The sequence below is a fragment of the Corynebacterium sp. HMSC076G08 genome (genome assembly GCF_001811515.1).
Taxonomy (GTDB): Bacteria; Actinomycetota; Actinomycetes; order Mycobacteriales; family Mycobacteriaceae; genus Corynebacterium; species Corynebacterium hiratae.
Genome location: NZ_KV805079.1, coordinates 54926 through 96759, shown reverse-complemented (window position 1 = coordinate 96759; position 41834 = coordinate 54926). Strand labels below are relative to the sequence as shown.

38 protein-coding genes and 3 tRNA genes (1 of these 41 cut by a window edge) are annotated in these 41834 nt (G+C 61.6%); 19 read left to right on the top strand and 22 right to left on the bottom strand.

What is annotated here, in order from left to right; translation table 11 throughout:
* Nucleotides 1-305: 305 nt before the first annotated feature.
* Both HMPREF2806_RS10475 and HMPREF2806_RS10470 read right to left on the bottom strand, forming a co-directional pair.
* Nucleotides 306-950, bottom strand: coding sequence for a rhomboid family intramembrane serine protease (locus HMPREF2806_RS10475; protein WP_070513020.1), 645 nt, complete (start codon nt 948-950; stop codon nt 306-308).
* 71 nt (nt 951-1021) lie between these two features.
* A complete protein-coding gene (locus tag HMPREF2806_RS10470) occupies nt 1022-1552 on the bottom strand; it encodes a peptidylprolyl isomerase (RefSeq protein WP_046648667.1) in 531 nt (176 codons plus the stop codon).
* 69 nt (nt 1553-1621) lie between these two features.
* Between HMPREF2806_RS10470 and HMPREF2806_RS10465 the strand changes: the two genes are divergently transcribed.
* Entirely contained in the window at nt 1622-2260 is a 639-nt protein-coding gene (locus HMPREF2806_RS10465; RefSeq protein ID WP_070513023.1) for an HAD family hydrolase, read from the top strand.
* Between the two features lie 27 nt (nt 2261-2287).
* On the opposite strand, the gene metE is transcribed toward HMPREF2806_RS10465, so the two are convergent.
* Nucleotides 2288-4552 carry a 5-methyltetrahydropteroyltriglutamate--homocysteine S-methyltransferase gene (gene metE / locus HMPREF2806_RS10460; RefSeq protein ID WP_070513027.1) on the bottom strand — a complete coding sequence of 755 codons (2265 nt, stop codon included), beginning with the start codon at nt 4550-4552 and terminating at the stop codon, nt 2288-2290.
* Nucleotides 4549-5472, bottom strand: a complete 924-nt coding sequence (locus HMPREF2806_RS10455) for a methylenetetrahydrofolate reductase (protein WP_070513029.1) — start codon at nt 5470-5472, stop codon at nt 4549-4551. Before HMPREF2806_RS10455 ends, metE begins: the two co-directional genes overlap by 4 nt.
* A 364-nt stretch (nt 5473-5836) precedes the next feature.
* On the opposite strand from HMPREF2806_RS10455, the gene HMPREF2806_RS10450 reads away from it, so the two are divergent.
* The 5 genes from HMPREF2806_RS10450 to HMPREF2806_RS10430 all read left to right on the top strand — a co-directional run bounded on the left by HMPREF2806_RS10450 (nt 5837) and on the right by HMPREF2806_RS10430 (nt 11046).
* Complete coding sequence (locus HMPREF2806_RS10450) at nt 5837-6676, top strand: DUF4366 domain-containing protein (RefSeq protein ID WP_070517664.1); 840 nt, start codon at nt 5837-5839, stop codon at nt 6674-6676.
* A gap of 166 nt (nt 6677-6842) precedes the next feature.
* Nucleotides 6843-7046 (top strand): hypothetical protein, encoded by a 204-nt coding sequence (locus HMPREF2806_RS10445; protein ID WP_046648675.1) that lies wholly within the window; start codon nt 6843-6845, stop codon nt 7044-7046.
* A gap of 83 nt (nt 7047-7129) precedes the next feature.
* On the top strand, nt 7130-8704 hold the full coding sequence (locus HMPREF2806_RS10440) for an ABC transporter transmembrane domain-containing protein (RefSeq protein ID WP_070517663.1): 1575 nt from the start codon (nt 7130-7132) through the stop codon (nt 8702-8704).
* The gene (locus HMPREF2806_RS10435) at nt 8701-10497 is read left to right on the top strand and encodes an ABC transporter ATP-binding protein (protein WP_070517662.1); all 1797 of its coding nucleotides are present in this window, start codon (nt 8701-8703) and stop codon (nt 10495-10497) included. Before HMPREF2806_RS10440 ends, HMPREF2806_RS10435 begins: the two co-directional genes overlap by 4 nt.
* A gap of 18 nt (nt 10498-10515) precedes the next feature.
* The gene (locus tag HMPREF2806_RS10430) at nt 10516-11046 is read left to right on the top strand and encodes a GNAT family N-acetyltransferase (protein WP_070517661.1); all 531 of its coding nucleotides are present in this window, start codon (nt 10516-10518) and stop codon (nt 11044-11046) included.
* Nucleotides 11047-11103: 57 nt separating this feature from the next.
* On the opposite strand, the gene HMPREF2806_RS10425 is transcribed toward HMPREF2806_RS10430, so the two are convergent.
* A tRNA-Ala gene (locus tag HMPREF2806_RS10425) sits at nt 11104-11176 on the bottom strand.
* 187 nt (nt 11177-11363) lie between these two features.
* Here HMPREF2806_RS10425 and HMPREF2806_RS10420 point away from each other — a divergent pair.
* Nucleotides 11364-12278 (top strand): polysaccharide deacetylase family protein, encoded by a 915-nt coding sequence (locus HMPREF2806_RS10420; protein WP_070517660.1) that lies wholly within the window; start codon nt 11364-11366, stop codon nt 12276-12278.
* Between the two features lie 225 nt (nt 12279-12503).
* On the opposite strand, the gene HMPREF2806_RS10415 is transcribed toward HMPREF2806_RS10420, so the two are convergent.
* The 5 genes from HMPREF2806_RS10415 to gyrA all read right to left on the bottom strand — a co-directional run bounded on the left by HMPREF2806_RS10415 (nt 12504) and on the right by gyrA (nt 17946).
* On the bottom strand, nt 12504-14255 hold the full coding sequence (locus tag HMPREF2806_RS10415; protein WP_070517659.1) for a hypothetical protein: 1752 nt from the start codon (nt 14253-14255) through the stop codon (nt 12504-12506).
* A gap of 491 nt (nt 14256-14746) precedes the next feature.
* Nucleotides 14747-14819, bottom strand: a tRNA-Ala gene (locus HMPREF2806_RS10410).
* A 9-nt stretch (nt 14820-14828) separates the two neighbouring features.
* A tRNA-Ile gene (locus HMPREF2806_RS10405) sits at nt 14829-14905 on the bottom strand.
* Between the two features lie 101 nt (nt 14906-15006).
* Entirely contained in the window at nt 15007-15354 is a 348-nt protein-coding gene (locus tag HMPREF2806_RS10400) for a DUF3566 domain-containing protein (protein WP_070512874.1), read from the bottom strand.
* A gap of 3 nt (nt 15355-15357) precedes the next feature.
* Nucleotides 15358-17946 carry a DNA gyrase subunit A gene (gene gyrA / locus HMPREF2806_RS10395; protein WP_070517658.1) on the bottom strand — a complete coding sequence of 863 codons (2589 nt, stop codon included), beginning with the start codon at nt 17944-17946 and terminating at the stop codon, nt 15358-15360.
* A 79-nt stretch (nt 17947-18025) separates the two neighbouring features.
* Between gyrA and HMPREF2806_RS10390 the strand changes: the two genes are divergently transcribed.
* Genes HMPREF2806_RS10390 through HMPREF2806_RS10375 form a run of 4 tightly spaced genes read left to right on the top strand, consistent with a single transcriptional unit; the run spans nt 18026 to nt 19452 of the window.
* Entirely contained in the window at nt 18026-18247 is a 222-nt protein-coding gene (locus HMPREF2806_RS10390; RefSeq protein WP_070517657.1) for a CopG family transcriptional regulator, read from the top strand.
* Nucleotides 18244-18504 (top strand): cell filamentation protein Fic, encoded by a 261-nt coding sequence (locus tag HMPREF2806_RS10385; RefSeq protein WP_070517656.1) that lies wholly within the window; start codon nt 18244-18246, stop codon nt 18502-18504. The genes HMPREF2806_RS10390 and HMPREF2806_RS10385 overlap by 4 nt, the downstream gene beginning before the upstream one ends.
* A gap of 50 nt (nt 18505-18554) precedes the next feature.
* On the top strand, nt 18555-18995 hold the full coding sequence (locus tag HMPREF2806_RS10380; RefSeq protein ID WP_070517655.1) for a hypothetical protein: 441 nt from the start codon (nt 18555-18557) through the stop codon (nt 18993-18995).
* Nucleotides 18996-19005: 10 nt separating this feature from the next.
* Nucleotides 19006-19452, top strand: a complete 447-nt coding sequence (locus HMPREF2806_RS10375; protein ID WP_070517654.1) for a DUF6918 family protein — start codon at nt 19006-19008, stop codon at nt 19450-19452.
* A 116-nt stretch (nt 19453-19568) separates the two neighbouring features.
* Here the strand turns inward: HMPREF2806_RS10375 and gyrB are convergent, their stop codons facing one another.
* The 5 genes from gyrB to dnaA form a co-directional block, all read right to left on the bottom strand.
* Nucleotides 19569-21617, bottom strand: a complete 2049-nt coding sequence (gene gyrB, locus HMPREF2806_RS10370; protein WP_070517653.1) for a DNA topoisomerase (ATP-hydrolyzing) subunit B — start codon at nt 21615-21617, stop codon at nt 19569-19571.
* A gap of 129 nt (nt 21618-21746) precedes the next feature.
* The gene (locus HMPREF2806_RS10365; RefSeq protein ID WP_070517652.1) at nt 21747-22289 is read right to left on the bottom strand and encodes a DciA family protein; all 543 of its coding nucleotides are present in this window, start codon (nt 22287-22289) and stop codon (nt 21747-21749) included.
* Nucleotides 22282-23460 (bottom strand): DNA replication/repair protein RecF, encoded by a 1179-nt coding sequence (gene recF / locus HMPREF2806_RS10360; RefSeq protein WP_070517651.1) that lies wholly within the window; start codon nt 23458-23460, stop codon nt 22282-22284. Before recF ends, HMPREF2806_RS10365 begins: the two co-directional genes overlap by 8 nt.
* Before the next feature lie 5 nt (nt 23461-23465).
* Nucleotides 23466-24647, bottom strand: a complete 1182-nt coding sequence (dnaN, locus tag HMPREF2806_RS10355) for a DNA polymerase III subunit beta (RefSeq protein ID WP_070517650.1) — start codon at nt 24645-24647, stop codon at nt 23466-23468.
* A gap of 573 nt (nt 24648-25220) precedes the next feature.
* Entirely contained in the window at nt 25221-26870 is a 1650-nt protein-coding gene (dnaA, locus tag HMPREF2806_RS10350) for a chromosomal replication initiator protein DnaA (RefSeq protein WP_070512885.1), read from the bottom strand.
* 796 nt (nt 26871-27666) lie between these two features.
* On the opposite strand from dnaA, the gene rpmH reads away from it, so the two are divergent.
* The 8 genes from rpmH to HMPREF2806_RS10315 are packed head-to-tail and all read left to right on the top strand — an operon-like array spanning nt 27667 to nt 32603.
* Nucleotides 27667-27810 carry a 50S ribosomal protein L34 gene (rpmH, locus tag HMPREF2806_RS10345; protein ID WP_003847033.1) on the top strand — a complete coding sequence of 48 codons (144 nt, stop codon included), beginning with the start codon at nt 27667-27669 and terminating at the stop codon, nt 27808-27810.
* Nucleotides 27811-27813: 3 nt separating this feature from the next.
* Nucleotides 27814-28182: a ribonuclease P protein component gene (gene rnpA / locus HMPREF2806_RS10340; RefSeq protein WP_046648702.1), complete on the top strand. Its 369-nt coding sequence runs from the start codon at nt 27814-27816 to the stop codon at nt 28180-28182.
* On the top strand, nt 28170-28448 hold the full coding sequence (yidD, locus tag HMPREF2806_RS13225) for a membrane protein insertion efficiency factor YidD (RefSeq protein WP_175975006.1): 279 nt from the start codon (nt 28170-28172) through the stop codon (nt 28446-28448). Before rnpA ends, yidD begins: the two co-directional genes overlap by 13 nt.
* A 9-nt stretch (nt 28449-28457) precedes the next feature.
* On the top strand, nt 28458-29447 hold the full coding sequence (gene yidC / locus HMPREF2806_RS10335) for a membrane protein insertase YidC (protein ID WP_070517649.1): 990 nt from the start codon (nt 28458-28460) through the stop codon (nt 29445-29447).
* A 23-nt stretch (nt 29448-29470) separates the two neighbouring features.
* On the top strand, nt 29471-30100 hold the full coding sequence (rsmG, locus tag HMPREF2806_RS10330) for a 16S rRNA (guanine(527)-N(7))-methyltransferase RsmG (RefSeq protein ID WP_046648704.1): 630 nt from the start codon (nt 29471-29473) through the stop codon (nt 30098-30100).
* Nucleotides 30101-30110: 10 nt separating this feature from the next.
* Nucleotides 30111-30959, top strand: a complete 849-nt coding sequence (locus tag HMPREF2806_RS10325; protein WP_070512889.1) for a ParA family protein — start codon at nt 30111-30113, stop codon at nt 30957-30959.
* 6 nt (nt 30960-30965) lie between these two features.
* Nucleotides 30966-32021 carry a ParB/RepB/Spo0J family partition protein gene (locus tag HMPREF2806_RS10320; RefSeq protein ID WP_070512894.1) on the top strand — a complete coding sequence of 352 codons (1056 nt, stop codon included), beginning with the start codon at nt 30966-30968 and terminating at the stop codon, nt 32019-32021.
* 6 nt (nt 32022-32027) lie between these two features.
* Nucleotides 32028-32603 (top strand): hypothetical protein, encoded by a 576-nt coding sequence (locus tag HMPREF2806_RS10315; RefSeq protein WP_070512896.1) that lies wholly within the window; start codon nt 32028-32030, stop codon nt 32601-32603.
* Between the two features lie 24 nt (nt 32604-32627).
* Here the strand turns inward: HMPREF2806_RS10315 and HMPREF2806_RS10310 are convergent, their stop codons facing one another.
* The 7 genes from HMPREF2806_RS10310 to murJ all read right to left on the bottom strand — a co-directional run.
* The gene (locus HMPREF2806_RS10310) at nt 32628-33812 is read right to left on the bottom strand and encodes an N-acetylmuramoyl-L-alanine amidase (RefSeq protein WP_070512899.1); all 1185 of its coding nucleotides are present in this window, start codon (nt 33810-33812) and stop codon (nt 32628-32630) included.
* A 65-nt stretch (nt 33813-33877) separates the two neighbouring features.
* The gene (gene trxA / locus HMPREF2806_RS10305) at nt 33878-34201 is read right to left on the bottom strand and encodes a thioredoxin (protein ID WP_046648711.1); all 324 of its coding nucleotides are present in this window, start codon (nt 34199-34201) and stop codon (nt 33878-33880) included.
* A 7-nt stretch (nt 34202-34208) separates the two neighbouring features.
* Nucleotides 34209-35135 carry a thioredoxin-disulfide reductase gene (gene trxB, locus HMPREF2806_RS10300; protein ID WP_049155640.1) on the bottom strand — a complete coding sequence of 309 codons (927 nt, stop codon included), beginning with the start codon at nt 35133-35135 and terminating at the stop codon, nt 34209-34211.
* A gap of 54 nt (nt 35136-35189) precedes the next feature.
* Entirely contained in the window at nt 35190-35765 is a 576-nt protein-coding gene (locus HMPREF2806_RS10295) for an RNA polymerase sigma factor (RefSeq protein ID WP_198531340.1), read from the bottom strand.
* 105 nt (nt 35766-35870) lie between these two features.
* Nucleotides 35871-38381, bottom strand: coding sequence for an aminopeptidase N (gene pepN, locus HMPREF2806_RS10290; RefSeq protein ID WP_070512904.1), 2511 nt, complete (start codon nt 38379-38381; stop codon nt 35871-35873).
* A gap of 186 nt (nt 38382-38567) precedes the next feature.
* Nucleotides 38568-39101: a YceI family protein gene (locus HMPREF2806_RS10285; RefSeq protein ID WP_070512907.1), complete on the bottom strand. Its 534-nt coding sequence runs from the start codon at nt 39099-39101 to the stop codon at nt 38568-38570.
* Between the two features lie 211 nt (nt 39102-39312).
* Nucleotides 39313-41834: the 3' portion of a murein biosynthesis integral membrane protein MurJ gene (gene murJ, locus HMPREF2806_RS10280; RefSeq protein WP_070517648.1), read on the bottom strand. Its footprint extends 721 nt past the window's final position; the window shows 2522 of its 3243 coding nt (coding positions 722-3243); its start codon lies off the right edge, out of view; its stop codon occupies nt 39313-39315.

The following is a 41834-nucleotide window of genomic DNA, read 5'->3' as shown; positions in this document are numbered from 1 at the left end:
GACTAAAACACCACCACCCACCCCGCAACCGGAGCGCTGTTAACACCTTGGGTACAAAGTTATCCACAGGGTGGGGATAACTCTGTGGAAAACGAATTCCACAGCCTTTCTCCACACCCTGTGGATAAGTGTTTTCACGCTTCCCACAGCCCGCACAAAAACTTCGAATTCAACCGATTAAGCTGCTGATCTGCGGTTATCTTGGCGCACACGTTCGGTAAATTACAAAAATGTAGTTATCCACAATGTGGATAACTTGTGTGGAATTCTTTCGCACAAAGGTTTTGGTGGATAACACGCCCGAGTTATCCCCAAAGCCCAGCTCGCAGCGCCGCTAACACGGCTACCACGACAGCAATAAGCCATATCCCCAGCCACCGCAGCCACGTGCGTTTGCGAAAGAGGAATGGTGCCAACAGCAGTCCTGTGAGCAAACCGCCCAAGTGCCCCCACACGGAGACGTTCTCCGCCACGAAGCTGTAGATAACGTTGGCCACCACGAGGACGATGGGTGCGCGCAGGTCTAGACCGCGGCTGCGGTACACACCAATGAGTAGACCCATGAGCGCAAAGAGAGCACCGGAGGCACCCACCGTGGGCGTGTCAAAATCCATCCACAGCACCGCGGCCGAGGAGCCCACCACCGAGATAAGGTAGGCCGCCGCATAGAGCGCACTACCCAAAGCGCGTTCTACTTCCCTGCCCACAAAGAGCAGCATCACCATGTTGACCAACAAGTGCCCGGCATCAAGATGCATGAATCCGGCTGTGAGCACCATGGCGGGATGCGCAGCCACATCCGGTCCCCACAACGTCCAGTCCTGAGCCAAGGAACTTTCGTAATACGGAGTGGCCAGGGTCTTGCCTTGGACGGCCGTAGCCAACCATGCCCCAATGCACAGCACCATGAACACAACGGTGACCGGTGCCGAACGGAGATAATTCTTCACGCAGACTCCTAAAACAACGAGCCCGCCACCACATCACGTGGCAGCGGGCTCGGATGAAAAGTTAAGAACGCTTAGGCGATCTCGATGGACTCGATGACGACGTCCTCAGCCGGACGGTCCATGCGGTCGGTGGAGACCTTAGCAATCTTGGACACGACCTCCTGGGAAGCCGGGTCGGTGACCTCACCGAAGATGGTGTGGTGGTTGTTCAGGTGCGGGGTCGGCGCCACGGTGATGAAGAACTGGGAGCCGTTGGTGCCCGGGCCGGCATTCGCCATGGCCAGCAGGAACGGGCGGTCAAACTGCAGCTCCGGGTGGAACTCATCCTGGAACTGGTAGCCGGGGCCGCCACGGCCGGTACCGGTGGGGTCACCGCCCTGGATCATGAACTGGTCGATGACGCGGTGGAAAATAGCGCCATCGTAGAACGGGCCGGACTGCTCGCCCTTGGCGTTCTGGGTGGTGTAGTCCTTCTCGCCCTTGGCCAGGCCGATGAAGTTCTCAACGGTTACCGGTGCGTGGTTACCGAACAGGTCGATAACAATGTCACCGTAGTTGGTGTGCATCGTTGCAGTTGCGGTCTTCTGAGTCATGCCAGCCATTGTATGGAAATTTCGCCCACCGCGTCGTTCCGGCACAACGCTGTGAGCGATCTGCGTAGGGTTACAAGCATGATCCGCGCCGTTCTCTTCGATCTCGATGACACCCTCATGGACCACACCGCCGCGATGCATGCGGCCGTCGAGGAGTGGCTGCCGGGCGGTCATCACGAGCGCTTCGCGGAGATCGAAAAGAAATGGTTCGCCGCCTACGAGCGCGGCGAGGTCACCCACCAGGGCCAGCGCGTGGAGCGCTGCCGCGAGTTCTTGGGCCGCCCAGAAATGACGGAGCAGGAGGCGCTGGCGGAATATGCCAAGTACCTAGCCGCCTACGAGAAGCATTGGTGCGCGGTGGAGGGCGCGCGGGAAGCACTCGAGTATGTCCTGGATTTAGGGCTCAAGGTCGGTGTGCTCACGAATGGGGCGCGAGACATGCAAATGGGCAAACTGCGGGCAGGCGGGCTCGACCTGCCAGGCGTTGAGCTCTTCCCCACCGTGGAGATGGGCCATCCGAAGCCGCACCGAGAGGCCTACCTTGAGGCTTGTCGGCGACTGGAAGTGGAGCCTGGCTCCACGCTGATGATCGGTGATTCGGTGGCCAATGATGTCGAGGGCGCCCGGGCCGCGGGGCTCAAAGCGCTGCACTTCGATAGGGCCGGAAACGGAGACATCGCCGCGCTCAGTGAGCTGACGGCGATGGGCTACTTTTAAAAGGTTTAAATCCAAAGATTTAAACCTCTAGAGGCTAGAGCGGACCTCGTCGCGGGCGAGGACCATATTGCGCAGGGAGGCCTCGGTCTCCTCGTAGCCGCGGGTCTTCAGGCCGCAGTCCGGGTTGACCCACAAGCGCTCCACAGGCACGTTCTTCAGAGCGGCGCGGATGAGCTCGGCCATCTCCGCCACGGACGGGATGCGCGGGGAGTGGATGTCGTAGATGCCCGGGCCGATCTCGGAGTGGAACTTCTCATCGATGTCCTCGAGCAGCTCCATGCGGGAGCGGGCCGCCTCGATGGAGGTGACGTCGGCGTCGAGGCCGGCGACGGCGTCGATGATCTGGCCGAACTCCGAGTAACACAGGTGCGTGTGGATCTGAGTGGTCGGCTTGGCCTCGAGTGCTACGAGGCGGAAGGAGCGCACCGCCCAGTCGAGGTAGGCCTTGCGGTCCTTCTCGCGCAGCGGCAGCAGCTCACGCAGGGCGGGCTCATCGATCTGGATGATGTCGATGCCGGCCTCTTCGAGGTCGCGGACTTCGTCGGCCAGCGCCACGCCGAGCTGGTCGGCGGAGACGGACTGGTGAACGTCATCGCGCACGAAGGACCAGGCCAGGATGGTCACCGGGCCGGTGAGCATGCCCTTGACGTGCTTTTCGGACAGGGACTGCGCGAACTTCGCCCACTCGGTGGTCATGGCCTTCGGGCGGGAGATGTCGCCGACGACGATTGGCGGACGGGTGCACCGGGAGCCGTAGGACTGGACCCAGCCGTTCTCGGTGACGACGAAGCCGTCGAGAAGCTCGGCGAAGTACTGCACCATATCGTTGCGTTCCGGCTCGCCGTGGACCAGGACGTCCAGGCCCAGGCGCTCCTGCAGCTCGATGACGGACTTCACCTCGTTGCGCAGTGCCTCGGTGTAGTCGGCGTCGGAGAGCTCGCCCTTGCGGTGTGCGGCGCGGGCGGCGCGAATTTCAGCAGTCTGCGGGAAGGAGCCGATGGTGGTGGTCGGCAGCTGCGGCAGGCCGAGGGCCTCCTGTGCCTTGTTGCGCTCGGCGAACTCCGGCTGGCGCTGAACCTGGCCCTCCGGCAGCTGCGCGGTGCGGTCCTGCACTGCCTGGTCGTGGGTGCGGGAGGACTCGGCGCGGGTGCGCACGGCGCGGTCGGCCTGCGCATAGGCCTCCGGGGTGTCCAGCGGGCCGGCGGCGAGTGCGACGACCTCGCGGATCTTCTCATCAGCGAAGGCGAACCAGGTGGCGACGTCCACCGGAAGGGAGGTCTCCGCCTCCACGGTGTGCGGCACGTGCTGGAGGGACACGGAGGTGGTTACGGAAACGCCTTCGCCGAGGCTCTCGAGCTTCTCGCGCAGGTCGCGCAGGTTGGCGGCCCAGACGTTGCGACCGTCGACCAGGCCGGCGGCGAGGTGGGTGGCCTCGGCGAGCTTGGCCACGCGCTCGAGGTAGGAATTATCTAGGGCCAGGGTGCCGACGGACAGATCCACCTGGACCGCTTCCGGCTGCAGCTCGGCGATGACATCGAGGCCAGCGTTGAGGGAACCATAGGGCGTGGTCAGGTAAACCTGCGGGCGCTTCTCCGCGCTCAGGATGCGGCCGTAGGCACTCTTGAGTGCGGCGGCGAGGGTGGAGTCGTCAGCGGCGACGAGGTCGGCGACCAGGGCGGGCTCGGCGAGCTGAATCCATTCGACGCCGGCGTCGTGAAGCTCAGCCAAGACGGTGAGGTAGGACTCGACTGCCTGATCGAGGTGGTCCAGGGGCTGCTTGGTGGCACCCTCGGCCTGCTTGGACAGCGCCAGCAGGGTCACCGGGCCGACGAGGACTGGGCGCACGGTGTGACCGGCGGCGCGGGCCTCCTCGACGATCTTCAGCACGCGCTGCGGGCGGGCGCTAAAAGCCTGGTCATCGGTGATCTCAGGAACGATGTAGTGGTAGTTGGTGTCGAACCACTTGGTCATCTCCAGCGGCGCGGTGTCCTTGTTACCGCGGGCCAGGGTGAACTCATCATCGAGGCTCTCGCCCTGGGCAGCGCCCACGGTCAGTGCGGTTTCGAGGACGTGATCGTAGTAGGCGACGTCGGCCGGGATGGCGTAATCCTCAGTGAGACCCAGCTCCTTGAGGCGAGCGTAAGTATCGAGGCGCAGGGAGTGCGCGGCGGATTCGAAGGTCTCGGCGTCGATTTTGCCGGACCAGTAGGACTCCAGCGCGCGCTTGAGCTCGCGGTGGGCACCGACTCGTGGGTAGCCCTCAATCGTGGCCTTGGGGAAGGATGCGGTCATGGGATGGCTCCAATTCGATGTAGCAGGTCAGTCGTAATGTCTGGATTGTTGTGCGTGTAGATGTGCAGCCCGTCGGCGCCGGCGTTCATCACCGACTTCGCCAACGAGGCCGTAATCTGCATGCCGATTTCTTTCTCTTCCTCGGGGGAGGTCGCTGCCGCGAGCTGGTCAAGGACCTTGGTCGGCCCGTCCAACCCGGACAGCTGGCACATTCGCTCCACCCGAGCACGGCTAGTCATAGGCATGATCCCGGGGATCAGCGGAATGCGCACACCCGCCAGCCGGGCGCGCTGGGCGAAGCGGACGTAGTCCTCCGCGTCGAAGAAAAGCTGGGTGATGGCGAAGTCTGCGCCGAGGCGCTGCTTGGCCAAAAGGACGTCGATATCCTCGTCCGGCGTCGCGGACTCGGCGTGGCCGTTGGGATAGCAGGCCACGCCCACCGCCAAGCGCCCGGCCGCCAAGCGCGCCACACGGTCGGATTCCCAGCGGCGGATGAGCCGGACCAGGGAATCAGCGTGCGGCAGATGACCTTCGGGCATGCCGCCCTCCGGCAGGTCGCCGCGAAGGGCGAGGAGGCCGCGGACGCCGGCGTCGACCAGCGTGTCGATCCAGCCAACGAGCTCTTCCTCCGTGCCGGCCGTGCAGGCCAGGTGGGCCAAAGGACGCATCGCGGTATCGCGCGAAATCTTCTCAATAAACGCCGCGGTTCCCTCCAGCCACCCGGAGCGCTGGGAGCTGGTGACGGCGATGTAGTCGGGGTTATACGCGGCGAGCGTGGCCAATAAGCGGTCAATCTTGGCGGCGTCCGCATCGTGACGCGGCGGGATCACCTCGAAAGAGAGAGCGGTGCGCTTGAGCTCCTTAGGCGTATCTTCGCTGATTTGGTCTAGTGGCGCGGATGCGGAGAGTCGCGGGGACATGCTCACCTCCTCTGCAGGTTATCGTTGTTTATCGTCGGTGTTGATGTCCCAAAACGTACCAAGCTGTCCATTTCTCGCGAAAGGGTTTTAGTATTGGTGATACCTTTAGAACCCAGTCAGCTGCACCGTTAACGCAAACCCACAATGAATAAAAACCCGCCTCATCCGTACAAAGCTGTCTATTTTCTTTGAACAGCTCGCGGCCTTTGCGCATATGGTGGCGGGACCTGCGCGCCGCCACTACGCTGAAAGGGAGTATCCAGCGCGAACGCGGGCACACCCCGGTTCGGCGCCGACAATCACTCCATAAACAGTTGTCCAACACACATCACCTCAGTATTGACATAAAGGAGCACCTGAGCCCATGAACCCCGCCGCCCTGTCCACAGCCATCAGCGCTACCTCCGCCCTGGTGGAGCGCCTCAAGGAACGCCGCGATGAAAAGGCTCGCGAGGCCTACTCCGTCCTGGAGACCGCCGCCGCCCGCATGGAAGAGCGCGATGGTGATTGGTTCTCCGAGGCCCGCCGCGAAGCGGGTGCCGTAACCAAGGCCGCGCACTCCCGCCTCGAGCGCGCCCTGGAGGAGCTGAAGGAACGCAGCGAAGAAGCCACCGAAAAGCTCTCCGAGGCTGCCGCGGAGGCCCAGGACAAGGCCTCCAAGCAGTGGGAGAAGACCCAGAAGCAGGCAGAAAAGAAGGCCTCCAAGGCCCGCAAGCAGGCTAAGAAGAAGGCTTCCAAGGCCGAAAAGAAGGCCCGCCGCATCAGCGGTAAGGACAAGAAGGGCTCGAAGGTTTGGCTGATCTCCGCGCTCGTTGCCGCCCTTGCGGCCATCGGCGGCGGCATCTACTACTTCTTCACCCAGAAGAAGGAGAAGGAGTCCGCCGTCCCGCCGCGCGTGGAGGATTTCTCCTCCCCGTCTGCACCGCAGGGATCCACCTTGGTCTACACCTCCACCACTGAGGACGATGCCAAGAAGGAGTCCGACCTGGCTGAGGAAGGCGTTGTCGAGCGCGACGAGGAGCTGCTGGGCTCCCTGGATGAGCAGCTGGCCAAGCACCGCGAGGAAGAAACCGCTATTCAGGACGCCGTCGAGACCGAGATCGAGGTCAGCAACGCCGACAAGAAGGATGCCGACACCTCCCGCATCACCGACGACCACGAGTCCGAGGGCAAGCACCGACTCCACACCGAAGAGGAGAACTAATCCCCCATCCTTGGGGGTGCGTGTTTCGTTGCCTTGATCTCACTCCTTTGCCTGCACGGGCCCGACCTGCTTGAATCGAGGGTTAATCGGCATCGATCGTGATGGATCGGTGCCCGCGCGCAGTTTTGCGCCGCCACCGTATCAGCAGCAGGCAAGGAGATCAGGAATGAGCTTCGAATCACTCATCGTCAAGCTCAAGAGTGGGGACACCTTCTATTTTCCGGCCGGTGCCGTCAGCGGTGATCCGTCCACCCGCGTGGATAACCTGCGCTTTGCCATCGAAAACGGCACGCAGTTCACCTCCATCGATGACTACGGCGTCGACCGCGAGTTCAACGGCTACGACGTGGACAACTACCACTTGGCTTAAGCCGCGCAACCCGTTACAGCGATCCTTCTTCGCTGTAATCTAAATCACCACCTTATGCGCATTGCGCTATAAGATGAGTCCTTATGACTCACTATCCACGCATGCGGACGTGGTCGTGGTACCTCCCCGATGAACCACCTACCGGGGAGGTATCCCTCACTGAGACCACCGACTTCTCTCGGCCCGGCGCCGCCACGTGGCGGATGCTGGGTGCCCAACGCACCGGCGTCATCGGCATCTTCATCGCCACCCTCATCAACGCACCGCTGGGCGCGTTGGTCTCGGTCATCATCGGCCACACTACGCAGTATGCTTTTTCCGATCCCTCCTGGCGCACCGTAGCCTTGCCGCTTGCAGCCACCGCGGTCATCCTCTACGTCGCCTATATCTGCGAAGCCACAGCGGATGCTTTCACGGATCTGAGTCAGGCCCGCACCACCCACACGCTGCGCCTTAACCTGCTGGATAAGCTGCTGGGTGCCTCGACCGCCGGAATTAGCCCCGGCCGGCTGCTCAACACGATGGATGAGGATTCGCATTACATCGGCCAACTCAAGCAGATCCTCAACTTCCCACTCGTCATGGTCGGCTACCTCCTAGGCGCCGTGGTCAGCCTCGCCCCGGTTTCCTGGCAGGTCTCCGCCGCCCTACTGATCGGTGCCCTCGCCACCGCGCTGGCCTCGTGGGCCACCACCAAGCCGCTGACCAAGGTTGCTGCGCGCCGCCGCCAGCTAGAAAACACCGCGTTGTCACTCGCCACGGACTTCGCCCAAGGTTCCCGCGTTATCAAGGGCCTGGGCGCCAAGGACATTGCCCGCCAGCGCTTTTCCGACGCCGCTCACGAAGCCCTAACCACCATGCTCCACGAGGCCAAGCTGTCCTCCCTCATGGCCTGGGTGCGGCAGATGGTCCCCGCCTCCTTTGCGGTAGGCATTCTGGCCTGGACCTCCTGGGAAACCTTTGAGGGCCACATTGCCCCCGGCGGCATGATGGCGATTACCATGCTCGCACCCCCGGCATTGACCGCGCTCGGCGTATCGCTGGGCCTGCTCACCGAGAACTGGGCCCGGGCGCGCGCCTCCGTGGAGCGTGTTGGCGAGCTGCTGGGCCAGCTCAATACCACTACCGAGAAGACAACCGGCACGCCTATCGAGCTCTCCCCTGGCCTGCACGTGTGGATGCCCACGACCGCCGCGGGCCGCAGCACCGTGGATTCCTGGGTGCGCTACCTCAACGACAACGGCGCTTTGTGCCCGCCGCACCGCATCTCCGTGCTGGAAGGCACCTTGCAGGACAACGTCGATCCGCTGCGCGCGGCAACCCAAACCCAAACCCACGACGCCCTGCACGCCTCCGCCTGCGAGGACATTGTTATCCGCCTCGGCGGGCTGGGTCCGGACGGCGAGCTTCCCACCGCACCCATTGGTGAGGCCGGCCTCAACCTCTCCGGCGGCCAGCGCCAGCGCGTCGCCCTGGCCCGCGCACTCGCACTCGATCCCGACGTTCTCGTCCTGGACAACCCCACGACGGGGTTGGATTCGTTGACCCTGGCGGACGTCGCCAAGCGCGTGCGCGAACTGCGCGCCGACAAGACCACCGTGGTCATCACCTCCGCCTCCACGTGGGCCGCCAACGCCGATGAGGTGGTGGAGCTATGAGCCAACAGGATCGCGCGGATGCCTTAGCGCCCGCCTCCCCACAGGAGTGCCTGCGTTTTCTGAAGTCCCTGCCCAGTGCCCCCAGCAGGCTCGGCATCGCCCTCTTTTTCGGCCTGTTTACCGTCACCGTCATCATGATGAACCTGGTCTCCCAGGTGCTCGGCCGCGTCGTCGACATCATCCAGGGCGTGGAGCTCCCCGTCCTTGGCACGGGACGCACAGCCATGGTCGGCGCACTCATCGTCATCGCGGTGGGCTTCCTCGTGGAGGTCACCGGCCGCACCCTGGGCCGCTACCTGGTCACCTCTACCACCCGCCGCCTCTCGGTAGATCTGCGCACCTCAGCGCTGGATTCCACCCTCGGTGCTCCCGTGCCGGCCGTCATGGAACTAGGTACCGGCAACATCATCACGCGCCTGTCCAAGGATATCGACACCGTGGTCATGGCCATCTCCATGATGGGTGACCGCCTGGTGCTCACCCTCTTCATGCTGCCGCTGACCGCGCTCATGATGATCTTCATCCACTCCGCCTACGCCCTGCTCTTCATCGCGGTGAGCTGCCTGCTCTACCCCTTCATCCGCGGCACCATGCGGGATATCCCCGCCATCGCCAACGAGGTCTCCTCGGTGGAGGCCTACCGCAACAACGTGCTGCTGGACACCATCCGCGCACTGGAGACCCTCCGCCAGTTCTCACTCAAAGACTGGGCGCACGCGCGCATGGAACGCTACTCCTGGGACACGGTACAGGCCTGGGGTGACAAGGTTCCGCTCATCAACCGCATCGTCGGCCAGGGCGCCCTCGCCTTCGCGGTGCTGCTGCTGGGCTCTGTCCTCATGTCTGTGCCCATGGTGATCTGGGGCTGGCTGACTCCTGGTGAGGCCACCGCCGCCGTGCTCTTGGTCATGCGCCTAGAGATCCACGTCTTCAACATCCTCTTCTTCGCCGGTGAGATTCAGCATTCCGTGACCTCCCTCGGCCGCGCCGTCGCCCTGGCCACCCTCGAGGACAGCGCGCACACCAGCGCGAACCAGAAGGTCACTCCCCGGCTTAGCGACGCCCCCACCATCACCATCGAGCACCTCTCCTACGCTTACCCCGGTGGGGCGCCCGTGCTTAACGACGTCTCCCTGACCCTCACCGCCGGCACCACCACCGCCCTCGTGGGCACCTCCGGCGCGGGCAAATCAACCCTCGCCTCCCTCGTTGCGGGCCTGCAGTACCCCACAACGGGCACCATCAGTCTCGACGGGATTGATACCGCCACGGTGCCGAATACCTGGATCACCGAGCACGTCGCCCTCATTACTCAGGAAGTCCACCTCTTCTCCGGCACGCTGCGCAACGATCTACTGCTGGCCAAGCCCGATGCCAGCGATGAGGAACTTTGGCGCGCGCTCAATACCGTGGGCCTTGATGAGAATTCGCGCTGGCTTCCCCAAGGCCTAGACACGCTCATCGGCGCCGGTAACGAAGAGATCGGCGCGGAGGCCGAGCAACAGCTTTCGCTGGCCCGCATGATCCTGCGCCAACCGCCAGTACTCATCATGGATGAGGCCACCTCCGAGGCCGGCTCCGAGCACGCCGAGGTACTCGAACACGCCGCCAAGGCCGTCACCAAAGACCGAACCTCACTCGTCGTTGCCCACCGCCTGGACCAAGCCCGCGAGGCCGACCGCATCATCGTCATGGAACAAGGCCAGATCGTCGAGGACGGCACCCACGCCGACCTCATCGAACTGGGCGGGCGCTATGCCTCGGCCTATGCCCAGTGGGAGCATGGGAAATAGGTCTTCTCCACGCCTACCATGGAGCTCATGCATCTTCTTTCCCTTACTGAAGCCGACCGCACCTATCTGGCCCGTATCAACTTCCTTGCCGATACTTTCGGCGATGAGCACAAGGAACTCCCTGAAGGTTTCGAGGAAGGTTTCGACTATTACCTCGAGGGTTGGGAGCCTTCCCACGGAGGTTTCATCGCTTGGGAGGGCCACGTCCCCGCCGGTGGCGTGTGGCTGAACTGGGGTACGGCTGAGCGCCATGGATTTGGCCACGTGGCGGAAGGTATTCCAGAGCTCGCTTTGGCCGTGGAGCCCCGCTTCCGGGGCCAAGGAGTGGGCACCCTGCTGATCGACGCCGCCACCGACCTCTCCCGGGAGATGGGCGCCCCGGGCATCTCACTCTCAGTGGCTAAAGACAACGACCGCGCACATCGCCTGTACCTCCACCTGGGTTTCGAGCCAGTCAGCGAGCGGGACGGCCACATCGTCTTGGTCAAGCGCTTCGACAGCAACGCCGATGCCAAAGACATCGACAAGGCCACATCAGAAGACAACTGATCAACAAGACCAGAAAGACCAGAAAACCTAAAAGGCGCTCACACAGTGAGCGCCTTGTGGAGCATAGGAGAATCGAACTCCTGACCTTCTGCTTGCAAAGCAGATGCTCTACCAATTGAGCTAATGCCCCAGCAGCTACATAGCGTACTCCTTGTGCGCGCATCTACGAAATCATGACCGGCAGAGTAGTCCTCACCAAGCGCGGTAACTTTCGTCACTTTAGTTAACTCACACCTCTTTAGTTGCGTGTCACCACGGAAAACAGCACGCGAAAGAGGGACAATGAGTCGTCTCTGAAACTTTAGTGGAAGGTCGTCATGCGCCGAATAATCCTCCGCTCCGTAGCCGCACTCACGTTGGCTGCCACCGTCACGGTCCCACAGCAAGCAACTGCCCAGGAGCTGCCCCCGCTGCCGCAGCCACCCATCCCGCAGCCAACGATTCCAACCGTGCAGGACATGCGCAAGGAAGTAGACCGCATCGAGTACGAGGCCTACAAGGCCCTGCCCAAGGAGCTACAGGACAATCCAGCTTTCGCCGGGTCCTCACGCCCGGCGGCGACTCAGAGCGGCAAGCCACGAACAGACAAGCCCAACCAGACTGACAAGGCGAAGTCCCAATCAATAGCGGACAAAACCTGCTCCAATTGCGTAGCCATCACTTACGACGATGGCCCGGATGCATTGACGGGCCAGCTTCTCGACACCTTGAAGGCCAAGAACGCCCACGCCAGCTTCATGGTCCTAGCTCCTCATGCCTATGCCCATCCCGAGCTCCTCCGGCGAATGGAAGCGGAGGGCCACACCGTGGGCAACCACACCGATACACACCGCGAACTGAACAAGCTTCCCGCGAATGACGTTGACGCCGAAATCAAATCAGGTGCCGCTGCCATCAAGGCAGCAACAGGCGAAAGCCCCCGTTGGCTGCGACCACCCTACGGTGCAACGAACCAGACAGTCGCTAACGCAGCCAAAAACAACGGACAAGCACAAGCCCTGTGGAGCATTGACACCCTAGATTGGAAGGACCGCAACTCCGACCATATCTGCGCAGCGGCCGTTGACGGCGCCCAAGCAGGCGACATCATCCTCATGCATGACATTCACGTCACGACTGTCGACGCCGCCCCATGCGTTATTGACGGCCTCCGCGCCAAAGGTTTAGAGCCAGTATCGTTGGACACCCTTATCCCTAACCCAGAACCTGGGCACCAGTACCTCAGCAGGTAGACGACAAGGCAACACCCCTAGATCAGCTCATACCGTAGGAGCAAGCTAAGACAATAGCTTGCTCCTACAGCATTTTCTTTACGTAGATCCGTCTGCAGTTACAGCTCGCCGTCTGCCCGATTAAAAGCCGGTCTAACAAAACAGAAAGAAGCACCCCACCAGGTGGTGGGGTGCTTCCTAAGCTCTGGCTCCGTTAGGGGCGAAGCCGATTCAAGCTAGCTTGAATTAGAAGGGGAGCTTGATGTTCAGAGCCTTAGCAATTGCCGGGAAAGCAGCTGCGATTGCGGCCAGGACACCAGCGACGATGCCGAAGATAGCGAGCGGGGTCGGCTTGCCATCGTTGGACAGCTTGTCCTTGATGTCGGAGGACTTGTCGTCCTTGTTGTTGCCCGGCTTGGTAGCGCCGTCGTTGGAGCCGTTGTCGCCGCCCTTGTTGCCACCGTTAGCCAGGTTCTCGAGGGCGTCAGCGATACGCTGGCGCTCCTTGGCCTCCTGCTCAGCGCGCTCCTTCTCAGCCTTAGCCTGCTCCTCAGCAGCCTTGGAGTCAGCGATGTCCTTCTTAACGCCATTGTCAGCGTTGAGGACCTGGCGGTAAGCCTCTTCGTACTCAAGGTTGGTGTTGTTCGGGCCGAAGAAGTCCTGCTGAGCAGCAACCTTCATTGCCAGGTAGTCGAGGCGCTCCTCGTCGGTGCCGCCGTCCCAGACAGCGACCAGGGTGTTGCCCCACGGGCTCTCCGGGTCCACGAAGTCGGCCGGAATCTGCGGAGCCCAGATGCGGTTGCCGTCGAAGTTAGCCTTGTCGGAAGCCCAGTTCTTGAAGCCCTTGAACTTCTCCTTCTGTGCCTTGTAAGCCTCGTAGTTTTCGTTCTTGGCCTTGGAGACAATGCCGGTGTTGTGAGCGATGAGCTCAGCGTAAGCCTCGCGCAGGGTCTTCTGCTCGCCGTTAACAACGACGGTGCCGTTCTCGTCAGACTCACGCAGCTCGAGGACGCGAGCGCCGATAGCGAACTCGGTCTCCATTGCGCGCAGGACGCGAACCTGAGCGTATGCCTGGTCCAGGTAGCCCTGGCGTACGAGGATGTCGCTACCCTGAGCACCGCGGGAAGCCTCGAGGGCGGCCTTGCGAGCCTCTTCCAGCTCTGCACCGTCTGCCTTCAGCTGCTCGAGCAGCATCTCAGCGTCAGCGATCAGCTCCTTAACGAGCGGGATGTAGTCACGGTCGATGTAGTTCTTATCGGACTCATCAGCACCGCGCCAACCGGTGTAATCGAGGCGCTCCTTGTAGGTCTCGATGGTCTCTTCGAAGATCTTGATGTTCTCTGCCGGGGTCTTCTGAACGGAGTTGAAGTCCTCCGGATCAACCTGGTTCAGCTTCGGAGCCTGAAGTGCCGGAAGGTTAACCTTCTTCGAAAGCTCCTCGGCCTTCTTCAGGTCGCTTGCCAGCAGGCCTTCCTTAGGCTCGCCGTCGCCGTAAACCTTGCCACCGGAGATGTTGGTGACGGTGGTGTTGTAGTCGAAGGCCTTCTCTTCGTAGTTCTCCCAAGCCTTGTCTGCGGACTTGTCATTCTGCAGAGCGTAAGCTACGGAAGCGCGAGCAGCCTGAACGTTCTTCTCAGCCTGTGCGAGCTGCTTGGTAGCCTCGTTGGCTGCAGCCTGGTAAGCCTTGTGGTCTGCCTGCTCGGAGCGGTCAAGACCGTCGGTGTTAGCAGCAGCGGCAGCTTCGTAGAGCTCGCGGAACTGGTTGTTGTTGACGATGTAGTGGTCGGTTGCAGCTACGAGATCGCGGAGCTGAGCCTCGGTGACGTTCTTAGCTTCAACGTCCTTGCCCAGGGATGCGTCCGGCTCGTTGAAGCCGCCGCCCTGGATGTTGGAAGTGTTGGTGTCCTGAGCGAAAGCCGGGACTGCAACACCGGAGACACCGGTGGCAACTGCGATAGCACCTGCGAGAGCAGCGGTGCGAACACGGTTCTTGAACATGTAATTCCCCTATGAGAGTTGAGGTCGGACTGTGAAAATTATCTTACGATAACCGTCGTGTAGGGCGACGCTAGCAATCGTTCTTCATGAATGATCTTCACATTCTCAACGAGTAGTGCAGCTTTTGTCGCTGCAGCAAGATTATCGAAGTCTGGCGGGTCTTTCCAGTCAAACACAACTTATTTTTAAACTTTTTCCAACCAGCTGGCGGCGATGCCTCGCATTTTTGCTGGTAGATGGCCTTCTTCTATACAGGAGTTGAAATTGAAACTATTTCGAACCTTTGTGACAGCTGTGAATGAACTACCCCTATCTGGGTAATAATTACACGAATGTCATTGCACTTGCTAGGGTGTCGGCCCAACTTTCACCCTCACTCCCCCTGATACCTGGAACGGGTGATTCCTGTGGGCCTTCGTGGGGCCTAAGTGGAAAAAGGAAAGACGCTCAGCTTCGTTGTCGTTGCCGAGCGTCTTTCCTTATTTATATTGTGGAGCATAGGAGAATCGAACTCCTGACCTTCTGCTTGCAAAGCAGATGCTCTACCAATTGAGCTAATGCCCCATTGTTCCGTGGTGGGCCTAGCTGGAATCGAACCAGCGACCTCATCGTTATCAGCGATGCGCTCTAACCGACTGAGCTATAGGCCCTTGACCGGAACGAGTAGTTACTCTACATAGGACCGGCGATTTATTACAAATCGCCTGGTCATATGCAGTATTTGAAGCTCTTTTTGCTTCACTTTGTATCGCTATTGATGCGGCTCATCTTGCAGGCGGATCTTGAATCCTCCGAAGACGTCCACGATGGCGTTATATATAACAGCCATGAGTGGCGCCAGAATCGTCATCAGGACGGCGATGATGGCGCCGAACAGGGCGGCTGCAGAGACGACCAATCCGAAGGAGACCTCAAATCCGCCGCCGACACCGCCAACAAGGCTGTTCAGGGAATCCCAGATGCCCGCCTGGTCAAGGCCGATGTACAACAGGCACACGGCGATGATCCAGGCCACGAGGCCGACGAGGGACATGGCCAAGCCAACGCGGAACGCCGACATGGGCGAAATCCGGGCTAGGTGAAGCTCTCGTCCAATCATGGGTTACTCCTCGTCCTTATCGGAGTCCTTGTCTTCGCCCTTTTCCTGCTTGGAGTTCTCTCCAAGCTTGAGGTGTTCGGGCTTGACGTCCTCGACAGACTTTTCACCCTTGGCAACTGCCTGGGCGTCCTCCTCACCGTCGTCTTCAACATTGCGGTCGATAGCCAGCAGCTCGACGTCGTCGGCCAGGTTGACCAAGCGCACGCCCATGGTGGCGCGGGAGCTCGGGCGAATCTGGTTGACTTCGGTGCGGACAACACCACCTGCAGAGGTGATGGCAAAGATCTCGTCGTCCTCGTCGACGGCGATTGCTGCAATGAGCTTGCCGCGCTTTGGCGTGTACTTGAAGGTCATCACGCCGAGGCCACCGCGGCCCTGCGGGGTGTACTCCTCAATGGCGGTGCGCTTGCCGTAACCGCCGGAGGTAGCTACCAGGAGGAACTGGCCGTCATTGACCACGGACATGGACAGCAGCTGGTCATCGCCGCGGAAGCGCATGCCCTTCACGCCGGCGGTAGCGCGGCCCATCGGGCGCAGCTGGTCATCGTCCGCGGTGAAGCGGATTGCCTGACCCTGCTCAGAGGTGAGCAGGATGTCATCGCCCTCGTTGACAAGCTGTGCACCGATGAGCGCATCGCCTTCGTTGAGGTTGATCGCGATGAGGCCGGCAGAACGTGCGGACTCGTAATCGGTCAGGCGGGACTTCTTCACGCGGCCCTGCTGGGTAGCAAGAACCAGGTATGGGGCATCCTCGTAGGACTGGATCTGAATGACCTGGGCAATTCGCTCCTCCGGCTGGAACTCCAGCAGGTTGGCCACGTGCTGGCCGCGAGCGGTGCGGCCCGCCTCCGGGAGTTCGTAGGCCTTGAGGCGGTAGACGCGGCCGAAGTTGGTGAAGAACAGGATCCAGTCGTGCGTGGAGCAGACGAAGAAGTTCTTGACAATGTCATCCTGCTTCAGCTCCGCACCGCGCACGCCCTTGCCGCCGCGCTTCTGGGCCTTGTAAGCATCGACCTTGGTGCGCTTGGCGTAGCCAGTAGCGGTAATGGTGACCACGACGTTCTCGCGGGCGATGAGGTCCTCATCGCTGACGTCGCCGGAAGCGGCAACGATCTGGGTACGGCGCTCATCGCCGTATTTTTCGACAATCTCCTCTAGCTCATCGTGGACGATCTGACGCTGGCGCTCTTCGCGGGCCAGGATGTCCTTGAGGTCCGCGATGATCTCCTCGATCTCTGCTAACTCATCGATGATCTTCTGGTGCTCCAGGGCGGCTAGACGGCGCAGCTGCATGGCGAGGATGGCATCGGCCTGGACATCGTCGACGTCTAGAAGCGCCTTCAGGCCCTCGCGTGCCTCATCGACCGTGGGGGAACGGCGGATGAGCGCGATGACCTCATCGAGCATGTCGAGTGCCTTGACCAGACCGCGCAGAATGTGGGCGCGCTTCTCGGCCTCATCGAGGCGGTACTGGGTACGGCGGACGATGACCTCGATCTGGTGGGCCACGTAGTAGCTCAGCATCTGATCCAGGCGCAGGGTGCGCGGCACGCCATCCACGATGGAAAGCATGTTGGCGCCGAAGGAGGTCTGCAGCTGGGAGTGCTTGTACAGGTTATTAAGGACAACGCGGGCTACGGCGTCACGCTTGAGGGTGACCACGATGCGCATACCCACGCGGTCGGAGGATTCATCCTCGATCTTGGCGATTCCGGCGATCTTGCCGTTGACCACAGACTCCGCGATATTGGAAATCATGTTGTCCGGGTTGACCTGGTAGGGCAGCTCAGTGATAACGATGGTCTGGCGGTTGCCCACCTCCTCAATGGAGGTCACGCCGCGCATGCGGATGGAGCCGCGGCCGGTGGTGTAGGCATCCTTGATGCCCTGGTCACCTACGATGAGGCCCGCAGTCGGGAAATCCGGGCCCTTGACGCGCTCCATGCAGGCAGCCAAGGCTTCTTCCTCGGAAGCATTCGGGTTATCCAGCAGCCAATAGATGGCATCTGCCAACTCGTTCAGGTTGTGCGGCGGAATGTTGGTGGCCATACCGACAGCGATACCGCCGGAGCCGTTCATCAGCAGGTTCGGAACGCGGGAGGGCAGAATCGTCGGTTCCTGCGTCTTGCCGTCGTAGTTCGGCGCGAAGTCGACGGTGTTCTCGCGGATATCGCGGACCATCTCCATGGCCAGCGGCGTCATGCGGCACTCGGTATAACGCATAGCTGCCGGGCCGTCATTACCGCGGGAGCCGAAGTTACCCTGGCCATCAACCAGCGGGTAGCGCATGTTCCACGGCTGGGCGAGGCGCACGAGGGTGTCGTAGATAGCGGAGTCGCCGTGCGGGTGGAACTGGCCCATCGTGTCCGAGACCGGACGGGCGGACTTTACGTAGCCACGGTCCGGGCGGTAACCGGAGTCATACATGGCGTAGAGGATGCGGCGGTGAACCGGCTTGAGGCCGTCGCGCACCTCCGGCAGGGCGCGGCCGACGATGACGGACATGGCGTAGTCGATGTAGCTCGACTCCATCTCCTCATTGATGTCAATAGGTTGGATGCGATCGAAGAGATCACCGTTGTTATCACTCATGAGTCCCTATCGTACCGTTTAACGACCTCTGAGGCTGTTTCTGGCTCGGACGTGGTATCACTGTGATACCATTCTCGCCATGGCTATGACACTGCGCCTGACCCCAGAGCAAGACCACGCGCTGACCTTGTTGGCTTCCGCGCAAGGTAATTCCAAGCACGAGGCGGTGGTCCGCGCCGTCGTCGCGGCAGCCGCGCGGACCTTGTCGGATGCCGCCGTGCAAGACACCGCACGCAGGTTGTTGCCCGGGCGCTCGGAATTGGAGGCGGAGATCCGCCGGGCACGAGGGGTGCGTCAGTGAATGTTGAGCAGCTGGTCTTAATTGCACGGGAGTTCTGCCGGGTATATCGCGTACGGATTACTGACTTCGCCGCCTTGGCTGCGGCAGCTGCCGCGAGCACGGCCTCCGTCGAGGGGATTGCAGTGCATGGCAGCCGCGCTGCAGCGGCACAGTCGCTGGAGAAGGTTTTGTGCTCAGTGCCCGCGTTGAGCGGAAAGAATGAAGAATTCGCGCGATTGTGCGCGCAGGTCTATCTTTCTGTTGCAGAAGTTATGTAAGTTAAACGTGATAAAGAAGTCTCTATTCCCTTCTGAGAAAGGAATTCCCTATGTCCTCCATGTCCTTGAAGAAGTTCCTCGCCGCCGGCGTTGTGGCTACCACCCTCACCACTGCCGTAGCCCCCGCCGCGAGCGCTACGACCGCCGATAATAACTGGCCCACCAACCCCGACTTCCAGCAGGGCGAAGCCGGCTCCTCCCTTACCGGCTCCACGCCCATCGACATGACGCTCATCATCGGCGGTTCCATTGCTGCTGCGATGGCGCTGCTCAAGCTCGTCGTGGATAACAACCCTGCTCTACGCGCCCAAGCCGATGAATTCGCCGCGCAGATCGGCATGGCAGGCTCCTCCGGTTCGTCCGAGCACAACCGCCTCTACGAGGGTGGTCTCGACTTCGACCTTGAGCGCCTGGCCCGCACCAATGGTTTCCCCGAGATTGCTGACCAGATTGCCGCGCTCAAGGCAGGCTCCAGCGCCCCGGCACAGTAAGCTCGCCTGTATGACAAACCTCTCCCAACTCCTCCAGTCCCCTACCCGCAACGCCGTGGTGGCGGACTTGTCCACGGCAGCAGATGACGCCGTAGCATCGCTGACTGGTATCACCGGCATGGCCTTCAAGGGCGCCCTAGTGGCCGCAAAGAAGGCGGATTCCAAGGTTCTGTCCAAGGGAATCAACCAGATGCTGCCGGAGCTGCTCAACACCCTGGATTCCTACTGGAAGGAATTTGAAGGCTCTGAGCAGTCCGATTTCGGCACCTACCTCGACGGACGCAGCGGCGAAGTTACCGAAGCCATCATGGCTGCGGCTGATAGGGCCGCCAAGGACATTAAGGCCCCCGGCATCGCGCGCACCTACAAGTCGCTGCGTGGCAAGGCCTCTTCCATCTTGGAGCCCAACGTGGCGACCATCGGCCGAGTTCTGCAGCGCCACATGGATACCGTATAAGTGGATTAGCTTTTTCGGGCCGCAGGCACCGACAAAAAAGACCAGCACCTCTTTCTGAGGGCTGGTCTTTTTCTTGCTTTCTCTTGTTCCCCTGTGGGCTCGTACTTTGAGATGTTTTAGACGTCGAGGAAGCGAACGTCCTTCGCGCGGCGGGTAATGAAGGAGCGGCGGGCGGCCACGTCATCACCCATGAGGATGGAGAAGAGCTCATCGGCGCGCTGTGCATCTTCTAGGTCCACGCGGCGCAGGACGCGGGTCGTCGGATCCAGGGTGGTCTCCCAGAGCTCGGAGGCGTTCATCTCACCCAGACCCTTGTAGCGCTGGATGCCGTCGTCCTTATTGATCTTGCGTCCCTGCTCCAGACCCTCAGCAAGCAGCTTGTCACGCTCAGCATCGGAGAAGGCATAGCCCGGCTGACCCTTGCCCCACTTCAGCTTGTACAGCGGCGGATTCGCCAGGTACACGTGACCATCCTCCACCAGCTGCGGCATGAAACGGAAGAGCAGCGTCAAAAGCAGCGTGGCGATGTGCTGGCCGTCCACGTCGGCATCGGCCATGAGCACGATCTTGTCGTAGCGCAGCTTCGAAATATCGAACTCTTCGTGGATACCGGTGCCCAAGGCGGTGATGATGGCCTGGACCTCAGCGTTCTTGAGAACCTTGTCCATGCGGGCCTTTTCGACGTTGAGGATCTTGCCGCGCAGCGGCAGGATGGCCTGGAACATGGAATCGCGGCCACCCTTGGCGGAACCACCTGCGGAGTCACCCTCCACGATGTAAAGCTCAGAAAGCTTCGAATCCTTGGAGCGGCAATCCGCCAGCTTGCCGGGCAGGCCACCGAGGTCGCCGGCGGACTTACGACGCACCAACTCACGTGCCTTACGCGCGGCTACGCGGGCGTGCGCGGAGGACACGGCCTTGTTGATAATGACCTTGGCCTCAGCCGGGTTGGCGTCGAACCAATCGTTGAGGTGCTCGTTAACAGACCGCTGGACAAAGCCACGGATCTCCGAGTTACCGAGTTTGGTCTTGGTCTGGCCCTCGAACTGCGGATCCGCCACCTTCACGGAAATAACGGCAGCAAGGCCTTCACGGCAGTCATCGCCGGAGAGGTTGCCATCCTTTTCCTTGAGGAGCTTGTGCTCCTTGGCGTAGCGGTTCATCAGGGTGGTCAGAGCCGCGCGGAAGCCTTCCTCGTGCGTGCCGCCTTCGTGAGTGTTAATGGTGTTGGCGAAAGTGTGGACGGACTGCTTGTAGCCCTGGTTCCACTGCAGCGCGATTTCCACCTCATGGTCCTCACCCTTAACGTCGAAGGCAACGATGGTGGGGTGGATGGCGGACTTGTTCTTGTTGAGGTGCGCAACGTAGTCCTGCAGACCGTTCGGGTAGTGGTAGGTGACTTCCTTCTTCTTCTTGGAAGTCTTGCCCTCGCCGTCCTCGCCCTCCTGGCCGGCTTCGTCCTTGTTATCCAGGGAGCTCAGGCTGACGGCGGAATCGCCGGCCTCGGCGATCTCTTCGAGCTCGGCCTGCTCCTTGGAGATGGCGCGCTCGTCACGCAGAACAATGGTCAGACCCTTGTTCAGGAAGGCCATCTCCTGCAGGCGGCGGGCGATGGTGTCGTAGTTAAACTCGACGGTTTCGAAAATCTCCGGGTCCGGCCAGAAGCGGATCGTGGTGCCGGTACCGCGGGCATTATCGCCCTCCACCAGCTCATCGGGGATAGCGTTGTTGAAGTTCTGGTACCAGTGCTTGCCATCGCGTTTGATGTCCGCCTCGACGCGGGTGGACAGGGCGTTGACCACGGAGATACCCACGCCGTGCAGACCACCGGACACGGCATAAGATTCAGAGTCGAACTTACCGCCGGCATGCAGCTGGGTCATAACCACCTGGACGGTAGGGATACCGGAGGCGTGCATTTCGACCGGGATACCACGGCCGTTATCGATGACCTCGATGCCCCCGTCCTCACGGAGGGTGACAATGACCTTGTCGGCATAGCCCGCCATTGCCTCATCGACGGAGTTGTCGACGATCTCCCAGATCAGGTGGTGCAGGCCGCGGGCACCGGTGGAACCGATGTACATACCGGGGCGCTTACGGACGGCCTCAAGGCCCTCCAGAATCGTAATTGACCCCGCATCATATGCGTGTTGTTCAGCCACGGATTCGTGTACTCCTTTTGGCTAGAGCTAAATCTAAGACTTTAGCCATTCTACACTGTGTCCCCCCACGCGAGGACAGTGCACGCCCGTGAGAGCCCCAAATTTGCGTGAATTTCGCGATCGCCCCGATCAGCCGTACGTATCCTGTGAGCCCTGCGGCTTGACCCACTGGCGGCCCTCATAGTTGCGGTGCTGCTTAGGCCCTTGAATGTGGAGCTTAACCACCACGTCCGGACCTAGGCGGTCGGCGATCTTCTGCAAGATGGGCCGCTGCAGGTAGCGCAGCTCGGTGGCCCAGCTGGAGGAATCGCACGCCACGTAGACAACCTGCTCCTTGATGGTGAGCGGCTGGGTATGCGCGGCGATGCGCTCGCCCACGAGGTTTTCCCAATTGCCCATGACCCAGCCATGAGCTAATTCGTGCTCCCAGCCGCGCTTGCCAATCTCGCGTTGGATCTGCGCGCCCAGGCTAGGGATGTCGAGGCTCCGGCGCCGGCGGCGACCGTCGGGTCCACTCGGCCGCCCGCGCCGAAAAGGCTTCGGCTGCTGTTCTTGTGACGTTGGCGCCAGGTTCATCTTGGGGGCCGGTTTATTGAGCTTTGGCGGATTCTTCGACGTGTTTCGGGTGCGCTCAAAGAGCGCTTTGATCGGATCAAATTCCTGCTCAGTCATCGCTTTCACCGCCCGCATCGTACGGTGCGATCTCTGATACCCGGCCCTCGTCGGTATCGCGCACGCTGACGGTAAAGCGCTCGATGGGCTGCAGGTTGCCGGGCAAATCCTCATCCACCGCCGCAGTGATGAGCACTTGTTCCGCGCCTGCGGCGAGATGAACGAGCTTCTCGCGGCGCTTGGCATCGAGCTCAGCAAAGACATCGTCGAGGATGAGGATCGGATCCGTGCCATCCTGGCGCAGCAGGTTGAACTCCGCTAGGCGCAGGGAAATGGCATAAGACCAGGTCTCGCCATGGCTGGCAAAACCCTTGGCGGGGCTCGTCCCCAGGTTAAGAACGAGGTCATCGCGGTGCGGGCCGACGAGAGAGATACCTCGTTCGATTTCGCGCTGGCGTTTATTTGCTAGCTCAGTGAGCATCATGGCCTCGATGACCTCGCGGTCGGAGGTATCCACCGTGGACTTGTACTCAATCGCCGCCGGGCGCGATTCCGGAGCTAGGCCGGCATAGGCGGCGGGGATGAGCTCGCGGAGTTCGTCGACAAGCGCCAGGCGTGCCTGGATCACCTGCGCGCCGAGGGAAGACAGCTGTGTATCCCACACGTCGAGGGTCGCCAGCGCGGAGGCACCGTCGCTGTCGTTGTAGCCGCGGCGCAGGCTCGGTGACGCCGACTTCAACAACACGTTGCGCTGCTTGAGCACCTTGTCATAGTCGGCCTTGATACCCGCCAGGCGCGGAGTGCGGGAGGCAATGATGTCATCCAAATACTGGCGGCGCGTTGCCGGTTCGCCCCGCACGAGGGATAGATCCTCCGGGGAAAAGAGCACTGTTTGCACCACACCCAGCAGCTCCCGCGGGGATTTCAGGCGCGTGCGGTTGATCTGTGCCTGGTTCGCCGCGTGGGGTTTGATGAGCAGGTGCGCGGTAAGCTCGCGCCCCTGGTTGACCGCCGTGGCGGAAATCCGGGCGTTGGTTGCACCGTGGCGCACGAGCGGGGCGTCGTGGGCGACGCGATGTGAGGACAGGTGGGCAACATAGCCGATGGCTTCGACGATATTGGTCTTGCCAAAACCGTTGCGGCCGACGAAGAGGGTAATCCCCGGTTTGAGCTTGAGTGTGAGCTCGGGCCAGGAGCGAAAGTCCCTGACATCGAGATCGCGAATAAACATATGGCCTAGCCCGGCAAGCGCACTGGCATCAGCAGGTAGGTGAAGTCAGTCTCCGGGGTGGGGAAAGAGCCATCCTCGTTGGCCTCCGGCAGCTCCTCCGGCTCCGGAATCATAATCGCCGGGCGCGAGGGCTCGGTAAAGCCAAAGACCACGCGGTCCGTGTGGACCACGGCCAAACCATCCTTGAGGTAGGACGGGTTAAACGCAATGACGAAGTTGTCGCGGCCGTTAAAAGCACAGGGCAGAGACTCGCTCGCGCGACCGGAATCGGCGCCGGCGGCCAAGGTTACTTCACCTTCGTTGAACTCCATGCGAATCTGGGCGTTGCGGTCCGTCAGCAGGGATACGCGGCGGATGGCTTCCTGCAGCGGGGCGACCTCAATGCTGGCCATGGCCGTGTGGGTCTTCGGCAGCAGGGGTGCCACATTCGGGAAATCTGCATCGAGCATGCGCGTGGTGGTCTCGCGGTTATCCGCATGCAGGCCGAACAGGCCTTCTGCAGCGATGTTCTCACCCGTGCCCACGGCGATTTCTACCGGGATGTTGAGGTGCGTGTCGAGGGAGCGGCCGGTCTCCTGCAGCGTCTTGGCCGGTACGAGGAGCTTGGCCTGGACATCAGGAGATACCGGCTCCCACTCGAAGGTGCGCATGGCCAGGCGGAAGCGGTCCGTAGCCGTCATCTCCACGTGGGAACCATTGATATCGATGTGCACGCCGGTGAGCATGGGCAGGGTGTCATCCTTGCCGGCAGCGGCGACAACTTGGCTGATGGCTTCCACGAAAAGCTGCGGGTTGATCGTGCCGGTGACCTCCGGAAGGACCGGCAACTGCGGGTAATCATCCAACGGGATGAGCGGCAGCTCGAAGCGGGAGGAACCACAAACCAAGAGAACCTTGTTGTCCTCCTGCGTCATCTCAATTTCCTTGTTGGGCAAGGAAGCGACGATGTCAGAGAGCAACTTACCGGCCACCGCGATACGTCCCGGCTCATCCACCATGCCGGCGATGCGCACGCGAGTCGACACCTCGTAGTCGAAGCCCGTGAATTCCAAACCATTGTCATCCGCGGTGATCAGCATGGCGCGCAGTACTGGTTGGGTGACCTTCGAAGGAAGGCTGCGCGCGACCCACGCTACGGCGTTAGCGAGATCATCTTTGGCAACGCGAAATGACACGGACTGCTCCATGATGGTGAGACGCTCCTCTAGTTCCGGATGGAAGATTCTTGCAAGCTCACTCCAACTTACAGGATCAGCACCGAACCACAGGAGTTTTGTCATTCGCCTCTTCGGCCCTCGATGAGACCGTGCGGCCAGGCTGGGCGCCGGCGAATCACACACATCCTTTTTCTTCTTAGTTAGGGAGAAAACAAAATAGGAGTAGTAATAAGCGCTGTGGGATCTGTGGACAACCCAGCAAAGGCCAAGCTCTCAGCCGCGAACCGATCTGTGAGTGAGGGTGTGGGATCACTGTGATCAAATGACAAGAAATGTGAGTAACTCGGTCGGGGCCGAAGTTATCCACAATCCATCCCCAGATCTATCGCCGCTGATCACAGGGTTGCTCACAAGGCTGAAGAGGCTGCTGATCTGCTGTGGAAGAAGAAAACGTGACGAGGATCTACAAATTACAAGAGTGGAATTACACAGCTGTGAATAACTATGTGGATAAGTTTTCTCCGATCAAAAAGACGCCCCCGGCCCACGCCCGCGGGGAGGTTGTGCGGGGTGGGCGGGGACGTCGCCAAGCGCCGTGCGGTTCTAGCGCTGGTTGTGGTTCTTCACGCGCTGGGTCAGCGCCTGGATCTCGTCGTACGTGTTGCGGTTTTCTGTCATTTCCTTGCGGATCTTGCGGTCGGCATAGATGACGGTGGTGTGGTCCTTGCCGCCGAACTGATCACCGATCTTCGGCAGGGATAGCTCGGTGAGCTCGCGGCACAGGTACATCGCCAGCTGGCGGGCGTGGGCGACGGCGCGCTTCTTACCGGAACCGCGCAGGGTGTCCACGTCGATGTTGAAGTAGTCTGCCGTGACCTCGATGATGGCCGCCGCGGTGATCTGGCGATCGGCAGAATCAGGAGCCAAATCGTGCAGGGCAATCTCCGCCATCTCTAGGCTGATCGGCTCATTGACCAAGGAAGAGTAAGCAGACACACGGATGAGCGCACCTTCCAGCTCGCGAATTGAGGATTCGAAGCGGGAGGCGATGAGCTCGAGGACCGAGCGATCGACGTCTGTGCCGTCCGCAGAAGCTTTCTTCATGAGGATGGCGATGCGGGTCTCCAGGTCTGGCGGCTGAATATCCGTAATCAGACCACCCTCAAAGCGGGTGCGGAGGCGATCCTCCAGGGTCGTCAGCTGCTTCGGCGGGCGGTCGGAAGACAAAATAATCTGCTTGTTGGCCTGGTGCAGGGCATTGAAGGTGTGGAAGAACTCTTCCTGCGTGGATTCCTTGCCTTCCAAGAACTGGATGTCATCGACCATGAGGATGTCCAAGTTGCGGTAGCGGCGTTTGAAGGATTCCTGGCGGTCATCACGCAGCGAGTTGATGTAATCGTTGGTGAATTCCTCCGAAGACACATATTTCACCCGCAGGCCCGGGTGCAGGACCTGGGCATAATTGCCGGCCGCGTGCAACAGGTGCGTCTTGCCCAAGCCGGAGCCGCCCCAAATGAACAGTGGGTTATAGGCGCGGGCGGGGTTTTCCGCCACCGCCACGGCGGCACCGTTGGCAAAACGGTTGGAGGAACCGATGACGAAGTTCTCAAAAGTGTGTTTCGGGTTGAGAGACTTCTCGTGGTTCGGGTTGTGCGCGGGTTCCTCGCGCGGAATGCGCGCGCCGGCGGCCTCCGAGTAGTCCGGGTAGCCGCTGGCAACGGTGCTCTGCTGTTCGCTGTAGTGCTGAGCCAACTCATCCAGGCTGGCCGGGGAATGCGCGGCATCCCAGGAGCGCGGCTGATGATGAGCGGGCGGAGCGGGTTGGGCCGGCTGGGTCGGTGGCGTGGGCGGCATGGCTTGCTGGAAAGACTGAGCCTGGTGGCCCATGCCGTACTCCGGTGCCTCGGTCTGAATGGGGCGCTGAGGGGCGGGAGCTTCGGTCTCTTCCTGCGGAGCAGGCTGCGGGGGCGCGGCAATGGTCACGGCCAAGGAACACGGCCGGCCCATGTGCTGCGACAGAGCGCGGGTGATGTACTCCCCCAGCTCAGCCTCAATAACACTCTTGGCATTCTCGTGCGGGGCGGCAATCAACGCGTAGCCATCCCCGATCATGATGGGCTCTACGAGCTGGAGGTTGAGGCGTTGGCTGTGGGTGAAGTTGGGAACGTCCGAGTTCGGTTGTTCGGACTGTGCCAGCAAATCACTGACCACAGCTTTCCAGCTGGCCCTTAGGGCTGCTTGCGGATCAGACAAAACGCCTACCTTCTGTGTGCTTCACGGCCACGCGGTGCCGGCGGGTGGGGCCGGCCACAGCTACTTACGTGCCTGAAAGAGAGGCTTCAGGGCCGCAGTATGTACTGCGTGAACGTGGGTTGGATCGGGGACGGATGGACGGATGAGGAAGAGACGGGGATGCGGAAATTCCAATTTCTTGTGATTTCCACCGGGGATTCCACACGATGTTTTAGTGTGTAACCTCGGATTCCACAAAGTTATCCACAGGTGTGAATAGGTGGTTTATCCACAGCCTATCTCATGGCTGTGGATAACTTTACATCGGCTCCTTAATGCAGTTGACCTGCTCAAATAGCAAAAGTCTCAAGTCATGATTGAGAGTTATCCACACCCTGTGGGCGGCTGTGGAATTAGATTCCTCAGTTGTACCGCGTTATGGGGATGCTGTCTAACGCACTTCTTTGCACGCCTGGCGCGACCGCGGCTCGACCGCGCCACGGTCGGTGGGAGGAGGCGTTGACCGCGCAGCATGTGGGTGAAAAGTGGCGCTCTAGCTGCGGATAAAAACATCCTTGTAATTTCGGGGACACCCAGTGTGTCGATTTGTTTAGCGCGCTACCTGTCACGTAACCTGTGATGGTCTATCGCAACAGTGCATGGTGCACATGTTGCATGTGGGAATGCCTCGCCACGCCTCATGGCGCTTCAAGTGCGAAGCCTCATCCCCACGTACACCATTCATCAGTGGATGTTTAAGCCTGAGCGCCGGCGGCGCTGGGCTGTGCCATCCACCAACAACTTCAAGGAGTTAATCGTGGCAAAGGGTAAGCGTACCTTCCAGCCGAACAACCGTCGTCGCGCTCGCAAGCACGGCTTCCGTACCCGCATGAGCACCCGCGCCGGCCGCGCTATCGTCGCCGCTCGTCGCAAGAAGGGTCGCGCTAAGCTCACCGCTTAATTCATGCTTCCAGCCCAGCACAAGCTCACGTCCCCGAGGCAGTTTCGGCGGACCATCAAGGGCGGGCGCCGGGCGGGCACGCGCACTGCCGTCGTGCATTTGCGCTTTAATGACGGTGAAGACGACATCGCGGCCACTGGGCCGCGGTTCGGCCTCATTGTGTCGAAAGCCGTCGGGAATGCCGTGGTTCGCCACCGCACCTCCCGGCGGCTTCGTCATGTGTGCATGTCGCTCATGCGCGATGGAGTCAACGGGAAAGCTTTACCCGCCAATGTCGACATCGTTATTCGTGCGCTGCCCGCCAGCAGCGAGGCCACCAGCCAGCGTCTTGAGCGTGATATCCGCAAAGCGTTAAGCACATGGGATATCTGAACTCCCAAGGCCAAGAGATCCCCGAAGCCCGCGGGTTCGGCAGGGTCTTGGTTTACGGGGTGCGCTTCTACCAAAAGCATGTGTCAGGCCTTAAGATGGTCTCCACCTGTCGTTTTGAACCGACGTGCAGTGCCTATGCCCTCGAAGCCATCTCCATCCATGGAGCCTTCAAGGGAACGGGCATGGCGCTCGCCAGGTTATGCAAGTGCGGTCCCTGGCACCCGGGTGGGTTTGATCCGGTACCGACCAAACAACAACTGAGGTAAACAACTCTCGTGCTTAATTTCATCTATTGGCCAATTTCAGCCGTCTTGTGGTTCTGGCATTGGCTCTTGAGCTTCGTCCTCGATTCCGCATGGGGCGGAACCTGGATCATCGCCATCGTCCTGCTGACGTGGACGCTCAAGGCCATCATGGTCAAGCCGACCATCACCCAGCTGCGCTCTTCACGCAAGATGCAGGAGATCCAGCCGCAAATCCAAGAGCTGCGCACCAAGTACGCCAATGACCAGACCAAGGCGGCGCAGGAGATGCAGCGCATCTACAAGGAAGCCGGCGTGCGTCCCGTGGCGGGCTGCCTGCCCATGTTCGCGCAGATCCCCATGTTCATTGGTCTCTTCCACGTGCTGCGTTCCTTCGACCGTACTGTGGCCGTCGCCGGTGGTATCGGGCACCCGGCCGGTGAGGCGATGTCAGAGGAAATGAACGCCTCCATCGCCAACTACATCTTCAAGCCCGAGCTGGTGAAGCAGTTCGTGGATGCGAAGATCTTCGGCGTGCCGCTGGTGGCCAACCTGCGCCTGAACTCCGGTGTGGAGATCGTTAAGGAAACCACCACCATGCAGGCGGCCGTTATTATCGTGCCGCTCATCGCCATCATTGCGGTGCTCACGCACTTCAACGCCCGCATGTCCCTCAACCGCCAGGAGGCACGCCGCGCCGCCGGCAAGACTGCTGCACCCCAGGGTCAGAATGCGGAGATGATGCAGCAGCAGATGGCCATGATGAACAAGATGATGCTGTGGTTCATGCCGGCGATGCTGGTCTTCTCCGGCTTCATTTGGCCCATCGGTCTGCTCTTCTACATGCTGGCCAACACCGTGTGGACCTTCTTCCAGACCCGCATCGTCTACGCCAAGATGGACCGCGAGGAAGAAGAAGAGGCAGCCGCCAAGGCTGAGCTCAAGCGCACCTCCGCGCCGAAGCCGGGTGCACGCAAGAAGGACAATCGCTCCAAGAAGCAGCGCCGCAAGAACAATAACTAGAAATTAACCCAGGAGTTTTCACAGTGACTGAATCTGTGTCCGACACTGTGCCACTGGACCCGTCTGACGTCTTCGGATCGCGTCTGCCGCTCGCGCAGAAGTATCACGATTCGCTCGCCACGGACGGGTCCACTCGTGGTTTTATTGGCCCCCGCGAGGTCCCGCGCCTGTGGGAACGCCACCTCATCAACTGTGCCGTGGTCGCGGAGGTGATGCCGCAGGGCGCCACGCTTATCGACGTCGGCAGTGGCGCCGGCCTGCCCGGCATCCCGCTTGCCATCGCGCGCCCTGACCTGAAGATCACTCTCATCGAGCCGTTGCTCAAGCGCTCGACCTACCTCAACGAGGTCGTCGACCTGCTGGGTCTGGATAACGTCACCGTCATCCGCGGCCGCGCCGAGGAAGGCCCCGTGAAAAAGCAGGTGCAGGGCGCCGACATCGTGACCTCCCGCGCGGTGGCCCCGCTGGGCAAGCTGGCCAAGTGGTCCTTGCCGCTGGTGCGTAAAGGCGGCGAGATGATCGCTCTCAAGGGCTCCTCAGTGCATGAGGAGCTGGAGCGCGACGCTGCCGATATCAAGCGCGCGGGTGGCGGAAAAGCCGAGGTCATGACCATCCACGGCACCACGATTATCCGTGTCCCGCGCGTGAACTAAAGTAGACGGCATGACTCATCCTCGTCTTATCACCATCGCGAACCAGAAGGGTGGCGTGGGTAAAACCACCTCCGCCGTCAACCTTGCCGCCGCGCTCGCTGAGGCCGGCAAGAAGGTCTTGGTGATCGACTTGGACCCGCAGGGCAACGCCTCCACCGCGGTAGGCGCGGAGCATACCTCCGGCACCAAATCCAGCTATGAGGTCCTTTTGGGTGACTGCAGCGCGGACGAAGCAATGCAGCGCTGCCCCGACGATGAGAACCTCTACTGCATCCCTGCCACCATTGATCTGGCCGGCGCTGAGATTGAAATGGTTTCTCTGGTCCGCCGCGAGTTCCGCCTCTATGACGCCCTGCACAACGGTTTTCTTGAGGAGCACGGTTTCGACTACGTCTTCATCGACTGCCCGCCCTCCTTGGGCCTGCTCACCATCAATGCGATGACGTGTGCGGAGGAAGTCATCATCCCCATCCAGTGCGAGTACTACGCGCTGGAGGGCGTTGGCCAGCTGCTGGGCAATATTTCCATGATCCGGGAGCACCTCAACGAAGACCTTCACATCTCCGGCGTGCTGCTCACCATGTTCGATGCCCGCACCAAGCTGGCTGAGCAGGTGGCCAATGAGGTGCGCGAGCAATTCGGCGCCGTCGTTTTGGGTAATGTCATCCCGCGTTCTGTGCGCGTTTCGGAGGCGCCGGGCTATGGTAAGACGGTTATCGCTTATGACCCGTCGTCGACAGGCGCCCGCGCCTACTCCGCCGCCGCGCGCGAGCTGGATAAGCGTGGGGACTACACGCCACACCCCACCACGGGTGCCATCGGCGTGAGCCCAGAGATTTTCGCGGAATTGGAAGGATAGGACATCGTGGCAGATAAGAAGGCAGACCAGAAGCCGGAGCAGCGCCAGGGCGGACTAGGCAAGGGACTGGCCGCTCTCATTCCGTCTGGCCCGGGTGCTCCCTCCCGCAAGCCGCGTCTTGGGGATTCGGCGGCTGACATTATCCTCGGCGCATCCGCCGGCACTCCTAAGGATGGCGGCACGAAAAGGGTGCAGGGTGCGCCGACCATCCAGCAGTCCACTGGCTCGAAGAAGCGGCAGGCGAAACCTTCGGTGATTGGTGCGACGTACCGGGAGATCTCCGTCGGGGACATCATGCCCAACCCGAAGCAGCCGCGTTCTGTCTTCGACGAAGATGAGTTGGCGGAGCTGGTCCACTCCATCAAGGAGTTTGGCCTGCTGCAGCCGGTCGTTGTGCGCCCCGCCGAGGAGGGCGGCTTCGAGCTCATCATGGGTGAGCGCCGCTGGCGCGCCTCCTCCAAGGCGGGCCTGGCCACCATCCCGGCCATTGTGCGCGATACCAAGGATGATGATCTGCTGCGGGATGCGCTTCTGGAGAACATCCACCGCGTGCAGCTCAACCCGCTGGAAGAGGCCCACGCCTACCAGCAGCTGCTGGAGGAATTCGGCGTGACCCAGAACGAGTTGGCTGATCGCATCGGCCGCTCCCGCCCGCAGGTCACCAACATGATTCGCCTGCTCAAGCTGCCGGTCAGCGTGCAGAAGCGCGTCGCCGCTGGCACCTTGTCCGGTGGCCATGCCCGCGCGCTGCTGGGTCTGCCGGATGCCGAGGCCATGGAGCTCATTGCGAACCGCATCGTGGCCGAGGGCCTGTCCGTGCGCGCCACGGAGGAAGCCGTCACCCTATACAAGCGCGACGGCAAGCCGGCCGAGCCAAGCAAGAAGCCTGCCGCCCCGCAGCCGCAGTTCTTTACCGATTCCGCTGAACGTCTGGCCGATCGCTTTGACACCAAGGTCACCGTCACCATGGGCAAGCGCAAGGGCAAGATGGTCGTCGAATTCGGCGACCAGGAAGACTTCGAGCGCATTCTGGCCCTCATTGAGGGCAAGGAAAGCAGCTAGTCCACCATGCTTGTTCAGGCCGTCAAGGAAGGTGTTGCCATCAACCCCTTGGCGGCCCGATCCATCTTTTGGGAGTTGAAGACCACGGCCGCTGATCCTGTCTTCGAGAAGGAAGCATGGATCAGCGCCACGCTGCTGCGCTGTGGCGAGTGCGGTTTTACCGTGGGTGATGAGGCCACAGTGTTCTTCTGCCCGCCCGATCTTGCCCCCGGTGCCGCGAAGCTGCCCACCTCCCCCGTCTCGGAGGACGCGGTGCTGGTGTCCTCGCTGTTCGTGAAGTCGCATCGCGCGGCGAAGGGCTTGGAGGCGGTGCTTCTCGATGCCACCATTATGCACCTCACTTCCCGCGAAGCCAGCGCCGTTGAGGCCTTTGGCTTCCGCGATGCCCGCGCTGCCGAAGATCTTTTGCGGGGCAAGCCCGGCCGTATTGGCTTACTACCGGTAGAAACACTGGAGTCAGCTGGCTTCATGGTGGTGCGCGATCACCCCATCACGCCGCGTCTGCGCCTCGAGCTGCCCCCTGCCTTCGATCTGCTGACCGCAGCCGCTGTGGAGGACCTCCTCGCCCGCGCCTTGGCCTAGATACAGGATGGTTCCAGCTGCCCGTTAGGAAGAGCGCTCCGCGCGCAGGAGCTCGTCGAAGCGGTACGTGCCGGTCACGGCGGTGTCGTCGTCGAGGAGGTAGAGGCGCTTGACGGAGACGACGATGGCCTCGGCGATGTCATCGCGGCACTCTGGGTTAGTCAGAATCGCCACGTCCTTCGGGCTGGTCAGGTAACCCAGAACTACCTGCACCACCGGCATCTGCGTCAAGCGCAGCAGCGCCCACGTGCGGCCGTGGTTGCGGCAGTTGCCCAGCTCGGTACGGGCAACGATTTCGCGCTGGATGAAGCCGGAGAGCGTCTCCCCAATGAGGGAGGAATTGCCGGACTCAGAACCGAAGTAGAAGGTGGCTACGCCATTGGCTTTTTCCGTGGGGTACTCATCGCAGGCGAGTGAAATGACCAAGTCAGCGCCAAAGGCATTGGCGATGTCGGCGCGATCGTGGATGGAGGGATCATCGGTACGCGGGCGGGAGATGATGGTCTCCATGCCGGCGGCAATCATGCGGCCGGCGACGCGCTCGGCTAGATCCCAGAGGATCTCTTCTTCCGTGATGTCGCCATAGCGGCCCTTGACCGTGCGGCCCTTGTTGAAGCCGCCGAGGCTGGGGTCGATCACCACGCGCTTGCCCGCCAGCTTGGGCCCCGCGTTGCGCACGCGCTCGCGCTCTTGGATATTGTGCGCCGAGCCGCCCGTGATCCGCCGACCCAGCAGATTGAGCGCGTTGATGGTGGCCGGGCCGCAAATGCCATCGCTGCGCAGGCCGGAGTTCAGTTGGTATTCCGCCAGCGCCGCGTAGGTGCGGGCCCCAAAATGGCCATCGATGCGTTCTTGGTAGAAGCCGAGTTCCTGGAGCTGTTGCTGCAGCTGGGATACATCATCTCCCACCTGCACGTTGCCCGGTTCATAAGCCAGTACCCGCGCGCCTAAGGTGTAGGAAGCCTGACGCAGCTCACGCAAAGTAAGGTCATCAATATCGCCGCTGGGCACGATGCCGCGGGATTGCTGGAAGGCTTTGAGCACTTGCGCCAGCTCGTTATCAAAGTACTTATCGGCTTCGGAATACTTCTGCTTCTTCCAGTCGGACAAGGTCCCCTGGTAGTCAGTCATCAGGCCGAGGCGGGCAAGGGTTGCGCGTGCTTCGGCGACCCGAACGCTCTGGTCACCTACACGTAAAACGCGGTTCACACCTACCCCTTTCGTGATCAAGGAGGCGCACCTTAGTGCGCCGTCAACGAGTTAAAGACTACCAGTTAGAGCTGCTTCTTTACCTGTGCCACGATGTCGGCCTTAGAACGCAGGCCAACGAACTCATCGACCTTCTCGCCGTTCTTGAAAATCAGGACGGAGGGAATGGACATGATCTGGAACATGGCACCCAAAGTGCGCTCTTCATCCACGTTGACCTTGACCACGGAGACGTCATCACCGAGCTCCTCGGCGACCTCCTCGAGGATCGGGGACAGCTTCTTGCACGGCCCACACCATTCGGCCCAGAAGTCCACGACGACGGGCTTGCCTGCCTCCACGACGTCGGCGCGGAAGGAATCAGTAGTGACGTTTTTAATGTTGCTCATGTGATCACTAACGGTTCTCGGCGAGGAAATGTTCCGCATCAATGGCCGCGCGGCAGCCGGAGCCCGCAGCGGTGATGGCCTGCTGGTAGTGGTCATCCACCAAGTCACCACAGGCAAAGACACCTGGCAGCGAGGTCTTGGTGGACGGCTGCTCTACCACCACGTAGCCAGCTTCATCGGTCTCTACCTGGCCGTTAAGGAAGCCGGAGCGCGGATCGTGGCCAATGGCCACGAACATGGCGGTCAGGTCGAGTTCACTGGTCTCACCGGTCAGCACGTTTTTTACCTCGAGGGCACCGACCTTGCCATCCTTCTCCAGGACGCGCTCGACGGTGGTGTTGGTCAGCCACTTAATCTTTGGATTGTCCTTGGCGCGCTCCAGCATGATCTTGGAGGCGCGGAAGTTCTCCGAGCGGTGAATAATGGTGACGGTCTCGGCGAACTTGGTGAGGAAGGTAGCCTCCTCCATGGCGGAATCGCCGCCGCCGACGACGGCGATGTTGTGGTCCTTGAAGAAGAAGCCATCGCAGGTGGCACATGCGGACACGCCGCGGCCGGTCAGCTCCGATTCGCCCGGAATACCCAGGTAGCGCGGAGCGGCACCGGTAGCGAGGATGACAGCACGGGCTTCATAAACCTCGTCGCCCACGTGCAGCTTCTTCACCTCGCCTTCGAGCTCGACGGAATCTACGACTTCCATGCGCAGGTCGGCACCGAAGCGGATGGCCTGGGCGCGCATCTCTTCCATGAGCTCAGGGCCCATGATTCCCTTCTGGAAGCCCGGGTAGTTCTCTACCTCGGTGGTGTTCATGAGTTCGCCACCGTATTCAAAGCCCTCGAAGACGATGGGATTGAGCTCGGCGCGTGCTGCGTAGAGCGCTGCGGTGTAGCCGGCGGGGCCGGAGCCGACGATGGCGACATCGTGGATAGTCACTAAAAACTCCCTTGAAACGATAATTTTTAAGTAAGACTCAGATTCTACTCGCCCTCAGTTTATCGCCGCACGCAACACTTGCCGAGCCCGGGCTCGGCGCGACTTCACCGTGCCCGGCGCAACCCCCTGCACCTTGGCCACGGTATCGATGGGATAGCCAGCCACGTCGGTGAGGTACAGCGCCTCGCGCTGGTCCTCGCGCAAGGTTTCCATCGCTTGGGCCACCGTGATGCGTTCCGCCAGGTTTTCGCTGGGGTTGTGTGCGAGCGCATAGTTGCGGTCATCCTCAATGATCTCCGCATCCAGGGATGCGTTCTCTCGGTTCGATCGGTGGTTGAGGAAGTCATAGCCGGAGTTCATCACCAGCCGGTGCAGCCACGTACTCAGGGTGGCATCGTGTCGGTAGGAGGCCATATTGCAGCTGGCCTTGAGCAGGGCCTCCTGCACGATGTCCTGCGCATCATCATCGTTGCGTGTGTAGCGCCGCGCCATGGCGGTCAGGCGCGCGCGGTGCTTCTCGACGATTGCCGAAAAAGCCTTAGTATCTCCGCCAATGAAGGCGTCGACGAGTTCACGATCGGTCGGCTGTGCTGACACTAAGAATCCCCCCGGAAACTTGAGCAATGACATTTGGGTCAACACAGCCCCCAGCCGAAGCCGATGGTTTGTGATTGTCCCCCCGTTAATGTGTCTGCGAGTTTACGGGAAGATTCTTCTGTCCGCTACGCGAAGCGCTTATTGCGCGGCACGGACGCGTTGCGCGCGACGCAGCGCATCCTGGCATTCCAGCAGCACGCGGCGCAGCGCACGTGGGCGCTCGGTGGCCAGGAACTCGCTGGTGGCGGCGTCGGCCATTGCGAGATCCGGGTAGAGCCCGCGCACGAGGCGGTTGGCAATTTCGATGGGGTGCTCCTCCCACAGCTGAGACAACGAGTCGAAGTATTCCTGGGCAAAGGCCTCGGTGAGGTGGGCCGAGCGCGGCGCGTTGAACGCCGCGAGCAGGGAATCCACCTCCGCGTTGGAGTACTTACCCGGCGTGCGCACGAGGTCGAAGACTTCGCGCTTGAGCTCGGCAGACGGGAAGGCGTGGGAGGCGCCCAGGTAGGCGGCGGCACCGGTGAGCGTGTTATCGCGCTCCTTCTCCGCCTCGAGCTCCTCGGCGCTGACGGCATCGCGGGCGGCCAGCGCGCGCAAGATGGCCCAGCGGATGTCCGGGTCGAGGGCGAGGCCGTCGAGGGAGCCGTCGTAAAGCGCGCGCAGGCGCTGCGTGCCGGACTCCGCCGGGGTGGCGGCAAGTGCCTGGATGGCGGCGCGGGCGACGGTGAGCTGTGCGTCGGAGCCTGCCGGTGCTTGCTGTAGCACCTCCCAGAGGCGCTCGGCGTAGTCGGCGCGAATCTCCTCGCGAGCCTCCTCGCCCACAAAGTGGTTGATGGCATAGGCGGCGTTGGCGAAGGCCGTGGTCAGAAGCGTCGGGTTGGACTCCGCCGGAGCGTGCTTCAGCACGGTGTCGAGGTAGGAGCGCACCGGCCACTCGCCATCGCGGGTGAGGTTCCACAGGGAGGTCCAGATGACCGCGCGGGAGAGCTCATCCGGAACGTCAGACAGGCGCGTGCGAATGGTCTCCAAGGAGGTCTCGTCGAAGCGGACCTTGGCGTAGGTGTGGTCGCCGTCGTTCAGCAGCAGCAACGCCGGCGCCTGAAGCCCAGAAGCCTCGTCGAGGATGGTGCGCTCGCCCTCCAGATCGACGTCAAGGGTGGCGTATTTGTTCAGGGAGTCATCGAATAGCGTCACGTTGAGGCGGTGCGGGCGCGTGGTGTCTTCGGCCTCGACCACGATGGCGAGCTCGTGAATCTTGTCGCCGTCCGTGTGCAGTTCCGGGGTCAGCGTATCCGGGCCCCACGTGCGCAGCCAGGCGGTGGACCAGGCATCGAGGTCGCGGTCGGTGTGCTTCTTCAGCGCCTTGAGCAGGTCCTCGAAGGTTGCGGCAGCAAAGGCGTGCTCCTGGAAGTAGTCGCGCGCGCCGGCGTAGAAGTTCTCGCGGCCCACGTAGTGCACCAGCTGCTTGAGCACCGCCGCTCCCTTGGCATAAGTAATGCCGTCGAAGTTCTGGCGCGCGGCATCCACGTCCGGGATCTCGGCCTTGATCGGGTGCGTGGTGGGCAGCTGATCCTGCAGGTAGGCCCAGTTCTTGCGCTGGCCTGCGAAGTTGACCCATGCCTCGGTGTAGTCGGTGGCATGCACCGAGGAATCCGCGCCCATGAACTCCGCGAAGGACTCCTTGAGCCACAGGTCATCCCACCACTGCGGGGTGACTAGGTCTCCGAACCACATGTGCGACATCTCGTGCAGGATGGTGTTCGTGCGCCCGGCATGCTGCGCGCGGGTGGCGGCGGAACGGAAGAGGTAATGCTCCGTAAAGGTCACCAGGCCGGGGTTCTCCATCGCACCCAGGTTGTACTCCGGCACGAAGATGGAATCGTACTTGCCCCACGGGTAGGGGTAGCCGTAATTGCTGTGGAAGAAGTCCATGCCCTGCGCGGTGACCTGCAGGATCTCATCATCCAGGTACTCCACCATGGAGGCGCGGGCAAAGGCGCGCAGCTCCACTTCCAAGGACCCATCGGGTGCGGACCAGGTGCTGTGCTTCTCGACGTACGGCCCCGCCGCAAACGCCGTTAAATACGTCGAAAGCAGAGGCGTCGGCGCGAAGTGCGCTACTTCCCTGCCCTCGGTCTTCTCGCGGCCAACCTCCGGCTGGTTGCTTAAGAGCTGCCAGCCTTCCGGGCCGGTGAGGTGCACCTCGTAGCTGGCCTTGAGGTCCGGCTGGTCAAAGCACGGGAAGATGCGGCGGGCATCGGAAGGCTCGAGGTGCGAGTAGAGGTACGTGGTGTCATCGGCTTGGTCGTGCATGCGGTGCAGGCCCTGGCCAGTGCGGGAGTAATAGGAGGAGCCGGTGATCTCCACGGTGAGCTCCTCCCCCACTGGAAGATTGCGCAGGTACACCCGTCCGCCGTCGAAGGTGTTCTCCACCTCCTCGCCGTTGACGCGCACTGAGTGCACGGCCTTGCCCAGGTAGTCCACGAAGGTTTCGGGTTCGGTGGTGGTGAATGTAATACGTGAGGTGACCTCGTAGGAATCGGCGTCGGTTGGTGCGCTCGTGACGTCGAGGTGCAACTCGTAGGTGCTCAGGCGCAGCGCGGCGCTGCGGGCGGAAGCTTCAGCATGGGTGAGGTTTGCGGTAGTCATGCGCTACATCTTAAACGTCACTGCGGTGCGTATCACAGGTAAGCCGCCCGGAGTTGTTTCAGAGTTGTTTATTACTCCATTGTTGTCCCTCTAGTTGTTAAAAAGTTGTTGCCCGCAGTACCGAAATGGGCACTACGGGCAACAACTTAGAACTACTTCCTACGGTGAGGTTTCGCGCTTTATGGCTTACTGCTTAATCGCAGAAACCTCGAGCTCGATCTTGATCTCCTCGGAGACCAGCACGCCGCCGGTCTTCAGCGGGGCGTTGAAGTCGATGCCGAAGTCGAGGCGGTTAATGGAGGTCTTGGCCTCGAAGCCCAGGCGAGTGTTGCCGAAGGGATCCTCGGCGACGCCGGCCTCGTCTACCTTGAAGTCGACAGACTTGGTGGTGCCCTTGATGGTGAGGTCACCGGTGACGGTGCCCTCGCCTGCCTCGTTAACGTCGAACTTAGTCGCGGTGAAGGTCATCTCTGGGAACTTCTCAACGTCGAAGAAGTCCTCGCCCTTCACGTGGGCATCGCGGTCAGCGCTCTTGGTGTCGATGGACGCGGTCTTCACCGTGGCGGTGGCGGCGGAGTCAGCAATGTTCTCCCCTACGGTCAGGGTGCCGTCGAACTCGTTGAAATTGCCGCGCACCTTGGTGATCATGGCGTGGCGGGCGACAAAGCCGATGGTGGTGTGTGCCGGGTCCAGTGCGTACGTTCCTGCAGTGATAGTCATGGGGGTTCCTCAGTTCTCTAGTTTGTTGACGTGACAACAACAATTATACGCCCCTCCCCTTATCTGTCAAGGGAAGAGAGCGCAAGAACTACAAAGCCCCAGACCTGCAACCCGAAACCTGCAGGTGGGCGTCGTCAAGCGCGTTGCACATCTGAGTCAGCGAGCAGGGAGTTGCGGGATCGAGGTCTGGGGAAATGCGTGAGGAGGTGCGTTAGTTGGTGGGGATGCCCACCAGGGTGGCCTCCTCCAGCGTGACGGAACCGGACTTGGGCATGTCAGTAAAGAGGATGAGGGCGCCGTCGAAGGCCACGGGCTTCTTCTTCAGCTCGATGTCCTGGCGTGCGCTGGTCAGGGTGCCGTGCGCGAGTTCGGTGAGCGTGCCGGATTCCGGATCCGTGGGATCGAAATCCTTGGTATCCACCCCGTAGACCACGTACTTCGCGCCGATGGAATCCTTCTGTTCCAGCGGTAGCACGTGCAGCTGCGTGGGCTTGTCAATGCTGAGCAGAAGTCCGGATTCTGCTTCCTTCGTGGTCCATTCGCCCGTGACCTCCTTGCCCTCCGGAACGGACGTGCTCTTGACGTCCTTGAACAAGACCGGCGGGACGTTGGGGAACGTGGCCTCCGTCGAGGCTTCGCTCTTGGTCACCACCGGGGAAGTCTTTTCGTTACCCACCTGGGAGAGGATCCAGACGCTCAGCGCGGCCATCGCCACGACGAAGAGGGTGGCAAGAACGCCCAGCACGATGGTGCCGGAGCCTGAGTAGCCGCGGCCGCCGAAGCCCGGTGCGGGGCTCGGGTCCTCCTTGCGCGGGGTTTCCTCCACTGGAACCTGGAGGGTTTCCTCGCCCTCTTCGCCATCGCCGGCGAAGGCCGCCAGGCGGTGAGCGATGTCCTCGAGATCGGAGTCCTCGCCCTCTTCGGCATCGGCAGCAATCTCCTGCAGCACCTCCGGGGTGGGCTTGGTGGACTCCACGAGGAGCGAGATGGCGGAGGCCAGCGCCGAGCGGTCCGTCTCCTCATCGTTGCTGTGCAGTACCGCGGGGAAGGCCAGCGTGGCAACGCCCTCGGTGGAAATGCGGATGCGGTTGCGGTTCTCAATACCCAGCACGAGGTTCGCCGCGTGGGCGGCGGCCGTGGTGCGCACCAGCGGTACCAAGGCGTGGGCCACGGCGCGCGGATCGAGGTCCTTGTCTTCCGACACCGTCTTCAACGAGGTGCCCTCGACCCAGTCCGCCACGACGAGGCAGCCCTGGCGGTAGGACAGGATATCGGTGTTCTCCGCCACGGCATCCAGCTCCATTTCCGCCAGGCGGCGCGTGGCGCGGGAGACCTCTGCGGAGCGGCGGGCGGCCACGGCCGGGGTGGCCGGAGCCATGGGTGCCTCGCCCGTGGTGTCCACGAAGGTCAGCGATACCAGGCGTCCGGTGGCCTGCTCGCGGGCCTTCCAGAAGCGGGTACCCGCGGCAGAGCCGTAGTCCTTGAGGAGACGGAAGCGGCCATCGGAGACCGGGGCGCCCGGCACCAGGCGTGGACCGCGGACGATACCGGCGGACATCGGCGGTGGTACCGGCGAGGAGTTGAAGGCATCCACGCTGAAGATGGGCTGGAACTCCAGCTGCTCCGGGGCTTCGACCTCGATGGCCTCGGCATGCTCGATCTTGATGATGCGGGACATGCCGGGGATGCGCTGCAGCTGGCGGCCAAGGTTGATGACTTCCGGTAGGCCCGAACGCGAGAGCACGATGCCGGTCACGATCACGAAGACCAGGCCCACGACGGCCAGCTTGAGTAGGTACACAAACGGCGGAACCTCGGCCGGGAGCACGAAGTTGATGCCGTAGTTGAAGGCGTAAGCAACGACCAGGCCCACGATGGAGGCCAGCACCGACCACACGGTGGTGGCGATGACCGCGCGGCCGCCAAGGCTGCCCAGCTTGCGCTTGAGCAGGAAGCCGCCGATGACTGCGCCAGCCACGAAGCCGAAGCCGTTGGCCGTACCCAGCAGGATGACCACGCGCTCCGGGGAGTCCGCCACGTGCGGGGCCAGCAAGGAAAGCACCACCTTGGTCAGCGTGATGCCGGCGATGATGAAGGTGGGGGTCCACGCTTCCTCACGCGCGTAGAACACGCGCAGGTGTAGCAGCACCAAGGCATAGGGGATCAGGGTAAAAGCGGAGAAGCTCAGCGTGAGGCCGAGCAACTCGGCCGCATCCGCGTCGAAGGCGCCGTACTGGAAGAGGCCGCGGGCAATCGGGATGCCGAAGCCCGTCATGAAGATGACGATGGGGATCAGCGCGATAAACGTCAGCTTCGTGCCGAGCGTGAGATCCCGAACCACGGCCTTGACGTCACCGTCCGCGGCGTTGCGGGACAGTCGCGGCATAATCGCGGTCAGCAGGGTGACACCAATGACGCCGTAGGGCACCTGCAGAAGCAGCCAGGCCTGTTGGTAGGTAAAGGGCGCGCCTTTATCGGCATGCGCCGCCACGCGGGAGGTGATGACATAGCCCAGCTGGGAAATGGCTACGTAGGCCACAATGGCCAACGCCATGCCACCGAACTGTTTGAGCCGGTCATCTAGGCCCCAGAGCGGCTTGAGGTTGATGCCTGCCTTCTTGAGGTACGGGAACAAGATGAGGCATTGCACCACCACGCCCGCCGTGGTGCCGAGCGCCAAGAGCAGCACGTGCCCGTCCGTGATCGGCGAGGGCGCATTGGGATGTAGGCTGC

Excerpts from the sequence above, each read along its gene's own strand:
- HMPREF2806_RS10470 (WP_046648667.1), bottom strand. The coding sequence starts at position 1,552 with ATGGCTGGCATGACTCAGAAGACCGCAACTGCAACGATGCACACCAAC.
- HMPREF2806_RS10465 (WP_070513023.1), top strand. The coding sequence starts at position 1,622 with ATGATCCGCGCCGTTCTCTTCGATCTCGATGACACCCTCATGGACCAC.
- metE (WP_070513027.1), bottom strand. The coding sequence starts at position 4,552 with ATGACCGCATCCTTCCCCAAGGCCACGATTGAGGGCTACCCACGAGTC.
- HMPREF2806_RS10455 (WP_070513029.1), bottom strand. The coding sequence starts at position 5,472 with ATGTCCCCGCGACTCTCCGCATCCGCGCCACTAGACCAAATCAGCGAA.
- HMPREF2806_RS10450 (WP_070517664.1), top strand. The coding sequence starts at position 5,837 with ATGAACCCCGCCGCCCTGTCCACAGCCATCAGCGCTACCTCCGCCCTG.
- HMPREF2806_RS10445 (WP_046648675.1), top strand. The coding sequence starts at position 6,843 with ATGAGCTTCGAATCACTCATCGTCAAGCTCAAGAGTGGGGACACCTTC.
- HMPREF2806_RS10440 (WP_070517663.1), top strand. The coding sequence starts at position 7,130 with ATGACTCACTATCCACGCATGCGGACGTGGTCGTGGTACCTCCCCGAT.
- HMPREF2806_RS10435 (WP_070517662.1), top strand. The coding sequence starts at position 8,701 with ATGAGCCAACAGGATCGCGCGGATGCCTTAGCGCCCGCCTCCCCACAG.
- HMPREF2806_RS10430 (WP_070517661.1), top strand. The coding sequence starts at position 10,516 with ATGGAGCTCATGCATCTTCTTTCCCTTACTGAAGCCGACCGCACCTAT.
- HMPREF2806_RS10420 (WP_070517660.1), top strand. The coding sequence starts at position 11,364 with ATGCGCCGAATAATCCTCCGCTCCGTAGCCGCACTCACGTTGGCTGCC.
- HMPREF2806_RS10415 (WP_070517659.1), bottom strand. The coding sequence starts at position 14,255 with ATGTTCAAGAACCGTGTTCGCACCGCTGCTCTCGCAGGTGCTATCGCA.
- HMPREF2806_RS10400 (WP_070512874.1), bottom strand. The coding sequence starts at position 15,354 with ATGATTGGACGAGAGCTTCACCTAGCCCGGATTTCGCCCATGTCGGCG.
- gyrA (WP_070517658.1), bottom strand. The coding sequence starts at position 17,946 with ATGAGTGATAACAACGGTGATCTCTTCGATCGCATCCAACCTATTGAC.
- HMPREF2806_RS10390 (WP_070517657.1), top strand. The coding sequence starts at position 18,026 with ATGGCTATGACACTGCGCCTGACCCCAGAGCAAGACCACGCGCTGACC.
- HMPREF2806_RS10380 (WP_070517655.1), top strand. The coding sequence starts at position 18,555 with ATGTCCTCCATGTCCTTGAAGAAGTTCCTCGCCGCCGGCGTTGTGGCT.
- HMPREF2806_RS10375 (WP_070517654.1), top strand. The coding sequence starts at position 19,006 with ATGACAAACCTCTCCCAACTCCTCCAGTCCCCTACCCGCAACGCCGTG.
- HMPREF2806_RS10365 (WP_070517652.1), bottom strand. The coding sequence starts at position 22,289 with ATGACTGAGCAGGAATTTGATCCGATCAAAGCGCTCTTTGAGCGCACC.
- recF (WP_070517651.1), bottom strand. The coding sequence starts at position 23,460 with ATGTTTATTCGCGATCTCGATGTCAGGGACTTTCGCTCCTGGCCCGAG.
- dnaN (WP_070517650.1), bottom strand. The coding sequence starts at position 24,647 with ATGGAGCAGTCCGTGTCATTTCGCGTTGCCAAAGATGATCTCGCTAAC.
- rnpA (WP_046648702.1), top strand. The coding sequence starts at position 27,814 with ATGCTTCCAGCCCAGCACAAGCTCACGTCCCCGAGGCAGTTTCGGCGG.
- yidD (WP_175975006.1), top strand. The coding sequence starts at position 28,170 with ATGGGATATCTGAACTCCCAAGGCCAAGAGATCCCCGAAGCCCGCGGG.
- HMPREF2806_RS10325 (WP_070512889.1), top strand. The coding sequence starts at position 30,111 with ATGACTCATCCTCGTCTTATCACCATCGCGAACCAGAAGGGTGGCGTG.
- HMPREF2806_RS10315 (WP_070512896.1), top strand. The coding sequence starts at position 32,028 with ATGCTTGTTCAGGCCGTCAAGGAAGGTGTTGCCATCAACCCCTTGGCG.
- trxA (WP_046648711.1), bottom strand. The coding sequence starts at position 34,201 with ATGAGCAACATTAAAAACGTCACTACTGATTCCTTCCGCGCCGACGTC.
- HMPREF2806_RS10295 (WP_198531340.1), bottom strand. The coding sequence starts at position 35,765 with ATGTCATTGCTCAAGTTTCCGGGGGGATTCTTAGTGTCAGCACAGCCG.
- pepN (WP_070512904.1), bottom strand. The coding sequence starts at position 38,381 with ATGACTACCGCAAACCTCACCCATGCTGAAGCTTCCGCCCGCAGCGCC.
- HMPREF2806_RS10285 (WP_070512907.1), bottom strand. The coding sequence starts at position 39,101 with ATGACTATCACTGCAGGAACGTACGCACTGGACCCGGCACACACCACC.